This window comes from Paenibacillus sp. FSL H3-0333 (assembly GCF_038002805.1).
In the GTDB taxonomy this organism is placed as follows: Bacteria; Bacillota; Bacilli; order Paenibacillales; family Paenibacillaceae; genus Paenibacillus_AQ; species Paenibacillus_AQ silagei.
On sequence record NZ_JBBODG010000001.1, the window covers coordinates 4,428,684 to 4,486,354 of the forward strand.

General features: G+C 53.7%; 45 protein-coding genes (2 of these 45 cut by a window edge). 8 read left to right on the forward strand and 37 right to left on the reverse strand.

The genetic code is table 11. The features are described from left to right. From MHH78_RS19920 to MHH78_RS19995, 16 genes are all read right to left on the reverse strand, one after another. On the reverse strand, positions 1-804 hold the 5' portion of the coding sequence (locus tag MHH78_RS19920; protein WP_036727002.1) for a carbohydrate ABC transporter permease. It extends 78 nt beyond the left edge of the window; only the first 804 of its 882 coding nucleotides appear in the window; its start codon is at positions 802-804; its stop codon lies off the left edge, out of view. A gap of 85 nt (positions 805-889) precedes the next feature. Next, entirely contained in the window at positions 890-2,212 is a 1,323-nt protein-coding gene (locus MHH78_RS19925) for an ABC transporter substrate-binding protein (RefSeq protein ID WP_340992945.1), read from the reverse strand. A 241-nt stretch (positions 2,213-2,453) separates the two neighbouring features. Continuing rightward, positions 2,454-2,978, reverse strand: a complete 525-nt coding sequence (locus MHH78_RS19930; protein ID WP_341168548.1) for a TlpA family protein disulfide reductase — start codon at positions 2,976-2,978, stop codon at positions 2,454-2,456. Then, on the reverse strand, positions 2,975-3,694 hold the full coding sequence (locus tag MHH78_RS19935) for an ABC transporter ATP-binding protein (protein WP_341168549.1): 720 nt from the start codon (positions 3,692-3,694) through the stop codon (positions 2,975-2,977). The genes MHH78_RS19930 and MHH78_RS19935 overlap by 4 nt, the downstream gene beginning before the upstream one ends. After that, a complete protein-coding gene (locus MHH78_RS19940) occupies positions 3,687-4,508 on the reverse strand; it encodes an ABC transporter permease (protein ID WP_076075382.1) in 822 nt (273 codons plus the stop codon). The genes MHH78_RS19935 and MHH78_RS19940 overlap by 8 nt, the downstream gene beginning before the upstream one ends. 2 nt (positions 4,509-4,510) lie before the next feature. Continuing rightward, positions 4,511-5,059: a nitrous oxide reductase accessory protein NosL gene (locus MHH78_RS19945; RefSeq protein WP_341168550.1), complete on the reverse strand. Its 549-nt coding sequence runs from the start codon at positions 5,057-5,059 to the stop codon at positions 4,511-4,513. After that, positions 5,056-6,423, reverse strand: coding sequence for a right-handed parallel beta-helix repeat-containing protein (locus MHH78_RS19950; protein WP_341168551.1), 1,368 nt, complete (start codon positions 6,421-6,423; stop codon positions 5,056-5,058). The genes MHH78_RS19945 and MHH78_RS19950 overlap by 4 nt, the downstream gene beginning before the upstream one ends. A gap of 223 nt (positions 6,424-6,646) precedes the next feature. Next, positions 6,647-8,038: an erythromycin esterase family protein gene (locus MHH78_RS19955; protein WP_341168552.1), complete on the reverse strand. Its 1,392-nt coding sequence runs from the start codon at positions 8,036-8,038 to the stop codon at positions 6,647-6,649. Positions 8,039-8,225: 187 nt separating this feature from the next. Next, a complete protein-coding gene (locus MHH78_RS19960; RefSeq protein ID WP_209990660.1) occupies positions 8,226-9,056 on the reverse strand; it encodes a phosphoenolpyruvate hydrolase family protein in 831 nt (276 codons plus the stop codon). A gap of 25 nt (positions 9,057-9,081) precedes the next feature. Next, positions 9,082-10,299, reverse strand: coding sequence for a Tm-1-like ATP-binding domain-containing protein (locus MHH78_RS19965; RefSeq protein WP_341168553.1), 1,218 nt, complete (start codon positions 10,297-10,299; stop codon positions 9,082-9,084). 74 nt (positions 10,300-10,373) lie between these two features. Further along, on the reverse strand, positions 10,374-11,573 hold the full coding sequence (locus tag MHH78_RS19970) for a phosphoenolpyruvate hydrolase family protein (protein ID WP_341168554.1): 1,200 nt from the start codon (positions 11,571-11,573) through the stop codon (positions 10,374-10,376). An 11-nt stretch (positions 11,574-11,584) separates the two neighbouring features. Further along, complete coding sequence (locus tag MHH78_RS19975) at positions 11,585-12,337, reverse strand: energy-coupling factor transporter transmembrane component T family protein (RefSeq protein ID WP_341168555.1); 753 nt, start codon at positions 12,335-12,337, stop codon at positions 11,585-11,587. Between the two features lie 3 nt (positions 12,338-12,340). Then, positions 12,341-13,189, reverse strand: a complete 849-nt coding sequence (locus MHH78_RS19980; RefSeq protein ID WP_341168556.1) for an ATP-binding cassette domain-containing protein — start codon at positions 13,187-13,189, stop codon at positions 12,341-12,343. Next, positions 13,165-14,007 (reverse strand): energy-coupling factor transporter ATPase, encoded by an 843-nt coding sequence (locus MHH78_RS19985; RefSeq protein ID WP_341168557.1) that lies wholly within the window; start codon positions 14,005-14,007, stop codon positions 13,165-13,167. The genes MHH78_RS19980 and MHH78_RS19985 overlap by 25 nt, the downstream gene beginning before the upstream one ends. Further along, on the reverse strand, positions 14,004-15,494 hold the full coding sequence (locus tag MHH78_RS19990; RefSeq protein WP_341168558.1) for a class I adenylate-forming enzyme family protein: 1,491 nt from the start codon (positions 15,492-15,494) through the stop codon (positions 14,004-14,006). Before MHH78_RS19990 ends, MHH78_RS19985 begins: the two co-directional genes overlap by 4 nt. A 7-nt stretch (positions 15,495-15,501) precedes the next feature. Beyond that, on the reverse strand, positions 15,502-16,053 hold the full coding sequence (locus MHH78_RS19995) for a biotin transporter BioY (RefSeq protein ID WP_076075406.1): 552 nt from the start codon (positions 16,051-16,053) through the stop codon (positions 15,502-15,504). A gap of 226 nt (positions 16,054-16,279) precedes the next feature. Between MHH78_RS19995 and MHH78_RS20000 the strand changes: the two genes are divergently transcribed. The 3 genes from MHH78_RS20000 to MHH78_RS20010 all read left to right on the forward strand — a co-directional run bounded on the left by MHH78_RS20000 (position 16,280) and on the right by MHH78_RS20010 (position 19,218). Further along, positions 16,280-17,257, forward strand: a complete 978-nt coding sequence (locus tag MHH78_RS20000) for a biotin--[acetyl-CoA-carboxylase] ligase (protein WP_341168559.1) — start codon at positions 16,280-16,282, stop codon at positions 17,255-17,257. A 140-nt stretch (positions 17,258-17,397) separates the two neighbouring features. After that, positions 17,398-18,057, forward strand: coding sequence for a TetR/AcrR family transcriptional regulator (locus MHH78_RS20005; protein ID WP_341168560.1), 660 nt, complete (start codon positions 17,398-17,400; stop codon positions 18,055-18,057). A gap of 18 nt (positions 18,058-18,075) precedes the next feature. Continuing rightward, a complete protein-coding gene (locus MHH78_RS20010; RefSeq protein ID WP_341170351.1) occupies positions 18,076-19,218 on the forward strand; it encodes an alpha/beta hydrolase in 1,143 nt (380 codons plus the stop codon). Between the two features lie 92 nt (positions 19,219-19,310). Here MHH78_RS20010 and MHH78_RS20015 read toward each other — a convergent pair whose 3' ends face one another. The 14 genes from MHH78_RS20015 to MHH78_RS20080 all read right to left on the reverse strand — a co-directional run bounded on the left by MHH78_RS20015 (position 19,311) and on the right by MHH78_RS20080 (position 39,130). After that, positions 19,311-21,023, reverse strand: coding sequence for a hypothetical protein (locus MHH78_RS20015; protein ID WP_341168561.1), 1,713 nt, complete (start codon positions 21,021-21,023; stop codon positions 19,311-19,313). A 20-nt stretch (positions 21,024-21,043) separates the two neighbouring features. Continuing rightward, complete coding sequence (locus MHH78_RS20020; RefSeq protein ID WP_341168562.1) at positions 21,044-24,166, reverse strand: family 43 glycosylhydrolase; 3,123 nt, start codon at positions 24,164-24,166, stop codon at positions 21,044-21,046. Positions 24,167-24,600: 434 nt separating this feature from the next. Beyond that, positions 24,601-26,424 (reverse strand): sensor histidine kinase, encoded by a 1,824-nt coding sequence (locus MHH78_RS20025; protein WP_341168563.1) that lies wholly within the window; start codon positions 26,422-26,424, stop codon positions 24,601-24,603. Continuing rightward, positions 26,421-27,887, reverse strand: a complete 1,467-nt coding sequence (locus MHH78_RS20030; protein WP_341168564.1) for a response regulator — start codon at positions 27,885-27,887, stop codon at positions 26,421-26,423. Before MHH78_RS20030 ends, MHH78_RS20025 begins: the two co-directional genes overlap by 4 nt. A gap of 103 nt (positions 27,888-27,990) precedes the next feature. Further along, entirely contained in the window at positions 27,991-29,595 is a 1,605-nt protein-coding gene (locus MHH78_RS20035; RefSeq protein ID WP_143803561.1) for an extracellular solute-binding protein, read from the reverse strand. Between the two features lie 114 nt (positions 29,596-29,709). Then, the gene (locus MHH78_RS20040; protein ID WP_051478146.1) at positions 29,710-30,615 is read right to left on the reverse strand and encodes a carbohydrate ABC transporter permease; all 906 of its coding nucleotides are present in this window, start codon (positions 30,613-30,615) and stop codon (positions 29,710-29,712) included. After that, positions 30,609-31,559: an ABC transporter permease subunit gene (locus MHH78_RS20045; RefSeq protein WP_083684461.1), complete on the reverse strand. Its 951-nt coding sequence runs from the start codon at positions 31,557-31,559 to the stop codon at positions 30,609-30,611. Before MHH78_RS20045 ends, MHH78_RS20040 begins: the two co-directional genes overlap by 7 nt. A 137-nt stretch (positions 31,560-31,696) precedes the next feature. Next, positions 31,697-31,915 carry a hypothetical protein gene (locus MHH78_RS20050; RefSeq protein WP_036727038.1) on the reverse strand — a complete coding sequence of 73 codons (219 nt, stop codon included), beginning with the start codon at positions 31,913-31,915 and terminating at the stop codon, positions 31,697-31,699. Positions 31,916-31,962: 47 nt separating this feature from the next. Next, positions 31,963-33,141 carry a Ger(x)C family spore germination protein gene (locus MHH78_RS20055; RefSeq protein WP_341168565.1) on the reverse strand — a complete coding sequence of 393 codons (1,179 nt, stop codon included), beginning with the start codon at positions 33,139-33,141 and terminating at the stop codon, positions 31,963-31,965. Positions 33,142-33,159: 18 nt separating this feature from the next. After that, complete coding sequence (locus MHH78_RS20060) at positions 33,160-34,263, reverse strand: GerAB/ArcD/ProY family transporter (protein ID WP_341168566.1); 1,104 nt, start codon at positions 34,261-34,263, stop codon at positions 33,160-33,162. A gap of 34 nt (positions 34,264-34,297) precedes the next feature. Continuing rightward, complete coding sequence (locus MHH78_RS20065; protein ID WP_341168567.1) at positions 34,298-35,722, reverse strand: spore germination protein; 1,425 nt, start codon at positions 35,720-35,722, stop codon at positions 34,298-34,300. Positions 35,723-35,796: 74 nt separating this feature from the next. Further along, positions 35,797-36,759 (reverse strand): NAD(P)/FAD-dependent oxidoreductase, encoded by a 963-nt coding sequence (locus MHH78_RS20070; RefSeq protein ID WP_341168568.1) that lies wholly within the window; start codon positions 36,757-36,759, stop codon positions 35,797-35,799. Between the two features lie 734 nt (positions 36,760-37,493). Further along, the gene (locus MHH78_RS20075; protein ID WP_341168569.1) at positions 37,494-38,243 is read right to left on the reverse strand and encodes an AIR synthase related protein; all 750 of its coding nucleotides are present in this window, start codon (positions 38,241-38,243) and stop codon (positions 37,494-37,496) included. Further along, positions 38,240-39,130 carry an AraC family transcriptional regulator gene (locus tag MHH78_RS20080; protein WP_341168570.1) on the reverse strand — a complete coding sequence of 297 codons (891 nt, stop codon included), beginning with the start codon at positions 39,128-39,130 and terminating at the stop codon, positions 38,240-38,242. The genes MHH78_RS20075 and MHH78_RS20080 overlap by 4 nt, the downstream gene beginning before the upstream one ends. A gap of 180 nt (positions 39,131-39,310) precedes the next feature. On the opposite strand from MHH78_RS20080, the gene MHH78_RS20085 reads away from it, so the two are divergent. Further along, positions 39,311-40,609 (forward strand): alpha-glucosidase/alpha-galactosidase, encoded by a 1,299-nt coding sequence (locus MHH78_RS20085; protein WP_341168571.1) that lies wholly within the window; start codon positions 39,311-39,313, stop codon positions 40,607-40,609. A gap of 87 nt (positions 40,610-40,696) precedes the next feature. Here the strand turns inward: MHH78_RS20085 and MHH78_RS20090 are convergent, their stop codons facing one another. The 4 genes from MHH78_RS20090 to MHH78_RS20105 all read right to left on the reverse strand — a co-directional run bounded on the left by MHH78_RS20090 (position 40,697) and on the right by MHH78_RS20105 (position 51,426). Further along, on the reverse strand, positions 40,697-41,911 hold the full coding sequence (locus MHH78_RS20090; RefSeq protein WP_341168572.1) for a peptidase G2 autoproteolytic cleavage domain-containing protein: 1,215 nt from the start codon (positions 41,909-41,911) through the stop codon (positions 40,697-40,699). A 131-nt stretch (positions 41,912-42,042) separates the two neighbouring features. Continuing rightward, positions 42,043-42,816: an ABC transporter ATP-binding protein gene (locus tag MHH78_RS20095; RefSeq protein WP_341168573.1), complete on the reverse strand. Its 774-nt coding sequence runs from the start codon at positions 42,814-42,816 to the stop codon at positions 42,043-42,045. A 206-nt stretch (positions 42,817-43,022) separates the two neighbouring features. Next, complete coding sequence (locus MHH78_RS20100; RefSeq protein WP_341168574.1) at positions 43,023-44,294, reverse strand: BNR-4 repeat-containing protein; 1,272 nt, start codon at positions 44,292-44,294, stop codon at positions 43,023-43,025. Between the two features lie 736 nt (positions 44,295-45,030). Further along, a complete protein-coding gene (locus MHH78_RS20105) occupies positions 45,031-51,426 on the reverse strand; it encodes a rhamnogalacturonan lyase family protein (RefSeq protein ID WP_341168575.1) in 6,396 nt (2,131 codons plus the stop codon). A 259-nt stretch (positions 51,427-51,685) separates the two neighbouring features. On the opposite strand from MHH78_RS20105, the gene MHH78_RS20110 reads away from it, so the two are divergent. Then, on the forward strand, positions 51,686-52,585 hold the full coding sequence (locus MHH78_RS20110; RefSeq protein WP_341168576.1) for a DUF1835 domain-containing protein: 900 nt from the start codon (positions 51,686-51,688) through the stop codon (positions 52,583-52,585). Positions 52,586-52,872: 287 nt separating this feature from the next. On the opposite strand, the gene MHH78_RS20115 is transcribed toward MHH78_RS20110, so the two are convergent. Further along, the gene (locus tag MHH78_RS20115) at positions 52,873-53,496 is read right to left on the reverse strand and encodes a lysozyme inhibitor LprI family protein (protein ID WP_341168577.1); all 624 of its coding nucleotides are present in this window, start codon (positions 53,494-53,496) and stop codon (positions 52,873-52,875) included. Positions 53,497-53,730: 234 nt separating this feature from the next. On the opposite strand from MHH78_RS20115, the gene MHH78_RS20120 reads away from it, so the two are divergent. Then, a complete protein-coding gene (locus MHH78_RS20120; RefSeq protein ID WP_341168578.1) occupies positions 53,731-54,567 on the forward strand; it encodes a TrmB family transcriptional regulator in 837 nt (278 codons plus the stop codon). Then, the gene (locus MHH78_RS20125) at positions 54,564-55,805 is read left to right on the forward strand and encodes an MFS transporter (protein WP_341168579.1); all 1,242 of its coding nucleotides are present in this window, start codon (positions 54,564-54,566) and stop codon (positions 55,803-55,805) included. The genes MHH78_RS20120 and MHH78_RS20125 overlap by 4 nt, the downstream gene beginning before the upstream one ends. A gap of 116 nt (positions 55,806-55,921) precedes the next feature. Here the strand turns inward: MHH78_RS20125 and MHH78_RS20130 are convergent, their stop codons facing one another. Continuing rightward, entirely contained in the window at positions 55,922-56,386 is a 465-nt protein-coding gene (locus tag MHH78_RS20130; protein ID WP_076075466.1) for a phage tail protein, read from the reverse strand. 25 nt (positions 56,387-56,411) lie between these two features. Continuing rightward, positions 56,412-56,897 (reverse strand): GyrI-like domain-containing protein, encoded by a 486-nt coding sequence (locus MHH78_RS20135; RefSeq protein ID WP_076075468.1) that lies wholly within the window; start codon positions 56,895-56,897, stop codon positions 56,412-56,414. Between the two features lie 97 nt (positions 56,898-56,994). Here MHH78_RS20135 and MHH78_RS20140 point away from each other — a divergent pair, with 97 nt between their 5' ends. Beyond that, on the forward strand, positions 56,995-57,671 hold the 5' portion of the coding sequence (locus tag MHH78_RS20140) for a helix-turn-helix transcriptional regulator (RefSeq protein ID WP_076075471.1). The gene runs 286 nt beyond the window's last position; 677 of the gene's 963 nt are visible here — the first part of the coding sequence; it begins with the start codon at positions 56,995-56,997; its stop codon lies beyond the right edge, outside the window.

Below are 57,671 nucleotides of genomic sequence, written 5' to 3' on the forward strand. Positions count from 1 at the left end.
CAGCCCGAGCGCCGAGGCATAGCCGAAGTTGAACTGCTCCAGCCCTTTTTGAAAAATATAGACGCTTGAGGTCAGTGTGGACGTCCCCGGTCCGCCCTTGGTCAGAATGTAGACCTCATCGAACACCCGGATCGCGCCCATCACCGAGATCAGCGTGCAGAACAGAATATGCGGGCGCAGCAGCGGCAGCGTCACATGTACAATCAGCCGCAGCGGCCCTGCACCATCCACCCTTGCGGCCTCATACAGATCTGCAGGAATGCCTTGAAGCCCGGCCAGATAGAGCATCATGTAATAGCCGAGGCCCTTCCACATCGTAATGAACATTAGAACATACAGCGCCGTGCTGCTCGTCGATAGCCAGGAGACCTGTTCACTGATAATCCCTGCCTTCAGCAGCAGGTAATTGACAACTCCGTTATTGCCGAGCAGCCAGCTCCAGATCAGCGCCACCGCAACCATCGAAGTGACGACCGGTATATAGTAGGCGGCCCGGAACATTTTGACTCCAGGAATCCGGCTGTTGACCAGAATCGCCATTAAGATCGAAATGATCTGGATCACGGGCACAATCAGCACATATACCAGTGAATTCCACAGTGAAATCAGGAAATTATGATCCTGGAAGGCCCGGGTGAAGTTCTCCAGACCTACATAATTCGTCTCTGTAATGACAGAATAATCTGTCAACGAGAGCGGTATACCGTAAATAATCGGCCAAAAGGTAAACACCGCCAGAAACAGCAGGCCCGGCGCCATAAACGCCCATGCGGTAAAAGATTCAGACCGAAACCCCTTGTACACCCTCTACACCTCCCACTCCTTCAAATACCCTCAAAATATATCCATCGGGGGAGAAACTCCCCCTTATCGGCTATGCTTCAGCAGCTTAGGAACCCTGACTGATAATAGTATTGACTTCCTTCTCCACCTTGTTCAGCGTCTCCTTGATATCCGCGCCGTTCATCAGAATCTCCTGCAATCCCCGCGCCAGCGCAGAGTTGATATCTGCGGCGCTTGGAACGCCGACCATGTAATCGGTAGCCTTATCCAGACTCTGCGAGGAAGCCACCTTCGCTTCAGCTTCCAGAGAGCCGTCAGACTCGGTGAAGAACGGATCCTGAATGGACGCCTTGCTCGATGGCAGCGTGTTGGCGGCCTTGGAGAAGGCTGTCTGATTCTCGGCATTCGTAAGGAAGGCAGCGAATTCCACCGCCTGCTGCGGGTTCTTCGACTTCTGCGGCACGACCAGATTCATCGAATTGGAGAGACGCAGGTTCGCCTTGCCTGTCGGCAGCGGGACAGCAATGGTATTCTTGTAGACATCCGGCGCAGAGGTCTTGATGAAGTTGATGAACGTTGGACCGGACAATTGGAAGGCTACCTGCTCACCGGAGAAATACTGAATCTGCTTGCTGAAATCCGCGTCCTCCTTGAGCACTACCCCTTCCTTCATCAGGTCGCGCATCTGGGTAATCATCGCCTCTGCTTCCGGCGTATTGAAGGCGGCGGCTGTCTTGTCCTCATTCAGGATTGAGATGCCGTCGATGGGGAACAGCTTGGAGACCAGCTGCTGGGCATACCCGGCTGCTCCGGTCTTCTCATGAACCTGACGCGCCCACTCCACCAGCTCCTCGCGGGTCTGCGGCGGGTTCGCCGGGTCGAGGCCCGCCTTCTCCACCAGCTTCTTGTTCATGAACAGCACTTCTGTGCCAGTGTACCAGGGAAGTGCATAAGCCTTGCCATCGAATACAGTGGAATTATAAATTCCCTCGAAATAACTCTTCGCCTGCTCATCCGTCAGATACTCGCTCAGATTCAGCAGCGCTCCCTTGCTGCCTAGCTGGCTGGCGAACTCGGTGTTCAGATTCACGACATCCGGGCTCTTGCCGCTGGCCGTGCTGGTCAACAGCCGCTGCGAGATGGCATCATAGGGATAGTCCTTCCACTCCACCGTTACTCCGGGGTGGCTGTCCTCATACTGGGTGATCAGATTATTGAAGTAATCATTGAACGTTGGCTGAAGTGCAATCGTCCAGAATTCAAGCTTCACCGGCTCCGCCGCAGCCGTAGCTTCAGCGCCCGTGCCGGGTTCTCCGGTGCTTCCGGCATCCGGTGTCCCCTTCGTATTGCCATTTCCTCCGCAAGCCGCAAGCAGCATAGACATGGTCAGCAGCAGCGATACTGTGAAGCCCTTTCTGTTAGTTCCCACACCACATTCCCCCTCAGATTAAGTGTAAGGCGAGCGCCCTTCCCGCGTCAGGTTCCTGACTTATTGCTCCCTCTTTGCAATGAGTATATCAGAAATTTTAAATAAATGAAGTATTTTTCCTAAATTAAATTAAAAAAAGAAATAATTTTTCTTTTTATGCCCGCAAAACAGCCTCCGCCAACACCGGAAGCATCTTCCCGGCAAGCGGAGGCTGTGCATAAAATATAATAGAATATCCCCTTCATTCAGCTCCGGCCTCAGCCAGCCATTGCTTGAGCGTATCGAGATCCCCGATCTCTCCGACCACGATTTTGCTTATCTCGCCCGCCTTATTGATGATATAAGTTGACGGCAGTGCATTGACGCTATACGAGGCAGATATCCTTCCGGTAACATCGATAATGACGGGAAAAGAGAATTGTTGCTCCGCCATATACTCCAATACCGTCCCCCTGGATTCTCCTGCGTTCACGAACAAGGTCTCGACTGGAAGCTCAGCGGATTGGTTAAGTTCATTTAACAGCGGCATTTCCCGCATACAAGGCTTGCACCAGGTCGCCCAGAAGTTAAGCAGCACGACCCGGCCCTTATATTCGCTGAGGCGCACCTTCTCCCCCTGCAAGGTTACCGCTTCGAACGCAGGAGCCGAAGCACCTGCGGTCATTCTCCCGGCCGGAGGTTGGCTGGACTGCTGAAGATATACCCCGATTCCGGCAGCAAAGGCAGCGGCAATAATCAGCAGAGTAACGATCCGGCGCAGCTTCATCCCAGCCCCAGACTATGGTGAAAGGCGGCGTACAGTGAACCGAACTCTGTACGGATCTCTGCCGTAGTGCCTGACCCCACATGCTTGCCCTGATTCAAGAAGACAATCTGATCGGCTACCCGATCCGCAATCTCCAACTGGTGGGTGGAAAAGAGGACCGAATGCCCCTCTTCCCGGATGCCCTGCAGCAGCGTCACGAATTCGTTCATCCAGAACGGGTCCAGCCCGTTAGTCGGCTCATCCATAATCAGGAGCGGCGGCTTCGCCAGCAGCGCTTGCGCGAACAGCACACGCTGGCGCATCCCCTTGGAGAAGGTGGTCACAAGGCTGTTGCGCTTATCCGCAAGTCCGACTAGAGCCAGCACCTCCTCTACCCGCTGTTTGCGTCTGGGAATCCGGCGCAGCGCCGCCCAGAAATTCAGCAGCTCTTCCGCAGACAGCCCGTGGCTGAACTGATAATCATCCGGCATATAGCCGATCTGCATGGAAAAGCTCTTGCGGGATTGCTTCCACTTCAGCCCGTTTACCGTAATTTCGCCTGAAGTCGGCTGTAGAATGCCAGCTACCATCCGCAGCACCGTGCTTTTGCCGGCCCCATTCCCGCCGCACAGGGCAAGTATGCTGCCGCCTGGAACCTGGAAGCTGATCTCTTCGACCAGTGTTTGCCGCCCGATGACCTTGGTAATCTCTTTCACCTGAATTAGCGGATTATCCACGGGAACGCCCCCTCTCCCAGATCCAATATACCGCTAAGATGGACAGCAGCACCCAGGCAGCGCAGACCCCGAGGAACAACAGGCTGCCGCCCGGGCGGCTAATCCATTCCACCCACTGATAATATTCCGGCCCCAGAACCGACCCTCCGCCCAGCTTCACCACCACGAACAGGCGCACCAGCTCAGCCGGATTAAGCATCGTCAGCACAATCAGCGCTGGCTTGATCCAGAGATACGGGAGCAGGCCGAGGCCTGCGATCAGGAATGTCGGCCAGCCGATCACCGCGAAGAACCAGAACGCTACAGAGATTGTCAAGGCCTGCCAGCGGTTGCGGGATAACGAGCCGATGATGAGGGCAAGGGTCAGGAACAGCAAGACCAGACCTGCCGAGAAGGCCAGGAACAGGAAGTAAGTGTCCGCCGCAAAAGCCATCCCGAGCAGACCGCTGAGCAGCCCCATCAGCCCGTAACCAAACGCTACAATCGTCAGCAGGACAGCGGCTAGCCCGGTGTATTTTCCCAGAACGAAGGATAAGGTTCCAATGGGATAGGTGGATAAGAGCTGCCAGCTTCCGTCTTCCCGTTCCGAGGTCAGTGAGAAGGAGCCCAGAAATAACGTCATCAGCGGCAACAGATACAGAATCAGGCTCAGCATGGAGCCCGTAACAGCCGTATAGCCTTCCACCGCGTTATTCGCATGGATCAGCAGCAGCCCGAGACTGAAGGTACAGAACAAGGCCAGGAAGGAATAGGCCCACGGATTGCGGAAGCCCATCTTAAGCTCTCTGCGGGCAATATGCAGGATGTCAGCCATACTCACATATCCGTCTCTTCGGAATGCGTGCCTTCCTCTGAGCTATGCTCCTCCATATGACCTTCCCCGCTCTGCATGTCCATGTTCATCATATCCTTGTTCTGCTTCCATTCATGGGAGTCCAGCTCTCCGGCGGTCAGCACAGCGCCTACCCCCTGCTCCTTCACGAATGCTTCTGCTGCCGCCTTGTCCTTGAAGCTGATCACTCCATAAGCCATCGGCGTACGCAGAGAAGCGTCATAGACATAGCTCGCCTTGCTGAATTCAACCCAGCTCTTGTCGTTATAGTCGCGGACATAATCCATGCCGATCTGCTCCGTGCCGTTGCTTTTCTTCCACTCATTCATACAGCCGATATCATCGAACTTGTAATTCTTGCCGTCCTTGGTCGTTAGCTGAGTGGCGTAAGCATCATCCTTGACCTGCATATTGCAGACCACACAGATATCGACGTCTTCATTAATCGCTACCGGCTCGTATTTCTTCTGTCCGCAGGCCGCGAGGATCACCAGACTCATTGCTACCATCAAGACCAGACTCCATCGTTTCATAATCGCAGTACCCCCAAGTATATGATTGTAATTACAGATAGGAACAGCAGCAGCCAGCCCGCTACCATGACCGTGCCTTGTCCGCCTGCCGCCTGATCCGGGCTAACTGTACCTGCCTCAAGCTGCATGAGCGGCGCTGAATCGGTGGACCACCCTGCCGAACCGCCGGTGTACATATCGCTCAGGAACGTCATCCCCGGTGACTGGAAAAACAGCTGATACGCTGCATTCCCCGCAACCAATTGCTGATAGAAGGGGTTGATCGCATATTTTAGGTCGCTGACCCCATCCCCCGTGAGATCCAGTCCGCCAAAGGCATCCCAGTAATTCCCGTTCATCTCATTGTCCCTGCTGCCTGTGGCCTGGGCCTCAATGACGTTTGCCACAAACCCGTTACGCTCAAAGCGGTTGCCCTCTGCATTCTCGAACTGCACACCGATATAGTTGCGGAGCACCAGATTCTGCTGCAGCTTGTTATCCGAGGACTGCTGCATGTAAATCCCCACCCGGTTGCCTTCCACCCGGTTGTTCATAATCGCGGAATTTCGTACATCGTAGAGCAGAATCCCCTGTGAATGCACATTCCGGCTCTGCTTGCGGAAGGAGTTCCCCGACACCACCACACCCGTAACACCCATCACCATCGCGCCGGTAATGTTGTATTCACCGGTGTTGTTAGTGACCTTCGAGCCATTGATATACATGCAGTGGACCCCGTACCGCAGATAAGCAAGCTTGTTCTGGTCCACCACCGTATTGCGGCTGTTCTCCAGATAGATGCCATCCCGCAGATAAGCGATGTCGTTGCCCCGGATCACAGCGCCGTGAGAGTTATAGAGATCGATCCCGTTGCCTCTCGTTCCCGGTGCTTCTCCCTTGGGAATGAACCAGCTTATTGTATTATCCGAGATCACCCCGCCATCGGCTTCACGCAGGAGTATTCCGTACCCTGCCGAATGAATGACCAGCCCCTTCAGGGTGACCCTGTCCGCTTCAACGCGTACAGCCGCCGCTTCCCCGTCGTTATTCTGCTGAATCTTCAGATTCTCAAGCCTTACACCGTCTGCCGTGATCAGCACCACCGCCTGCTCGTCCTTTGTCGTATGCAGCAGAAACGCCTCGCCGTTACCGTTAATCGTCACTCGCCTATCCAGCCGGACCGGACCCGAATAGGCTCCCGGAGCCAGGGTGATAAGATCTCCCTCACGGGCTGAGTCGATGATGGGCTGGAGCGGAAGGACTCCGGTGTTCGTGTCTGCGCTTACAACGCGGCCATGATTGAAGGAGAAGAAGAACAGGCCTGCAATCATGAAGACGAGAACCCTGATGCTGATGGAGCATTCATACCTTTTCACTACAAGCATTGTTCACCCCCACTGTAGGATGGTTTCTTGTGCAAACCCGAATTAAGTGTAAATAAAAGGAATTGAAGTGCCTATAGCCCAAACTGGCTATACCAGCTAGAGTCTGTGACCATTCTGTGATTTATATCATATCCTCTCTCTTCTGTGAACATTAAAAAAGACACTCTTTAATTAAAGAGTGCCCATTTCCCGCTAATATAGAAGCCGTTACCTGCTGTGAGAACTAATCTTTTACCGGGGTGGAAGGGTGAAGCTGCTGGATGAGTAATACTCCGTCATATTGTTCGCGCGGGATCATTGTCTCATCGAGGACTCCCCATGCCTTGGCGGTACGCGGGGTGTAAATCCATTCCGTGGACGCGCTTAACATGGTGTCTCTTAAGTTGATAAACTGCGCAGCGCCCATGCCTGCACCTATAATCTCTTCAAGACTTCCCTTGTCATGCGGCATAATCTGCTCCACCTTACCGTTGTTCTTGTGCGCACTTCCTTCATAAGCATATAATCCGATCACATAGTTATCTTGCTTCAGGGACCAAGGCAGCAGCTCCCCCATCGTAGGATAGGGTGTCTGATCATAACCGAAGCCATTATGCTCGGTAATCATCGTAGAATTGTGTTTGCGGATATGGTAGTTGTGTCCCCACAGAATAATCTTTTCCCCCGGATAGGTTGTGTTTGCGAGCCAAGCCACATTCCCTGCCATCACGCGATCTCTCTCATAGCTCCCCTGCTTAACGTGCTTCTCCGGGTCTACCCCGGCCAGTAGCTCTACAATATGAGGATGGTAATAATCCAGCATATCGATCCTGTTCTGGAGCACACGCTCAAGAGTTGGCACCAGCTTGGGCTGTTTGGGATAGACTTTGCTCAATGAAGCTTTATGATCTTTCACGAATGCCTGGAAAATCATATATTTGCTCTTGATTGCATCCTTCTGGGCTGTAAACTCTCCGATATCATCAATCATATTAAGCTTCAAATACCATTCTTCCGTTCGGGTAAACGCTTTGGCTTTAGAAGAGTCCACCCCGGCAAACCATTGTTCAACAAATGTAATAAAAGAGTCTGTGGCGGCCTGGGAGTCAAACCCGGTCAGCATCAGCGGATGGTCTGTACGGCTCTGCTCCGCTATGTACTCGAACAGCGGCAGATTCTCTTCCACCTGCCATACGCCGTAGATGGAGTTCTCCATCAGCTGTTGCGGCTTCAGCTCCTGAACCTGTGTATACGCTGCGGCAGCATCCGCCAGGTTGGACTCGAAGGCGATGACGTTATAGCCCAGCTTTTCATGCAGATACTTAATTAGCCTTACCTTCACCGAATTATATTCGGCCGCCCCATGCGAGGCCTCGCCCAAGCTCACAATCCGTTTATCCGCCAGAATCGGCTGAAGAAACGCCAGATCGGAATAAGTGTCGCCCTTCTCAGCCTTAACAGTTGTGATGATGTTCGCAGTAGCCCGGACGTTCTCCTTCCAGCCGGCCTCTGCGGACATCGTACTCGCAGCGTCAGCTGCAGGCGCCCCTTCCGCATGTACAGCTCCCCTAACGGTAATTAGAGTGAAACTGCACAAGACTGCTGACAATACTGCTTTGCGAAGCAATGGATTCATGATGTTAACCCTCCCTTTGTAGATGTACATCAGCTTATCAGGTGAAGGTTAAATCGAGCGTACTGCCCTGTTTAAAATTAGTTTAAGTTCGGACAGCTGTGGCATAATGCATTCGGTTTTTTGCACACGGTTGAACCTCAAAAAAGCCCTTGAAAGTATCAAGGGCTGTAATGCCGTACGCCTGCGCTTATTGCTGAATTGCTTTGAACGACTCGGTCTGGCGGGTAATTCCCTGCTCCGCCGCGAAGCGCTCGATGCTGGAAGCGCCGAAGAATCCATGGATGCCCTTCGTCCGCTGAATGACATAAGCCGCATCCTCCGGCTCGGCAATCGGGCCCCCGTGGCAGATAATCATAATCTCCGGGTTGACCGCCCGTCCGGCTTCGATAATCGCCTCGATACGCTCTACACAATCGTCCAGGGTCAACGCGGTTACTGCGCCGATGGTGCCCTTGGTGGTGAGGCCCATGTGGGCGACCAGAATATCGGCGCCCGCCTCTGCCATGGCCCGTGCCTGTTCAGGGTCGAACACATACGGGGTGGTCAGCATATCCAGCTCATGGGCGATACGGATCATTTCGACCTCCAGGCCGTAGCCCATCCCGGTCTCCTCCAGATTCTGGCGGAAGACGCCATCGATCAGACCCACAGTAGGGAAATTCTGCACACCGCTGAAGCCCTGCTCCTTCAACTGCTTCAGGAATACCTCCATCACCCGGAACGGGTCGGTGCCGCATACCCCTGCCAGAACGGGCGTATCCTTGACGACAGGCAGCACCTCCGAGCCCATCTCCACCACAATCTGATTCGCGTCGCCATACGACAGCAAGCCTGCCAGTGAACCGCGTCCTGCCATTCTGTAACGGCCGGAATTGTACACAATCAGCATATCCGCTCCGCCTGCCTCACTGCTCTTGGCGGTAATCCCCGTGCCTGCCCCGACACCGAGGAGAATCTTGCCCGCCTTCACCTCTTGTTTGAATCTATCCATAATCTCAGCTCTAGTCTGCTTATTCATTAGTAGCTCCTCCTTATTGTGGGGTTCAGGCCTTCGCGGCCTGCATGAGATCAATCAGCTTCCGGGCTGCCGCCTCGGCAAAGGCCGGATCATTAATCGCCAGGTCCACTTCGATCAGTTCAACTCTTGAGCGGTCCACCTGCTGGCGCAGGGTATCGAACAGCATCCGGTCCTCTTCAGGGCCGTAGAAGGGCTGACCCTCCACATCAATCGCCGAAATACCGCCAAGCGGCAGCATAAGCACCGTACTCTCCGTTGCCATATTGAGCTTCTCGGCCAGCTTCCTGCCGAGCTGTTCATTCTCCTCCACGGTCGTCCGCATCAGGGTGACTGTAGGATTATGATGATAGAATTTGCGATCCTTGAACTTCTCCGGTACGGTATCCGCCGGTCCGAAGTTGCACATATCCAGGGCGCCCACCGAGACGACCTGCGGAATACGGTTGCGGCCTGCGGCCTCCAGGCGGTGCGGTCCTGCGTTCAAGACGCCGCCGATCAGTTCATCTGCCCATTCGGTGGTGGTTAAGTCCAGCACCCCTTCAATGAAGCCCGCTTCGATCAGCGCCTCCATCGATTGTCCGCCGATTCCGGTAGCATGGAATACCAGCACCTCGTAGCCGCGCTCCTCCAGATATTTGCGCGCTTCAGTCACACAAGGTGTGGTCACTCCGAACATGGTGGCTGCGACCAGCGGCTTTTTCTCCGGTTCATAGTCTGCTTCGAACATGAGCATGCCCGCGATGGCAAACATCGCATTGCTGAATATTCTCGTCGAGATCGAATTGAGGCCTGAGACATCCACGACCGACGGAATCATCATAATATCGCTGGTCCCGACATAGGGAGCCGTATTTCCTGATGCAACCGTGGATACCAGAACCTTCGGTACGCCAATTGGCAAGGCTCTCATCGCAGGGGCAACCAGTGAAGTTCCGCCGGTACCCCCGAAGGAAATGATGCCGTCAAATTTCCCCTCCTGGTATAACCGGGGAACAAGCTGCTCCAGTCCTTTGGACAACACTTCTGTAGCTAACGCCCGGTCTTTCTTCGCGGCAAGCTCGTCCAGCTCCATCCCTGCGGCGGATGCGACCTCCCGGTTAGACACATCGGGTTGAAAGGCTGGCTCGAATACACCGGTATGGATCATCAGGGCTCTGAGACCCAGCTCCTCTGCAAGCTTCTTGATGTACAGGTACTCCTCACCCTTCGTATCAAACGTTCCAGCTATGGCGATCGTCTTCATTCTGTGGCCTCCTCGTATACGAATCATAGATTCATCATACCGGGCAATTTTATGGATGAAAACGCTTTTATGTTCTATGTTTTTGTGTTTAGGTTAGATTTGTACTGCTTGGGCGAGCAGCCCATGAGCTTTTTGAACATTCTGCTGAACTGGGCATAGTCGGGATAGCCGACCATTGCGGACACCTCGGATAATTGCAGGTGCGGAGCCTGGAGTAGTATGGCAGCCTTTTGCATACGGTAGCCGACCAGATAGTTCTGGAAGCTGCACCCTACCTCCTTTTTAAACAAGCTGCTCAGATAACTGCGCGACACATGCGCCACCTTGGCCAGATCCGCGAACACTACTTCCTCGCTGTAGTTCTGGGCGACATATTCTTTGACGAATTCTACGTAATCGTAATGCCGGGTGATGCCGCTGAGCATCTTGACCATGAGATCATCCTCATCCAGCTTGCCCAGGCGCTTGAAATCGCGGGTTATGGCTGTAATCGACTGCTCGGAGGGAATCCGTTCAAAGGCAGAGCCGCCAATGTAGCCCATAATTTGCGTGTTGCTGCTGTACATATACTGGACATCAACCGGAGTCTTGACCGGGCCGCCGTAGATCATCTTAATGACTTCAGGCTTAACCTCTCCGCAGGCAGTGAGAATACGCAGCGCCTTCGCCTTGGCAGCTTCCAGAGAGACCACCTTCCGCGCCCCCAGCAATCCGCCTACAGTCAGGCCGAGATGCACACAGATCACATCCGCTCCCGCCTCTGCCATCTGGACCGCCTGGGCTTCGTCGAAGACGAAGGCCACTGTGAACAGCTCCTGCTGATGAGCCAGACGTATAGCCTCCACCTCCCTGTCATAGCTGATGCCGTCTTCCTCCAATGCCTCTCTGAATACCCCGTCAATCAGGCCGATCGTCGGATAATTATTCACTCCCGCGAAGCCTCTGGCCTTAATCTCTTCTATATACAGGGACATTTCTCTCGTTGGATCATTCGCATTCAGCCCGAACAGCACCGGAGTGTCTCTTACCAGCGGCACAATCTCCTTCGAGGCAAAATCCATCACCATCTCATTGCTGTTGCAGAAGGGCAGGAACCCCGCCAGCGAGCTTCTCCCCATCTGCCGGAACTTGCCGGAGTTCAGCATTAGAATGAAGTCAGCTCCGCTGTCAGCGGCAACCTTGGCTGTAATTCCCGTGCCTGTCGAGACACCGATAATGTGGTTGCCTTCGCGCAGCTCTGACTGAAGCCGCTCCAGTATGGCTGTTCTGTTCAAGCTCTATCCCCTCATCTCTCCAGCAGAATTCCCAGCAGAACATACGCAAGCATGATCCCGCCGGCTGCATAATCCATCAGTGCATATTTTAGCAACCTATAGGAAGTCCGTCCCTTCCCGTTCCCGTAAGCCCTTGCCTCAATCGTCATCGCCAGCTGCTCCGCCCGCGCAAGGGTGGTGACGAGCAGCGGAATCACTAATTGGATGTAAGCCTGTACCCGGTTAAGGCCTTTGGTATCCTTGATATCATACCCTCTGGCCTGTTGCGCCACAAGAATGCGGTCCAGCTCCTGGGTAATAGTGGGGATAAAACGAATAGCCAGCATAACCGTCAAGGCCAGCGCTTCCACCGGAACGCCCAGACGGGTTAACGGCTTGCAGAGCTGTTCCAGACCCTTGGCCAGATCGAGCGGTTTCGTCGATAATGTCAGGATGAGGGCAAGCGAGACCAGGAGCAGAATCCGCCAGAGTGCGAAGAGCTCATTCCTTAGTCCTTCCTGGTTGAACAGGAGATGATAGAGCATTGGCAGCAGCAGGATGAACAGAATCGGCCGCAATGCCCGTAAGAGCATACGAAGAGGGATTCTTGATAATAGGACCTGCCCCCCGGTGAGGACTGTCGCTGCAATATATCCGGAGGGCGCCTGGAGGTGCATACTGCCCATTGTGAAGGCAACAAGGAGGAGCAGCTTCGTTCGCGGATCAAGCCGGTGGATGATAGAGTCTGAGGGGACATACTGCCCGAGTATAATTTTATCCGTCATTGCTTAGAGAACTTGATCCTGCCAGATAGCACTCACCGTTCGAAAAATCTCTGCTTCCCTGCAGCTTGCAGGCCGGGGCTTCTCTCCAGAACATTCCCCGATGATTCTCAAAAGCTGAATCGGCTCCGGTGCAGGCAGACCTGCTTGCTCCATGCAATCTGCCTGCTTCAGGAACAGTTCGTTGACCTCCCAATGTCCTAACAGGCGGCCCTGCCCCATAATCATCACCTCATCCGAGTATTCGGCAACATCCTCCAGCTGATGCGACAGGAACAGCACGGTCCGCTTGTGCTCTTCCTGCCACTTTTTTAGCCTCCTGAGCAAGTCGTTCTTGTTCCCGGGATCAAGCCCAGCGGTAGGTTCATCCAGAATAAGCATCGCCGGCCCGGCGATCAGCACAGAAGCGATAGCCACAAGCCGCTTAATTCCCCCGCTGAGCTGCAAGGGATGCTGCTGAAGCAGGGCTGCGGGTAGGCCCATCTGTTCCATAACCTGCTTGATCGCTTGCTCCACATTCGCCCGGGATTCCCCCCTCATACTAAGCGCAAAAGCCAGCTCCTGATTCACCGTTGCCGCAAACAGCTGCTGCTCCGGATACTGAAAGACATAACCGATGTGCGGCACAGCCTTCAGCCTACCCTGCTGATCCTTTGGCAATGGCTGCCCACGGTAGCTATATTCGCCTTTGCTGATCGGTAGCAGACCCTTGAATACTTTGGCGAGGGTGGATTTGCCGGCCCCGGACTGACCGATAACCGAAATCCACTTTCCCTCCTGTAACGTGCAGCTTACGGATTCAAGAATGTCCCGCCCGTTCATCTTCACACTTACCTCCTGCAATGCGTAGACCATAAGGTTCTGATCGTCTCCTTCCATTCTGCATGCAGCGGAGCGTCCAGCCCGAGTGCCTGAAATAATCTTACGGCAAAAGGAGGCGCAAGCTGATGCTCCGTCATGCTTACACTGCTGAACAAGCCGGAGGGCGTCCCGTCAAAAGCCAGCTCTCCCCGGCTAAGCAGCAGCACACGGTCAGAAGGCAGTATCTCATCCATATGATGGGTAATGTGGATGATCGTCAACCCTTGCCGGTGAAGCGTGTGCATCACCTGAAGAAGGTCCTGCCTGCCCTGCGGATCAAGCATGGAGGTGGCTTCATCCAGGATGAGGATGGAGGGCTCCATTGCCAGAACAGCTGCAACGGCAACCCGCTGCTTCTGCCCGCCCGACAGCTGATGCGGAGCGGCGTCCATATAGTCTTCCATATGAACGGCTTGCAGTGCACGGGTTGCCCGGCTGAGCATTGCAGCTCTCGGGACCCGCAGATTCTCCAGCCCGAAGACCACCTCATCCAGCACGGAAGCCGTAATGAACTGATCGTCAGGATTCTGGAAGACCAGTCCAGCCCGCTCACGGATGCTTACGAGATTCTGGCGGTTCGAGGTAATCAGCCCTCCCAGCCTCACCTCTCCGGCTCTTGGCAGCAGCAATCCGTTCATTAGCTTGGCGATGGTGGATTTACCGCTGCCATTCGCGCCGATGATGGCAACGAATTCGCCTTGGCGAATGTCAAAGCTGAGCTGACGGAGCACCGGTTGCCCTCTCCGGTAAGCAAAGTCTACCTGGTCAAAAACGAGCATGGGGGATACTGCCTCCTGCACGGCCTCTTTCATGTCATCCCCTCTAGTGCGCGGCTCTTCATGAGCAGGCGGGCGATTTTGCCGGAACCAGTGTAGCTGAATCCCTCTACGTTAAACAACTTCTTAGGCAGCTTGTAGCTGGCCAGATAGGGGCGGCAATACTTCCTGATCTCATCGAGCGTAAGCCGTTCCTGACCCTGCCACTGTATCAGTAACGTTACCTGCTCCCCCCAGCGTTCATCCGGTATGCTGAACACCATCGCCTCCCGGATATTCGGATGGCGAAGCAGTACTGCTTCCACTTCTTCCGGGAACACCTTGAGCCCCCCGCTCTTGATCATACTGCCCGCGCGTCCGGCCAGGCGCAGATGCATCTGCCGGTCCTGATATACGTAATCCCCTGTGCGCAGCCAGCCGTCCCGGAATACCCGCGCCGTCTCTTCCGGCAGGAGATGATACCCGGAGAAGATCATATCGCTGCGGATGTATAGCTCCCCCACGGTGCCTTGAGGAACCTCGCGGAACTGTTCATCGCAGATCAATAGCTCTACACCGCTGAACGGCTGGCCCAGGGAGTCCTGCGGCTCCGCTCCGGTAAGCTCCAGATAGCTGATGTAGCTGGCTTCAGATGAGCCGTAATACTCATAGAGCCTAACCCCGTTGAACCTCTCGCGGCACTTAGGTATAGAAGACACAGGCCATTTGCCGCCGGAGCTAATCAAGGCCTGGATGGACACCCCGGCGTTGCTTGACTCCGCTTGGCGCAATAACGCCTCGGTCATAGCGGGAACAACGAACAGAATCATATCCGGTACACGGCAGCACAGGGTGAGCACACGCTCTGCATCGAATTCCGGAAGGAGATGGAACGTGGCTCTGCTGTACAGGGATTGCAGCAGCGCGAACAGCGACAGCGAATGCACGAACGGCCCGGGCGCAAGCACATGCTGCATCCGGTTCAGGCAGAACGCCTTCTCTGTAGCCTCCAAGCTGCTGAACCACGACTGATGGGTCCGCATATACCCCTTCGGGATACCTGTGGTGCCAGAGGTATATCCGATGAACAACAGTTCAGGGCTATCTGCGGCTTCAGCCTCCGGCCCGAAGCCTGCTACCCAATCCTCATAGCTGCCGGAGACCTGTTCCCTGCCGAAATATAGCTGGGGAATTCCGCTGTAACGACCAGTCAGATCAGCTGCGAAGCATGCTTCACTGACAATCAGCCCGGGAGCGCATTGCCGGATGACCTGCTCCAGCGCTGCTGGAGACCATTTCGGGTCCAGCAGTACGGGAGTGCAGCCTGCATAGATAGCACCCAGGACAAATTCGGCGAATTCCATGCGGTTACCGGATAGAAGCGCAACGGTCTGATTCGTGTGTCCGCCCTGCCGCAGACCGCTGGCAACCTGTTGAACCCGCTCCGTGAGCTGCTCATAGGTACAGTCTTCGTGTCCATCTGAAATTGCAATACGGTGAGGGACGAGTGCGGCACGTTCCAGAATGTGTTCTGCCAGATTCACCGGAATCTCACGCCCCCCTCTTCTCCTCAACCGGACTGAACGCCCGGAGCTGCATGGTGATGACAGCGGCCAGCAGAGCTTTGATCAGATCTCCAGGCAGAAAAGCCGCAGACCCGGCAAGTCCGGTCCAGAGCGGAGTATTCGTAATCCAGGCCATGGTCGAAGCGCCGATTAGATTAACGAGCAGAACGCCAAAGATCAGATTAACGGCGAACAGCTTCCAGGCCCGGAGCTTCGGCCAGACCGCTTCAGCGAACCAGCCGATCAGCCCGGCGGCCAGCGGCCAGCTGAACAGATAGCCTGCTGTCGGTCCAACGAGTATGGCCAGCCCGCCACGTCCGCCTGGTAATACCGGCAAGCCTAAAGCGATAAGGATAAGGAAAATGACCAGGCTGAGTGCGCCTGTCCGCCAGCCCAGAAAACAGCCGGCCAGCATGACGCCAAGCGTCTGGGCAGTGACAGGTACAGGAATAATGCCTAGCGATACGGGCGGAACCAAGCCCAGCACCGCGATAAGCGCGGCGAATAAGGCCGCATAGACCAACTCTTTGATTCTCAATTCAATAACCTCCACAAGATAAGATACAGGAATTGGGCGGCCTTCCGGTTAGGGAGCCCAGCCAACAAGCTGAATTATAGTGGAGGACGCCTTCATTGTAAACCATAAATTATAAATAGGTTCACAATTAGGATGTGAGTATACCTGATTTTTCTAATGATCCTAAGCATGTTAATATATTTAAAGAGATGAGATCGGAACGTTAGACTTGTGGAGGGTTATAGGCATGACAGCTAAAGAACATATCCTGGCTTTACTGGACAGCAATAAGGGTGAATACTTCTCCGGCGAGGACATCGCCGGGCGGTTATCCGTGACGCGCAGCGCAGTGTGGAAGGCCATCAAAGCGCTGCAGAGTGACGGCTATTCCATTCAGGCCGTCACCAATAAGGGATACTCCCTGTCCCCCCAGACGGACATTCTGTCCGCCGCAGCAGTCGCCAAATACCTGAATGCCAGGGGGCAAACGCTGCGGCTTGAAGTTTTCAAGAGCGTGGCTTCCACGAACGAGCTGGTGAAGGCGCTGGCTTCCGGCGGTGAAGCGGAAGGCAAAGTCATCCTCTCGGAGGAGCAGACCGCCGGGCGGGGCCGGAAAGGCCGGCCTTTCTTTTCCCCTGCGGGGACGGGCATCTATATGAGCATTCTGCTGCGACCCCGGCTGTCGGCGGCAGATGCTACGCTTCTGACTACCTCTGCTGCCGTTGCGGTGGCTCTGGCGATCGAGAGTGTGTCCGGCCTCAGCACGCAGATCAAATGGGTGAATGACGTATTCATGAACGGTAAAAAGGTGTGCGGAATCCTCACCGAGGCTTCCCTGTCCCTGGAGAATGAGTGGCTGGATTATGCCGTACTCGGGATCGGGATCAATGTGGCGCTGCCCGCAGCGGGCTTCCCCGCCGGACTGTCTGAGATTGCAACCTCTGTATACAAGGAGGACAAGCCTCCAGGCGATCTGCGCAACCGGCTTGCCGCTGAAGTGCTGAACCGTTTCTTAGGCTATTATGATCAGCTCAAGGACCGGCTGTTCCTGCCGGACTACCGGCAGCGCATGATGTCCCTGGGCAAGACGGTCATGGTCATTAAGGAGAATCAGCAGCAGCAGGCCACCGCTGTCGATATCGACAATGACTGCCGCTTGAAGGTCCGGTATCCGAATGGTGATGAGGAATATCTGTCCAGCGGCGAAGTCCGCATTCTGCTCTAACGCTTAGAAACCACAATTCGCAAGAGTTACATGCGGGTTGTGGTTTTTTTGTACCGTTGTTCCAGCCCTGATATTTGACATGTGAATCAATTATCGATATAGTGTGAATCAGTTCACACCACGTATTAAAGGAGGAAACGATGCCGAAAAATACGTTCTTTCGATTGGATGAAGCAAGGCGCGAGGAAATATCGAACAAGGCTATGCAGCTTTTTGTGGATCATCTTTACGAGGATATATCGATGAAGATGGTTCTGGATAGCTTGTCCATGCACCCCGGAACCTTCTACCGTTATTTTGAAGACAAAGATGACCTGTATTGTCACTTAATCCGTAATGTGACCCGGAAAAGAGCTGCGTATTTTAATAACAGTACTGAGGATTCCCTTTTCCGCTCTTTCCTTACCGGCTTATTTGGTAACGTGAATGGCACTGCGGCCGAGCCGCTGAATGAGCTGGAGATCAAGCTTACTGAGACTTTTTTACACATTCCCGAGGACATCCTGCTGAAAGTATATCTGAACGTGCTAAAGGGCGAGTCCTTCCCCTTGATCAAGGACATTATACGGCGGCTGAGGGTTGACGGATATCTCCGGCCTGATATTGACGACGACCTGATTTCATTTATGTTCGAATCTATGCAGTTTAATTTAGTCATGTTTTATAGGGAATTCGGTATTAAGGATTCTCAGATGCAGCATAAACTTAGCAAATACTTTGCTGACTTTATGGGTCATGGTCTGCTTGAAGATCATAAATATTCCGAGCTGGTTAGCGATATTAAAAAAGCAAAGGAGTAGAAGTGTATGAACAAGCATATGAGAACTTACGAGGTTTTTCCAGCACCTGTTGGCAGCTATACGGTTGGCCGGACTCAGATGGATCTGGAGTACATGGCTTCGGACCATTCCACAAGAGAATTGACGGTGTTCGTGTACTATCCGTCCGACAGCAGCGAAGATAAAGCTACATCAGCATACATGTTTCCTGAAGTCTACGAGATGTTAAAGGATCAGCCAATGGTTACCGGGTATCTTTCAGGGGGTTATTTCTCTATAGAGTTCAAGACCCGGTGTTACGACGATCTTGCTCTCTCCGCAAAGGACAAGCGCTATCCGGTGTTATTCTATGTTTGCGGCGGGGGCGGTTCTCCGGAATGGGGCACAGTGCTCTGTACGGACTTGGCCAGTATGGGATACGTTGTGGTTAGCATCGGCCATCCAAATAGTACAATGTATAAGCGTAAAGACGGACGTCTGTATAATGTATCCAAGGGTTTTTCGGAGGCTATCATAACGTTGTCTGAAGATCCGGAGATGCAGGCGCTGGCTGGTAAAATGGAAATGCGGCCTGACGATGATACAGCCGTTCAGATGTGCCGTAACGTGCTTGCACTCCCGGTAATTGCCAAGGTAACAGAGTATAGTGAATTACAGGCGGAAGATATACGGTTTGTAGCCGATCATCTGTATAAACTGGACGCTGGAGAGCTGGATTCTATCTTTAATGGCAGACTGCTCTTTGACACCGGCATGGGTATCGTCGGGCATTCTTATGGAGGGCTTACGACGGCGATGGTCTGCCGGGATGACGACCGGTTCACCTGCGGAATTGGCTTGGATAGCGGTGCGTTCGGTCTTCTGGATAGCGACCTTAAGAAGCCCTTCCTCCTGCTGTATCGTGAACCCAACTACAACATGAATGCGGTCATTGGTGCTAACAATAGCAGGGAAACCTATTATTACTCTGTTGACCGGGTTGCGCATTTAGATTACTGCGACATTGTTTTTACCAGTGCTAATGAAGTACTCAGAGGCGAACGGGATGCGATGGAGATGCGAAATGTGGTTACAGACTATACGAAGACCTTTTTGGATCATTACCTCCGGCAGAAGGCGGCAAGTGTGGACAGCCTGGCATATGATGGCGTGGACTTGGTCAAGAAGACCAGGAACAAATGAGCCCTGCAAATACGCGCCAATAGACCGCACCCCGCAAGCAACGCCTGCGGGGTGCGGTTTTTCAATTGCGGCTTAATGCTCCAGTGCTAAAATCACTTGCTCCCCTGCGCCTGCTGGGTAGGCCCGTAATTCGCCGCTCCGGTGAAGTGAACATCTTCCGGCGTGGGATACACTTTCGGGATGCGCAGATCCCGCTGATATAGTCTCAAATGCTCTCCCCGGGGAGAGATATCCACGACATCACAGCCTCTCCAGTATACCTTGTATTCCTCACCGCGCACCGTCTCCTTCACAGTAAGCGTTTCCAGCTGATGCTCCAGCTCTACAGTATCCCCTGCTCCTATACTACGGATAACAAGCAGATTCCCTTCCCTCTCGGGTGTGCAGAAGGCTCCGTTAATCTTCATGCTGAGGTTCTGACCCATCCAGTCATAGACCCGTACTGCAACATCGCATGGCTGCTTGGCTGTGATGGACATATAGCCCCGGTCGGGATAGCTCATGGTGACGGTCGCCTCCTCCGTCTCCTTATCCACCGGCATATTGACGATTACCATTCCGTCATGGAATTCCACCACCCGGTTCCATACGATCTCAAGGGCCACCGGAGCCATGCCGACGCAGCAGCCCGCAATGGAACGGAACTTGGATAGCGACATGGAATTCACGAGCGAGCCACCGGTGAAGCCCCCGATCATTCTTGTATCAATCTCCCTGTAGGTTAAGCCTGCTTCGTCAGGCCGGGTGTTGTCTGTGACCACGTAGGAAGATACCTTAAGCTGATTCTCCACCAGCTGGTTCCGCGCAAACAAGGTCATATCCTCCCAATATTCCTCATACCCGGCCAGAATCAGCTCATTCGCGCATTCGATCATATCCTTAATACAGCAGGTCTCGCAATGCTCCTCATGCGGCGGATGCCACTGGGCATATTCCGGCACCCAGCCGAAGGAGGAGGACAGGCTGCGGATATAATCATAGATTCCTTTACCTGCGGTAATATACCGCTCCTTGCCTGTTACCCGGCCCAGACGTACCAGCCCGGAAGCTACCCAGCCTGCGGAATGGACATGTCCGAAGAATTCCATCCTGTAATTGAAATAGCGCGAAGGTCCGAGCAGATGGTTGGCAATGCCCGTTGCCAGATCAAGCGCGGCCTCATCTCCGGCAATTTCATATCTGCGCACCAGAGAATGTAGGACAATGGCATTGCGGATCGCCTGCTCCCCCCGCCCGGTATGCCTGGACAGCTCGAAGCCGCCGTCCTTCAGGTACACATCATTGGGGAATTCGTACAGCGGCTCCTGCTCCTCATAGTCCCCCGACCAGAACGTTCGGACCTTCCGCTCAATCACCAGGGAGCGCATTCCCCTGACCAGCCCAGCTGCTCTCCTCTCCGCCTCCTCATCCCCGGGATCATTCTCCAGCATCCGGTTCAGCGCGGGAAGAATATAGCCCATTTCGTGAAAAGAGCTATGATTCGTATGCGTCCACGGATAAGGCTCATGAAAGCGCAGGCCGTGCTCCCCCCAGGACTTCATCAGATGACGGTAAAAGGATTGCTGCACCGCAGCGCCTTCCTCCGTCTTCAGCATTTTGCGCACCGCATCGATGGCCTCATACCAAGAGCCGACCAGCTCCGCATCGTCCACCCGGCAATGGGCAGCCTCGGCAGGCTTCTTATGCGGCAGTATAAGCCAGTAGGGAAGATTGTCTTCCTGCTCATCCACCATAGAGGTCAGATACCCCAGAACGAGCTTGGCATTGTGTAACGGCGTGAACTTTTCGTAGACCTGACTTGACATGTTGTCTATCCCTCCGCTGGTTAATCTCCGGTAACCCTAACCTTGAAATCGTCGAAGTCGATGGACGCATTCGCATAACCGTCGACGCCGAACAGCTGTCCTGTCAGTGAGCTGCCGCCGGTATGGCGGAAGGCGAAATCTGTAGCGGCCGGAACAGATTCATTGTTAATATAGACGCTGTACGTCTTGGCATCCCAGTTCGCGACCATTTTGATGGCGTACCATGTGCCCAGCGAGAAGTCTCTCACCTTGACCTTGTTGGAACCGCCATTTTGCACAAGGATTTTACCGGAATCGAACGCTGTAACCATCGAATAGTTGCTTGTACCGCTATCATTTCTTACCATGGCGCCGTTGGCATACTGGAAGTTGCTGTTTAACCGGACGCGGTACTCTATGACAATGCGCTGATTCCCCGCAGCACTAACCTCCCCAAGATAAGGCAGGAACAGGTTGGCTTTGCCTGATATCGCGGTCGTGGTCAGCCGCAGAAATTTGTTGCCGGCTTCTTCCTGGACTACAGCCGTAGCGCCATTCGTCAAATCCTGCGTAGTAATGCCGTAAGGATATTTGCCTGCTGTATCGCCGGAGAAATCCCGGTACGCCTTATAAGTTATGCCGTTCTGCGTGGTATTCAGCGAATTCAGCAGGGCAGCTTCCGCTTCAGCCAGTGCGTTCAGTTCTGCATTGAACTGTGCCTGGGTCAGCTCTGCATTACCGGCCAGCCCCTCCGCATGATCCACGGCGGCCACGAAGTCAGCATACTTGGCTGCGCTATAATTGCCTGCCCCGCTTCCAAGCGGATAGGATTTATTAGCCAGCTTGCTGCGAAGCTGATTCACGATCTCATCCAGACCATAACCAGGTACAACCTCTACAGAGATAGTGGAGGAGAACTCCTGGCCGCTGATCTTGAGCGTCACAGGAATCTGAACCGTGCCAATGGTGCTGAAGTCCAGTCCTGCCGTCTCGCTGCCGGTCACCTGGGCCTGAACCGTCTGGTTGTGGTAGACGGCATTTACAACGCCCGGAAGCACGGGAACCACGCCTGAAGGTATCTTCACTGTTGAAGTGACCTGAACGGCATCGGAAGCGGCAATGACTGTTATGTGGAAGGTAGCTTGCTTGCCGCCGGATACGGCTGTAATTTGCGCTATGCCCGGTTGAACGGCATTTACCGTATGGGTAGCCGGGTCAACTCCCGCCACGCCTGGATTGCTGCTGGTGTACTGCGCACTTCCTGTTACATCCTGAACTTCATAATTGTTGTAATATGCTGTTGCCCGCAACGGTGAGCTGGTCTGGCCGCTGATCAGCACAGGCTCCGGTCCGGTGAGTGCCAAGGACTGTACCGTTCTGGGATCTGCCTTGACGTTAACTGCCACGGTAGCAGTCCGGCCGTTGTAGGCGGCAGTAATTGTTGCACTTCCTGCCCCGGCGGCCTTCACCTGATTCCCTGCTTGAATCACGGCTACGTTCGTATCGGACGAGGTCAGGATCACGCCTGCCGTGACAGCAGCATAGGTAGTTCCTGTTACTGTATAAAGGGGCAGACTGCGGGTCTCGTTAAGACCAAGCGTATATCCGGGAGTCCCGAACAGCAGCTCCGTTGTATTCAGCCGGGATAGATCCAGGCTGTCGATGTCGGCCAGATTATTCCCCTTGGTGAAGCGGAGAACGTTGTCTCCCTGCTGAAGATAGATTTTCGCCGTGGAGGCTCCCCAGCGGTTCGCGCCGGAATAGACAATATTCATCGACGCTCCGGGCCCGCCGTTGACCGACAGGATATGGGAGGCATCCCCCGCATTCGCAGAGCCGTTGCTGTTGCGCACGGACATCACATAGAAGCCCGCTTCCGGCACGTTGACGTTGAACTGGGCGTAGTCGTAAGCGTTAGCCAGATTGGTGATCTTCATCCCGCCGGAGGCGGAGCTTTCGCGCCGGACTGCCGGGGATGAAGTGCCAGCGGGATCTTTTACAAGCAGAGCTTCTTCAGCTTGATAACGAATCCGGGCCGGCTCGCCTGATGGGATTGCTATCGGACTGTTCGGATTAACGGGCTCTCCCAGGTTCGGCGTGTTGTCTGCGTTCCAGGAGAACTTCTGCGCGCGGACATTGCGGGTCCAGCCTGAGCCCGGCCAGCGGGCGGAATGGTAGATGATCCAGTCCTCGGTCCCGTCCGGTGAGGTCACGATGCTGTGATGGCCCGGGCCATAGACACCGTTCGCGCTGGAGAAGATCGGCTGATTACGCTTGGTCCAGGAAGCGGGATTCATCAGATCAGCGCTGGTGCTGGCGGTGATCAAGCCGAGACTATAGCTGTCTGTCCAGCTTCCGTTGGCGGAATAGACCAGATTGATCTTGTTCCCCTTGATCGTAATCTGCGGGCCTTCATTGATCCGGCCGGGTGAGGTCTCCCAGTCATACTCCGGTGTGGACAGGAGCACGCGCTGCGAGCTGATCGTCCATGGATTGCTCATTCTGGCGATATACAGATTCTGAAAGCTGCCATCGGTGTCCTCCCAGCCGGACCAGATGAAGTAGTGCTGGTCACCGATCGTCAGCACAGTGCCGTCAATCGCCCATCGGTCCGTGGCATCGGTAATCTTGCCTTTGAAGGTCCAGCTTCCGGTCATCGGATCGGCACTGGCATTCTCCATCACATACATACGGTGGTTAGCGTTGGTTCCGTTATCGGCTGCAACGTAGATATACCATTTGTACTGGCCGTCCGTATCTTTGAGATAATGCATCTCCGGCGCCCACACGTTGGAGCTGTACATGGTTCCCTTAACTGGCGACCAAGCCAGACTCCGCTCGCCTGCCTCAATACCGGTAATCGTCTTCGACCTGCGGACCATCACTCCACTGGCATTAACAAAGGTGTTGTAATAATAGCCGTCCGTGTGCTTGTATACCCAGGGATCGGCCCCGGTCTGCATGATGACATTGTAGAAATCCGTCACATTCGTTCCTCCTTGTACAGCCACTACCGGCTCTGGTAGTGACGTCCCCGACTCTTCCGCCGCAGCTCTCCCTCCCCACTGAGGCAGCATGAGCAGGACCGCTAGGCTGAGCAGCAGAGCTTTGACGCTTGTTCTGGACCACTTCTGTTCTTTCCGGGCTGAATTAACCGCTTTCATTTTTTCATCTCCTTCTCGTTCGAATGATGACTCCGGCTAGCGTACTCATAATACCCTCCAGGACCGCTTAAAAAAATGGACTATCTTAAATTGTTTTTGTAACCGTTTTAGTAGAAAATAATTACAGTGCGGCGACGAGCCAGGTTAGTAACCAAACAATTGGATAAACGCAGCTTAATTTCTCGACATCTGGCGATTGCAGGGGAACAAGTGGAAAAAGAGCAACTGCTGCTCACGGATTCAGGCACTTTAAGTAAATAGCGCTTGAGTAAGTGTTGTTTATCCACCTGCTGCGCCAGGCAAGGCTGTATCTCCATCAGCAGGTGGACTAAATCCAACTGTTCCCCCTTCCCGCCTGAATCATCCTGAAGCCTGCCCTCCCCCATGCAGCCAAACAGGGCACCTCCCGATAAACGGAGGTACCCTGTCCAAACTCATATACTATTAACTCCTCCCGGCAGCTTCGGAATTTTCACGTTCACGGTTGTCCCATAGCCCAGCCGACTGTCAACGGTAAGTCCGTAGCCTTCTCCGAACAGATGGCGGAGCCGGTTATGAATATTCAGCAGCCCGATGCCCTGTGCCGATTGCCCGGTCAGAGCCAGCTCCTTATGCTCCAGGCCAAGCTTGGCCTGAAGGGCGGCCAGTTCCTCCGGCTCCATTCCCCTTCCGGTATCCGTAATACAGAAGCACACATCTCCGCGCGCATCCAGGCTCCCGGTAATCTGAAGGCTTCCACCCTGATCCATCCGTTCCAGCCCATGATAGACCGAATTCTCCACGATGGGCTGGAGGATCATCTTAGGGGTTGACAGCTCCAGCAAGCTCTCCTCCACATCGAGCGACAAGGAGAATTTATTCTCGTAGCGGATCAGGATGATCTTCATGTAAGCTTGTATGCAGTCTACCTCTTCACGGATCTGCACAAGATCATCCTTCTTGATGCTATAGCGGAAGATCTTGGACATGCAGTACGTAATTTGCGCAATCTCTCGGCTTCCGTACTCCAGTCCGATGCTGCTGATACAATTCAGCGTATTATACAGGAAGTGGGGATTAATCTGGCTCTGCAGGGCAGAGAACTCCGCCTGCTTCTGGCTCAGCTCGGATTCATATAGTCTGGCCTGGGTATTGAACATCTCCCGCGTCATTTCGTCCATCTCGTCCATCATCCGGTTAATATCCTGGGCCAGCAGGCCCACCTCGTTGGTGAACCGGACTTTGATCCGGAAGCCTCTGTCCCGCCCTGCCACCTTCTTCATATCCATGACCAGTCCCATCAGGGGACGCATCAGATTGTGCAAGAAGAAGCTGCCTGTAATAATCATACTCACAATAATACCAAGGCCCACCATAATGCTGACCTTCCGCATGGGAATCATGTCAGCCGTCAGTTCCTGCACCGGGATCATACTGACCACACGCCACCCGTCAGCCTGCTCCAGCCCCTTAACCTGAACGAGAACCTCCTTGCCGCCGATCGTTGCTTTTACCCCGTTAAGCAATTGGTTCTTGTCCATAGACAGCACATCTTTGATCACATTGCCCCGCGCATAGGAATTGGTGGAGGCAACCACCTCGTCCCGGTTATTCAGAATATACAAGGTGGAGTTCTGCGTTAATTCCGTATTCGCGACCAGTCCCTGCATTTTGTCCATATTGACCATCACCATGCAGTAACCCGTAATCTGTGAGAAATGGACGCCCCCGATGGACTCCACAATGGGAGCAATATAGAAGAACTGTTCCGTCCCTGTCCGGTCATCCTTTAGAATGGCGGTGAACTTCCCCTTCTGCCGAAGCGCAGGATCGTTCTTGTACGGTCGGATAAAGGTCTCATACAGATTAATATAAAAAATATCGCCGCTTGCAGAATCCTCACTGGAGAGGCGTCTTCCCTGGAGGTCATTGATCATGATGCCCTTCACATAGGAATTGAAGGACCGCATATATTCCATCAGATCCAGTGCATAGGGAGCGCTGTCGAACGCCCTTTTGTAATCATCATCGGCTATGGTGAATTCCTGAATCAGCTTGCTGTTGACCGCAAAGCCGGTGCTGATCCGGATATCATTGAACACCGAATCAATCTTGCGGCGGGTCTGCTCAATCATCTTGTTGCTGTAGGTGACCGCCCGCTTCTGTGTCAGATTCGAGAAGCTGTAGAAGAAGTAGAACTCCATGACCATGAAGATCAGGATGGAGCACACGATGAACAGCCATAGCTGATGCTTCAATTTCACCTTGCCGGTCTTCATGGCCTGTTGCTCCGTTCACTTTCCCTTTTTCTGAATTTGGCGGGCGTCATCCCGCAGTGCTTCTTGAACACCTTATTGAAATAATAGTAATCTACATACCCGGACTGGATGGCAATGCTCTCAATGGACAGGTCTGTCTGCTGCAAAAGCCCGCGGGCTTTCCTGATCCTCAGCTCAGCCACGTATTCAGAGAAGGTTTTGCCCAGATTCTTCTTGAACAATTGACAGCAATACACCTGATTGATGAAAAATTGGACCGACAGCTCCTTCAGATACAGCTTCTGCTCATAATTCCGGTCGATATAGGCGACCATCCGGTTGAAGCAGGAGAGAATATCCCCTTCCTGCAAAGCACGGCTATTCCCTTGCCGGAGCACGGTAAGAACGTCATACAGGAAGCTGCACAGCGACTCCAGATCCTCGAACCGCTCCTTCAGCTCGGCATAATTCAGGAACTCCAGCTCCATGTCTCTGAGTTCTTCCGAATAGGCGCTCGTCAGAAGTCCGACGGCCTGATTCCATAAGTAGACCACCTCAATCATTCCCAGCTCATGAAGTCTGAAGTATTCCTGCAAGCCCAAGATGAATGTCTCGATGCTGTCATATTGATTACCATGAACTATAGAGTGCAGCTCATCTATACAGGGCTTCACCTGAGGCAGCTTGGGATTATAGTGAACCGCGCCGGAAGCTTCATCCACGAATACCCGGGAGGCCGCCAGCTCGGCTTCCTTGATCAGCTTGCTGATCTGCTTAAGCCCGCTGCCGATACTGCTGATCCCCACCACAGGAAGCCCTGGACTGCCTGCGGCCGCAGGCCAATCATCCGTGATTCCTTCCAGCTCACTCTCCTGCTCTGTGATCAGAACCGCCAGCAGGGTGCTTGCTCCGTTCTCTACCTCCAGCACATGAACCGGCTGCCCGTCCAGCTTCAGCAATTCGCCGAGCTTCGGCCGGTCTGCCTCATAATGGACAGCAAGCACCCGGCAGCAGCCTGCACTCATGCCGGCAGGAAGGCAGCGCCTGATCTCATCTTCATCTGCTGAGGTAAGTGCATCCAATAGAAGATGATTGCGCGCCTCACTTCGCCGGGAGAAGTGCAGGGCGAGCTTCGCCAGGAACGTATCGGTCATATCCACATCCAGCGGCTTCAGGAAGTAATCCAAGGCCCCGTAGCGCAGCGCTTCCTGGGCGTATTCAAATTCCGCATACCCGCTTATAATGACGAATTCCGAGTCTATGCCCTGCGCTTTGGCCCGCTTCATCAGATCGAGCCCGGAAATCTCCGGCATCCGGATATCTGTGACCACCAGATCCGGCTCCTGCAAGGCGATGGCTTCCCACGCCTGATATGCACTTGTGAACTGTCCCGAGATTTCAAAGCCATACTGCTCCCAGTCAAAGGCATTGCTGATCCCTCTAATCGCCCACGACTCATCATCTACAATAATGACCTTGTACATGGATATCCTCCTGAGACTGTGGATTCTTCTGATGTGGTTACATAAAGGAAATGCGGATAAACCAGGCCAATGAACAGCCAGTGGTTTATCCGTATTTCAGGTGTTACTTCTTATTCGCCGTGACTTCCCTGTAGTTCTTCACATTCTCTTCCTGAACCGCTTTACCGCCGGCATCCATGTATTCTTTGACCAGCTTATCGTACAAGGCGTCGAATTCGGACTCCTTGGCCACGATCAACCGGTCAATCATCTGCTTGTTCATATCGCCCAGCGTCTTGCCGTATTTGATGTTGGATTCGTTCGGCACCCCGTAATAGAAGGATGAATAGCCGTCTGTTGTGTTAATTTTGTACGATTCCATAGCGAGCTCCTCATACTGCTTATCCCCGGAGGCCAGGGCTGCGGCATAGGTTTTGACGTTCTTTTCGGTGTCGCCCAGCTCAGCGCCGTTAACAATCATCGTATAATCCATGTTCAGATTACTCATTTGCATTTTCTCGCCGGTCTGTGCAATCCCTTGCGGGATGCCGTCTTTCAGAGTATGGTGAACGCCTTCTTCACCAAACTGCAGGAAGAACATCACCTCCGGGTCCGCCATCCAGTTCAGATATTTGACTGCCAGCTCCGCGTTTTTGCTGCTTTTGGGAATGAAGGAGAAGATTCCGTTCTCATTATATACCTCTTTGAGGTATTTGCCTTCGGCATTTTTGAAGGTATCCACCGGAACATAGTGGGCATCCGGCGAGTTTTGCTTCAGCGGAACACGGATTTTCTGGGTCATCGGATAATCCCAGTTGGCGGCATAGAAGCCGACCTTGCCGTTGGTGACATCGGCATCCGCCTGCTTGGTGGTTTTGTCCAGGGCAAAATCGGGGCTGATCAGCTTCTCATTATACAGCTTATTCAGCCATTTATACGCATCCTTGTTGCCCGGCTTCAGCCAGTTCGGCGTGGTGACGAATTCCTCCTCTGACATCTGGCCCCAGAAGGATTGAACGAGGTTGCCGAAGGTGTAGTTCATGCCGGCTGCCGCCGTTGCCCAGGGAATGACACCGTTCACATTGCCCGGGTTCTTGTCGCGGAAGGCCACCAGCGTATTGTATAACTCATCTCTATTGGTCGGAAGCGGCATCCCGAGCTTGTCGAGCCAATCCTTACGGATGAACATCCCGTTCCAGGCCAGCAGGGTGCGCTTGCCCGGGATGGATACCTGCTTGTCGTTATATTTGCCGTAAGCGAGAACGTTCTCCCCGAGATAAGCCTTTAATTGCTGGCCGTGGCTCTCCAGCAGCTCATCGAGCGTGTAGAGGCCGTCGCTTTTGGCAAAGCGGGTCACCAGTGTCCCGTCATAGGTGAACGAGATGTCCGGAGCCTGGCCCGCAGCCATTAATACGTTCAGCTTATCAACCTCCTGGGACCGGGGAACCGGTACATATTCAACAATGGCGTTATTCGGCTTGCCGAAATGCTCATTCACATATTTCGTCCAGAAATTATTATTCAGATCCGGCTGGCCCTGAACCCCTCTGTCGAACACCTCCACCGTCAGCTTTGCAGGAGGATCAGAAGGGGACTTTGCTGCATTAGACGACTCCGGCGCGGCTGTCTCTTTGCTCTCTTTATCATTGCCGCCGCAGCCTGCTGCAACGCCGGCCAGCAGCACGGTGCTGCACAGAACGGCCGATATTTTCTTGATTCCTGTCTTCACGGTATACCACCCTTTCATCTCTTATCATGATAGTAATCCAGATTATAGCTTCCTTGCCCAGGCAGCTTCAACTTCCGCCAGCCAAGCATCCCCCCTTCCCTGGAGTGTACCGCTTCAGCCCTTGATCGCGCCCGTCATTACACCGTCGACGAAATACTTCTGCAGCTTGGGGTAGATCAGCAGAATCGGAATGGTGGTGAACATGACGCTTGCGGCTTTCAGCGACTCTGGCACGATGAACGAGCCGACACTGCCCTCGCCGCCCTGCTGGCTGTCCAGCTGCTGGTTGGCTGAGATGATCTGGTACAGCTTGAGCTGCATGGGATAGAGCTCTTTTTTGGTAATATAAAATAACGCATCCTGGAATCCGTTCCACCGGTCTACGGCATAGAAGAGACTTAAGGTGGCAATCGAAGGCAGCGAGAGGGGCAGGACAATCCGGAGAAGAATTCCCAGATCCGAGCACCCGTCGATGGACGCCGATTCCTCCAGACTCTCCGGAAGGGAGCTGAAGAAGGTTTTCAGGATAATCAGATTAAATACACTCATCGCGCCCGGCAGCACCAGACTCCATATCGTATCCATCATCCCCAGGTTCTTGATCAGGATATAGGAAGGAATCAGACCGCCGCTGAAATACATCGTGAAGACCAGAGCGGACAACAGGAAGTTTCTCCCCCACAGCCGCTTTTTCGTTAACGGGTACGCCGCACAGATCGTCAGGAACATACACACCACCGTGTAAAAAATCGTCAGGACAATGCTATAGCCCAGCGTATACAGCATATCGGCATCGCTCAGAATCGTCTTATACGTCTCTACAGTGAAGTCTACCGGCCATAAGCTAACCTTTTGCGAGATAATCGCTTCGTTAGAGCTGAATGATAGCGCTATCATATATAAAAACGGGACAATGCAGGTGAACGACAAAGCCACTATAAAGACTATAATCGCAATATCTGCCACACTTGTTTTCCGGCCAATCCGCCCTGTTCGTATCGTACTTGCCGCTCTCACCATATCCCATCCTCACCCAATTTCTTCGCAATATAGTTGGCACCGATCAGCAGAGTCAGACCTACCACAGACTGGAATAGCCCGACGGCCGTTGCCTGGGAGAAGTCTCCCGAGCTGATGCCCACTCTGTACACGAAGGTGCTGATGACATCGGAGTATTCGCTGACCAGTGAATTACCCATTACAAACGGGCGGTCGAACCCGATCGATACCATTCGGCCAATCTGAAGAATCAGCAGAATGTTAATCGTAGATTTAATGCCCGGCAGTGTAATATGCCACATTTTGCGGAGTCTGCTGCAGCCGTCCATATCGGACGCTTCATACAGCTCCTTGTTGATGCCGGTAATCGCCGCGAGATAAATAATCGTACCCCACCCGATGTTCTGCCATACCCCCACAGTAATATAGGTGACCAGCCAAGGGGTCTTCTGTGACAAGAATTCAATTTTCGACAGGCCCAGGCTATCCAGGAAAAGATTAACCATCCCGCTGTTGGAGAACATCAGATAGACAATCCCGCCGATAATTACCCAGGACATGAAGTGAGGCAGATAGAGAATCGTCTGCGTTAATTTCTTAAATCGGGCCATGCGGACCTCGTTAAGCAGAATCGCCAGGATAATCGGGGCCGGGAAGCCCGCCACCAGATCCAGCACATTCAGGACCAGCGTATTTTTGAGGGCACGGTAGAAGCTGTCCTGCTGAAAAATAAACCGGAACACATCAAGTCCGACCCATTCGCTTCCACTCGTCCCCTGAAAAATATTGTAATCCTGAAAGGCCATAATCAAGCCGTAAATCGGTGCATATTTAAAAATGGCAATGTACAGGAGTGGCAGCAGCAAAAGGATGTAGAGTAGGCCATCTCTCCTGATCCTGAGCCAAAAGGTGTGTCTTCGCGTGAGTCCGATTTGATCTTGCTGATTGTTTAAAACCGCTTTCATTTCTCCCATCCCTCCGGCTGTATTAAGGAGCTCTCTTGTTCTTCATTATAGCTACCCCGGGAGATAAGAAAATGTAATCGCTTAAATGAATTTGGTAATAACTTAAAAGACAGCCCCCGGAGGGACTGCCTTAAGCTTCATTTCATAATCAGATCGATTCTGCCGAACAACAGCTTCACCAGCTCGGTGGGACCCGGCAAGCCTGGTTGAAATAACAGAAGAATGGTAAGTCCCGCCGCAGCAAACGTAATGCCTGCAATCACCTTTCTGGCTTTCTTGTCCTTACTGCCCCGGAATTCAAAAATAATGATCCCGCAGGACAGCAGCAGAATACTTAGGATCATTGCCATTTTCATGCTTCCCACATCCTTGTATGGTTGCTGGAATTCAGGCGTACCCTCTGTCAGTTGGCCGATTGCTCCGGTATGCCTTGGGGTCCGGTTGATCTTCCGTTACCAGTAATACTCGTCTTGACGGAGACCTCCACCTGCAGCTCGGGGTACATAGTCTCCCACTGTTCCTTCTTTGCCTTCCACTCTTGCGGGTAATGTTTGCGGAAGGAATCGGCGAATCTGTAAAAGTCGGTCTGCTGCTCCTTTTGGGACATATGGAGTGCCTGATCGGCAGCTTCCTTAAGCCGTTTCTCCCATGCCTTCTTCAGTGCCATCACCTTCGACGGATCAGTCAGATTGGCATCGGTTGTATTCAGAACGACCTCCCCACTCGCCACAATCCGGACCTTCATCATCCATTCCCGGTTGACGATGCTTGGCTTCAGCATGGTGGTGATTTGTTTAGACAGGATCGAGAAGGCCCCCTTCTCCCCTTCCAGAGTAACCGGCATGATAATATTATTAAGCTCATTAATCATGAGCAGTACTCCGAGGCTTACCGGTTCTTTTACAGTGAGGGAATAACGGCCGTGCTTATACAGGCTTAACCCCTTGAGTGAGGGGGTTGTCGCATTCGGTCCATCGTTCGGTTCCGGGGGAGCAATCAGGATACGGGTTAGGATGGCCGAACCGCTGGCTCCCTGAATGGATTGGGATAATTCCAGCAGAGTCACACGCGTGCCCAGGTTCATATTCGCCATTTCCCGGAGAGATTCGGAGGAGCTGCGCTCCAGCGGGTCCAGCAGGGCAAGAATATCCTTGGCGGAATCCTTGCTGGAGAAGATATATGCATGTTCGCGGAACTGAGGATAACGGAGGAAGAAATCGACGAATTCACGCAGCCCCTGCTTCCCCGCCTCTTCACTGATCACAATCACCTCACATTGGCCCCAGAACATATGGCGGGCGACCTTCCGCTGCAGCCGGTTCAAGGCTTCCGCAATGTTCACTCCTTCAGCAGTGCGGGTCATGGTGACTCCGCTTGCGCTTTCGCCTGCCCCGCCGCTCTCCGAGCCGCCGCTTCCTTTACGCGGAATGAAGATCTGGGCCGTCAATTGTGCCTGGCCGTCTTTATAATCCACGCCGGTGGCGAGCACGATGGCCAGGTCATTGATCTCCGTCCGGTCCCAGCATCCGCTCAGCAGTATACTGCTCAGCAGCAGCATAATCATGACTCTGCAGCCCCGCATTGCCCTCCCTCCTTATCATCATCCCTTGCTCAGAAGCTTCAGCCCCTTCTTCAGCAGAGCCAGTCCATAGATTGCGGCGGGAAGCCCCACCAGGAACATCATTGTATATATGTTAGCCGAAGCGCTAATAAGCGCAGCCGCACCCGCAGCGCCAGTCACTACCCAGTAAGAGAACACCATGCTTACGAAGGCGAGCGGTATCACCAACGGTCTATAATCGTCCAGCCCGAACCATTCAGCGGCTGAGGTGGCGAAGATGTAGAGAAAGACAGAGATTTTGACAAAGATCCCGAAGATCCAGATCGCAATAATGAGCGCCTCAATATGCTGCAAGAAATCGGCAATCGTAATGTAACGTGCAGCAATCATCACCGGAAAAGCAAAGCTGTCCGTCAAATCGCCCATCAGCAGCAGGCAGAACAGATTGGTCACCGTCATCGCCAGTGTCGTTACGACAAGCGAAACGAGCATCGTCCGGCCCAGATGTTTCTTGCTGTTGATGTAGGGCAGCAGAAAGGCCAGCACAGTATATTCACTGAACCATGCCGCCGGAGCCACCGCGCCTTTGACGATAGGAACGAATCCGTTCTCCATGAACGGAAGCAGCTCGGCAGGCCGGAGTTCTCCGGTCAGGAGCACAAAGATCAGGCAGAGCATCACCACCAGGAGCGTAACGAACACCTGGGCGGTCCGGCTGACTACCTCTATGCCCTGCCTTACATTAATCGCGCAGACCGCAACCATCGTCCCCATAATGACAAGCAGCGGCGTCTTGGGAAGTGCATTATTCACAATGAACTCGCCGTATTCCAGAATAATCAGGCCGTTCAAATGGGGCAGAAAGAGCAGAAAACCCAGCCCGATCACTTTGCCCGGCAGCCACCCGGCGATTAGCAGACTGGACTGCATAATGGTCTTGCCGGGATAAAGCCGGTTCAGTCCAAGCGAGATCCCTATAACCGTTACTCCAATCAGCGAGCCCAGGATGGGCGATAACCACATATCATGTCCTGCATAATGCATGGTGATCCCGGGGACAGACAGGATAGCGGTGGCAAGAATCGAGGGGAAAACAAGGAAGGCCAGCTGGGTAACAGATATTTTCCCTTTGTCAGTCAACATAAGAATCCCTTTCTCTGGTGAAGTCCGGCTGCCATCATTTGCTCCGCGGCTGCGAGATCCACAATACATCCTTCAAGCCCTTGCTGAATGTCGGAGCTGCCGGTGACAGATAGGGCCTGCCGAACGAACGCAGACTGCTAAGATGAATGACCACCAGGATGATGCCGAGCATGACGCCGATCAGCCCCATCGTGCCTGCCAGAATCATCATGGGGAACCGCAGCAGACGGGTTGCGATACTGGCGGAATAACGCGGAACCATGAAGGAAGCAATGCCCGTGATAGCCACGATAATGATCATCGGTGCAGAGACAATTCCCGCAGTGGTGGCAGCCTGGCCTATGATTAGTGCGCCCACGATACTGACAGCGGAACCTATCTGCTTCGGCAGCCGGACGCCAGCCTCCCGCAGCGCCTCGAAGGCTATCTCCATAATGAGCGCTTCCACCAGGGCCGGAAAAGGGATCTCCTCTCTCGCCCGCGCGATACTCAGCAGCAGTACGGTAGGTATCATCTCCTGATGGAAGGTGGTGATGGCGACGTAAGCCGAGGGGAGCAGGAGCGACAGAGCATAGAAGATGTATCTGAGCCAGCGGACAAAAATACTCATGTAAATGTTCTCGTAGTAATCCTCCGGGGATTGCAGCATGGAGAACATATTGACCGGGGCAATCAGACTGAAGGGAGTCCCGTCAATCAAGAGCGCAAACCGGCCCTCCAGCAGATTGGAGACCACCACATCCGGGCGCTCCGTGGCAATCATCTGCGGAAACGGTGAAAAGGGCTGGTCAATGATGCCCTGCTCAATATACTGGCTCTCCAGCACATCCTTGATATTCAGGCGGCTTAGCCGTTTATTGACTTCAGTGACCAGTCCCGGCTGAATGATTCCTTCCACATAAGCGAGGGTGACCTTCGTATGGCTGTACTCTCCAATAGTGTTAGAGTGCAGCTTCAATGCTGGCGTTTTAAGCCGCATACGCAATAGAGACTGATTCGTAGCCAGAGCTTCCGTGAAGCCGTCACGGGCACCGCGCACAGTGGATTCAGCCGCCGGTTCTTCGGGAGTCCGGGTGGGCACCTTGTATAGAGGATAGCCCTTACCCGAAGCCTGGCCGTCCAGCAAAAGCACAGCTTCACCGTCCAGGATCGCTGTTACGGCTTGTTCTACGGTCCCAATTCGGTGAATCGAGGCGAGCGGAACCTCAGCAGACCCTTGCACAGCCGTTTCAACTGCAAGACCAGTCTGCTCCAGCGGGGCCAGCAATTGCTGCTCCAGCCGCTCCGTATCACATAATCCTGTACAGTACACACAGAGCGCGGAAGTACGATGAATCGTCTGGAACGAATGGAACACCACATCCTCACAGCCCTCAAACACTCCGCGCAGCACCTGTTCATTCTCTGCCAGCTGCGGGGTCAGCTGAGTCTGCGGTTCTGCTTCCGATGTAGTATTCATCCGTACTCCCTCCCTGCGCTATCCTTTGAATTTCATATTCATAGTCATGTTATTCTGTGCTATTGAGGGAAAAATTATGCAAGCCCGGCCTTCCAGGCTTCCCGGTTCAATTCACCATTCACCGCAGCAGCAGCCAGCGCGCCCGATGCGGCCGCAGCGATGGATTGATGCATCATGGAGGCGGCATCCCCGGCTGCGTAGATCCCGGGCACGCTGGTCTGGCCGGACTCGCCAACTTCAAGGATACCCTGCTCAGATATCCGGCAGCCCAGGGAATGCGGCAGATCCGTTCCCGGAGCCAGCTCGGGCCGGAAGAATATTCCGGTACACGGAATTTCTGTTCCATCCATAAGCTTCACATGGTTAACCATGCCTTCATCTGATGCAATCTCGCGAATAGGAGTATCGAATAACAGAATAGCGTGGGCACGCAATTCTTCGCGTTCTGCTTCTGTCAGCTCATCGGGTCCATTCGTGCAGACCGCAAATTGCTTAGTCCACCCATATAACAACGGAGCCAGATGCATGAGTGCTGCTCCTCTGCTGATGATTACCAGCGGCTGATCTCTTAATTCCCAGCCATCGCAGTACGGACAGACAAAGGCGCTCTTCCCGTAGACCTTGGCCAGCCCCGGAATGTCCAGCCTGCGGTCCTTCATGCCTGCGGCGAACAGCAGCTTCTTGCTGGTCAGCTTAAGCCCTAAAGCCGTCTCCAGCAGGAAGGCCCCATTCTCCCCGGTAATGGACACTACTGTATCTTCAATGTGTGAAACGGATGGATAAGCGCCTAGCTGTTCTATGGCAATCCGCCGGAGTTCGAACGGAGCGATCCCGTCCCGGGTCAGAAAGCCGTGCGCTTCCCGGGTGACCGCATTACGCGGCTGCCCCGCATCAATCACAATCGTCCGTTTGCGTGCACGGCCCAGCATCAGCGCGGCATTAAGGCCGGCTGGGCCACCGCCGATAATTACTGCGTCTGCATTTGCTGCATCTGTATTAACTACATTTGCTGCATCATTATTTTTCAGATTCGTCATTTGTAATTCCTCCCTGTGGGTGGTTTGAGTGGTTGGTGTCTGGTGTGGCGGTGACGGCAGGTCGATTCGCGGATATTAGAGACTTCTGTAGTCCGTGAATATTACAAAAAAATAGACACCGCATCTCCATCGCTCACCTGCGTCGCCAATCTGTATTGCCAATCTGCAATGAACATCTGCGTCGACCAACCTGCATCGTCCAATCTACATCAACAATCTGTAATACACATCTGCATCGCCCTTATTAAGGACTATGTGTGTCTATAATAACTTTGAATTTGAATGATGTCAATTGTGGCGCTTCCTGGCGCTTATTAAGCCTTATTCAAACAGATGCTTATGCTGATTGAAAAATTGATAGAAAGATTGTACATTTTTCAGCTCATACCATTCCGCCGTCTGCAAGGGGCTGGCAGCGCCCATTGCGCTTGGATAGCGGATGAGACTGGGATGTGTATGTTTGCGGGAGCGCATTTAGTTGGATTTTCTCCACTTCCTGAGGAACGTATGGGCCATGCTGAGGAAACAATTGGAAAAATGGCACTTAAATAATCACTCGTTACCTCAAACAGCCCAATCCGTAAGCAGCAGTTGCTATTTTTCCACTTGTTTCAGGGCATTTCGCAGAAAGAGGGAAAATTAAGATACGTTTATCCATTTGTTTGCTGGCAAGGCAGATTTGCCTTAATCAAAGCCGCCTTGATTCGCACTTGTATGGATCTTACGCAAGCCGTTCAAGGCTGCAAGTAACCGATAATCTCCATCTTGCCGCCTATTCTGAACTGAAGCTCTCTAATCCTACGTTCCTCTGTCGCAAAAATCACCGCTGTCGCCGGCCCCCCGGATGCCTGTAGCTTATCCTCTATTCCAGGCACTGGCTGGAAGCTGCAGCCGCTTAGCTCCGCCAGCAGTCCTGCTTCATACCCGGCTCCCTTCGAGCCGACCGGGTGAATGTCATGGACCTCCGGCGTGGCTGCCAGAAGCTGAAGCTGCCGGAGGGTACACTGGCTTGCTTCCTGCTCCAGAACAGCGCTGCCGACCAGCGGTTCGCCCAGCATCACGATACAGTCGCCGGCTTGTGAACATCCCAGCTTCAGCTGCGTCTCATCCGCCTCCCCTATCACGGTAATACCGATACCGGTCTGGCAGGTCACGAAATTATCCTCGGTGCTGCCGTTCACATGGGCGGCAGTCAGTCCGGCTTCCTGAAGCAACCTGTGGATGCCCCGGATAATTTCATTCCCTGTAGGCTCCTTCTCTACCGCCAGGGTGTCGATGACTGTTAAGATCTCCGCCCCCACAGACAGCACCTCCATTACTGCAACTCTGGCAGCATAATAGCCTGCGACAGCCGGGGGTGTCTGCACCGCATCCATCGGCTTATTCCCGATGCTGGCGCTGGAATCGCAGCCGATGACCAGCACCCGGCCCCCCCCTCTCCGTACTATGGTCAGATCACGGATTCGCTGAACTTGCAGTTTCATATGCTTGATCCTCCTGTATCTTTTTCGTTCCCGTTCCTAAGTGCGGCCCGGTATTCACTCGGCGGCATGCCCGTAGCTTTGCGGAATTGCTTAGAGAAATACAGGGCGTCATTGAAGCCGACCGATGAGGCTACCTGTTCGATGGTCAGCGGGCTTGCGAGCAGCTCTTTGGCCTTGTCCATCCTCACTTTGAGCAAATACTGCTTAGGTGACATTCCGGTCCGCTGCTTGAAGGCCTTGGATAGATGGACACGGTGATAGCCGAGCGAAGACGCGATGTGATCAATGCTGAGCTGCTGGTGGAACTGCAGCGTAATCCAGCGGATCGCCTGGTCGATCTGCCGGTCGATCGTCTCCGGCATTTCAGACGGATGCGGCGGCAATTGATCCAGATTGTCCCGCCCGAAGCGGTGAAGCAGCAGCCGCACCCAGCCCGAAGCCTCCAGGCTCTCCAGCCGTGGATATGCGGATTGCTTGAAGGATTTCCGGATGCCCTTATACAGGTTATGCAGCTCCGGGACCGATTCCGAATGGGCGAAGGGCCGCTCCCTGGTGATCCCGACCGTCCGAAGCTGATCCAGCACGCCAATGCCCTGCAAGGCGACCCACGCATAATGCCACGGGTGGCCCTCGTCCGCCTTATAACTGAATAACATCCCCGGGATAATCACAAAGGTATCTCCTGCCTTGCACTCCGCCGAGAATGTATCGCTCTGGAACCGGCCTATACCCTCCAGAACGGTATGGATCAGGTAGAAATCATGTACGGACGGCCCGACAGTGTGGCCGGGATGCGGCCTCCCTTCCCCGCTGAACAGCACGGACAGCTCCTGCTCCTCCGGCGTCAGGTTGATGCCCAGGGTGAATTCATAATGCTCCGGGTCCATGCAACATTCCTCCATATGTATCTTGTCTTTCTCCATAGCCTGCGCAGCGGTTCTATTCTATAGTGATTATAGTAGAAATCAGCGCAAAAAGCTTCTGTTCCAGCACATTTCTGTCAGTTTCATCCGCAAGCGGCTGTATGACAGAAGGCTTTTCACGCATCTTATAGGAGGCTTATCACTATGTCTAAAGTTACATTTATCGGTGCCGGAAGTACCGTCTTCGCGAAGAATGTCCTCGGCGATATCATGGCTACACCTGCCCTTCAGGGCTTCGAGCTTGCATTATTCGATATCGATCTTCAGCGCTTGAATGACTCAGCGAGTATGCTCCAGAATCTGAAGAAAAGCAGCGGCAGCACTTGTACCGTCAATATGTATACTGACCGCAAGGAAGCGCTGCGCGGTGCTAAATATGTGGTGAACGCCATTCAGGTCGGCGGGTATGACCCTTGTACGATTACGGATTTTGAGATTCCCAAGAAATACGGCCTGCGCCAGACCATTGCGGACACGGTAGGGATCGGCGGCATCTTCCGCAATCTGCGGACCATTCCGGTTATGCTGGATTTTGCAGCGGATATCCGTGAGGTCTGCCCGGATGCGCTGTTCCTGAACTATACGAACCCAATGGCTGTTCTGACGAATGTCATGAACACTTACGGCGGTGTGAATACTATTGGACTCTGCCACAGCGTGCAGCAGTGTATTCCCGGATTATTCGACCACCTCGGCATTGACAAGACAGGGGTACAAGCCAAAATCGCCGGCATCAACCACATGGCCTGGCTGCTTGAAGTCACGAGAGACGGCGAGGATCTGTACCCGGAGATCAAACGACGTGCGGCCGAAAAGCAGCTTGAGTCTCACTACGATATGGTCCGCTACGAGATGATGCTTAAATTCGGCTACTATATTACGGAATCCTCTGAACATAACGCCGAGTATCATCCGTACTTCATCAAGCGGAACTACCCGGAGCTGATCGAACGCTTCCAGATTCCGCTGGACGAATATCCGCGCCGCTGCGTGGAACAGATTAAGCAGTGGGAGCAGATGCGCGGGGAGCTGGTGAACAATCAGGATCTGACGCATGAGCGTTCCCATGAATATGCCTCTTACATCCTGGAAGCCATGGAGACGGATGTACCGTTCAAGATCGGCGGCAATGTGATGAACACGGGCCTGATCACCAATCTGCCGCGTGAAGCCTGTGTCGAGGTGCCTTGTCTGGTGGACAGAAGCGGCGTAACGCCAACCTTTGTAGGCGATCTGCCGCCGCAGTGCGCAGCGCTGAACCGGACCAACATTAACACCCAGCTCCTGACCATAGAAGCCGCTATGACTCGCAAAAAGGATCATATCTACCACGCCGCCATGCTGGACCCGCATACCGCTGCCGAGTTGTCGATGGACGACATTGTCAGCATGTGCGACGATCTGATCGCGGCTCATGGTGACTGGTTGCCGAAGTATCAATAAATTCTTTACAACAAAAGCAGCGATCCTCCGTTAACAGGAGAATCGCTGCTTTATATTTTTGAGCCGCGCCCGCTTGCTGAATCGTCTCTATTTCACATAAATTCGGATTTGATCCGGTGCTGTTCTGGCAAGAACGCGGTACCCTTCGACAGAAGCAGTCGCCACTCCGTTCTCACCAGGCATACAATATCCATTCACCTCACAGGTTCCATCATCCCGCACCAGGAGCTTGCCCATTGTTCCCACAGCCACCCACTCCGGACGATCAACCCGTGGCACATAGGCTTGAGACGGCTTATATTGAGGATTGAGAACGGCCGCGCTCACAGAATGTGCAGGAGTTAGAACATTGCCCTTCATGTCTGTAACAGCCTCCACTTCCCGATCTGCATAGATGATCCGGCCCCATTCATCAACTTCGTATTTGCCTTTCCAGTGTAAATGACTTGCATCTCCCAGGATAGAAGGTCTTGCACTGATAACGCCCAAGATATATTTATCTGCTGGCGTAGCCTTTCTGACCCGTTCACCCTCTGTGGTCACGAAATAACCCGGTTCTATCGGCAATCCATCCACCGTCTCAAACATTTCGGCATAGTCTGCCCCAGGAGAGATTACAGTACCTTGAAGGTATAAATTTCCGGTAGACCCTTGAAGAATAGCGGCCAAGCCGGGGGTGGAAGCATCCCCATTGGCTAAATGCCAAGAACCGGGATAAAGCGTCTGACCATTCGAACCCATGATGTGAGAACTAGTGTGTTCTGGAAGAACGACCGTAGTATCACCTTCAGCATGAGAGGATAACGCATTAGCAATGGTGGATAAACCTTCAGCATGTGAGAAGAGTCCATTTGCCTGAGTGAGGAAACCTTCTGCATGAGCAGCAGATGCAGTAGCTAAGGTCCCGCCGCCCTCTGCATGGGAAAAATCACCACTCGCGGCGCTATATTGCCCTTCCGCGTGTGAAGCTACACCCGAAGCAGTCGTTTGAGCACCCTCAGCGTGTGATTGCGTTCCGGAAGCAGTAGTTAAACCTCCCTCAGCGTGGGCAGCATCATTGACTGCAAAGGTCCTGTAGCCTTCCGCATGTGCGGCCGGTCCTGATGCAAGCGTCCCACTCCCTTCGGCATGGGACGTATCCAATACTGCAAGCGTCTGGTACCCTTCAGCATGAGCCGCAGAAGCGCTGGCTGTGGTCTCATACCCCTCAGCATGGGAAGCAAACCCGCTTGCGGTAGTAGAGTTCCCCTCTGCATGTGAGCAAGATCCGGAAGCGGTCTGATTGCATCCTTCATCTGCCATAAGCCATTCCTCCTAATATTGTGGTTTTTATGGTCCTACCCTACACAATATTGCGGACTTGATGGAATGGACACGGCATGTCTCCCGGGTACAAAACACTATTTGTCATGGATGCCTGCAACGCCTCTTATTCAACCCAACGTAAGCCATCTCCGGTTATGATGCTCCTGCACCTCAACCGGGGTATCGAAGAAATCGCTGAGCACCTCTGACTTCAGGCACTCCGCCGTCTCGTCAGCTTTATAGATTTCCCCCTTCTTAACCAGCAGGGTATGGGTGAAGCATGGTGTAATTTCCTCGATATGATGGGTCACATAGAGCAAGGTGGGGCCGCCTTCCTGCTTCGTGATCTTCTCGATCATCTGCAGCAGCTGCTCCCGCGCAAAAATATCAAGTCCAGTACAAGGCTCGTCCAAGATGAGCAGATCAGGGTTTGCAATGAGAGCCCGAGCGATAAGAATCTTCTGGCGTTGTCCCTGTGACAAGGTATCATAAGTTCGCGATGCCAGGGCCGAGCAATCCAGGAATTCCAGCAGCTCCTCTGCCTGCTTCAGATCCTCTTCCTCCGTCTTGTCATATAGCCCGATCGTGGCGAATTTGCCGCTCAGAATGATATTCAACGCCGTCTGATGGCCATACAGCTTCTGCTGTAAAGAGGTGCTGACCCAGCCGATCCGCTTGCGCAGCTCCCGCAGGTCCACATCGCCGAAGCGGTGGCCCAGCACTTCCACCTGGCCTTGCGTCGGCCAGATATAGCCGTTTACAACGTTCAGCATCGTCGTCTTGCCTGATCCGTTCAGACCGACTATGCACCAGTGCTGCCCCTTCTCCACCTGCCAATTCATCTCATGCAGAATCATCGTCTGCTCACGCCGCCATGACACCTGTTCAAGCGATATAATCATGTTCCGGTGCTCTCCCTTGCTTCGTAATAATCTTCTAATGAAACATTATAGCAGCTCAATGTATTCTGCGCTTGTTAGACCTGCCCGGACTTACATCCTGGAAATGATGCCCATTCCGTGCAAACTGCAAATGAAAGAACCCGGGCGAATGTCCGGGCCTTTCATTAAGTGGATAGTATAGTTGTGCGGTGATCAATTTGGCCAGCCTAGTTATTTCGCCCATAGTAAAGCTTCAGGTTCGTTACATCTACCAAGTACAAGATGTCAATGCCCTTCGGGCTGCGGTCTACCGCCAGCCGTTCAACCGGGATACCCGGTGCAAGCGAGGTCTCGGTCCAGCCTCCGCCGCTGTTCACTGCCATGAACGCACGGCCCTCTCCGCTGCTTCGGACATAATAGATTCTGGCTGCTGTAACGTTCCAGGTTACATCGATCGACGCATTGGTGGGAGTAGCGTTGTAGACGGTCTCCAAGTACCAGCCGCCTGCACCGTATGTGGCCTGCTTCACAGCAAAGCTAGTGCTGCCCTCCTCACGGTAGCGGTAAGCAATCACCGGCTGGCCTGCAGAGTCAAGCGTCATCTTGGCACTCTGCACGCCCGGGCCGCCGGGGTCACTGCCGCTCTGCACATAGGCTTCGCTTGGAGCCATTGGCTGCACGATGTCCGCAGTAGTCAGGGAGACCGGTGCTGTGACCGGAGTTCCGTCGGCTTTGCTGAATACCCCCGTGGACGGGCTGTACTTCAGATAGGACAACTGATGCCGCAGCGGGCTGGCGGCGAAATACGCCCACTCGAATAAGATATGCAAGTCGCCGTTTGCATCAAAAACCAGGTCATCCGGATAGACAGACCGGTTCAAATGTGCCGCAATGGTCTTGACCTGAGTCCATACGGAATCGGCATTGTTCCAGCGGAACAGAACAGCCTCTCTTTTGCCGGCCGGGTCTTTGTCAACGCGCACCAGCAAATAGAGGTCTCCATTCGGAGCGGTCGTCACTACCGGATAGGTTACCGTCATGCCTGCGGGCAGCTCGTCCGAGTGGTTCTGCGGAATCCCGCCCACGGTATCTGAACGGTAATAGCGCCAGGCATTGCTGTGCATGGAAGCAAAAACGTGGAACCGCCCGCTCCCGTCTCTCGCCATAGAAGGCTGGTTGTGCCCGAGATCGTCCAGATATTCCGCAGGGGTTGCCCCATCCATGAGCGGAAGCTTGCTCCATATTCCGTCGTTGTCCCTTCTTGCAATAGCTACTGTATGCTTGCCGGGGATAGACCCCGGAGCATTATAAGCCATATAGGCATACTCATAGCCAAGCCCATAGGTGGCAAGAGGAGACCACCATCCCGCCTGATTGCTGGAATCCATCGGAAAAGGCACCTCCTCCAGCACAGCCGCCGCGCTCCCCGTCCCCGCTGGCACTACAGTCAGCAGCAACGTCATCACAAGAGTAAGCATCCATTGTTTGATCCGCTTCAACGATTACGCCTCCCTTAATTCTTGGTCTTACTTACATAAATAGATACCGGGTAGCAATGTGAACGCATTACCTGCCTACTGAATGGAATGTTATTGAAGAGAAACGAACACAAAAGAAAAAGACGAATACAAAATTACCGACAAACACAAAACCAACTAAGTGTAAACGCATACATATTTCTCCGGTCCCGCCTCCCCGTCCCAGCAACTATCCTGGTGTTCGTATGCCTGGTCCTAGTGTGACATGTGCTAGATGCTAGTGTTACTGTTACTATTGCTGGCCCAAGAATAGCATGCTGCTTAAAGGATTGTTACTGTACTATTGCAAGATTGCTGTAACTGGCGGCTTTTATTGTAATAGCTCCACCAAATTGCATGAATGCCCACTCTCTTTTACTCTTCGCCTACTTTTAGCGGCATCCTTCGTAGGGAGGTGCACTAGTGCTCCTTATTTGCTCGTTTTGCTCGTATCCGGTACATTCGGGGGCACTAGTGCACTATATTTGCCCCGTCCGGCCCGCATTCGCTGGATTCAGGTGCACTTTTGCTCTTCATTTACGATTGCCGCCTACTTTCGCTTAATTCAGGGGCACTAATGCTCCTCCCGCCTCTCCTCCATCCCCATTCAGACCAAGCCTTGAGATGTATCTCTCGAAGCACAAAAAAGCCCGGTTCCCCGGGCTTTTCCACTAAATTTCACACGATCAAGCGTATCATCCGGTCTTCAAGCAGCCGCTCACTTTCCTACAGTCACTGTCATCTTCGCAGATCTGGTCTCGCCTGCTGCGTTGCGCAAGACAGCTTCGTATTCATAGGTTCCGGGGGTTTTGCCGGAGATTGCAGTGACTGCGGATTGGGCATCCGGGGTATGCGCCTGTAGAGTCTGTGTATCAACCAATACTCCATTCTCGTACAGCCGGTATTCCGTTGCATTCGTCCCCCACCACAGATTCATCATCACCGCATAGCTGTCGTCCCCGTCCCAGTTATCACCCGATAATACTGCTTGCCCTGGGGAGGCATCGGTGACCGTCACCGTCAAGGGTGCGCTCGTCACCGATCCATGCAGATTGCTGAGCTCCAGCGTATAGACGTAAGTCCCGTTCGGTCTTCCGGCAATTTCGATCTGCACGGACTGGGCGGACGGTGACTGGTCTGTCAGAGCGCCTTCTTCAATCTTTTCGCCATTCTCATAGAGCTTGAAGCGGGAGCCATTATTGCCCCACCAGAGATTCATCGTAATCGCATAATCGCCGTCCCGCAGCCCCGTATCATGCCCGTTATTATCTGACAGCACCGGCATACCTGGAGCGCTGTCCGCGAGCGGTATTCCCTGACTGATCCAGGCAGCCCATCTCGTTAGCTCATTCCCTTGTTCCATCGTAAAAGCCGCAGCGGCCCCAGAGCTGACCTCCTGGCTGTATGCTGCAAGCAGCGAGCGGGCCTTCGCCCCTTCACGCGCTCCCGCCGCTTGCTCCGCCTGCATTAGCTTACCGACCAGTTGCTCTGCAAGCGCCGCTGCACCGGGGTCGGCCGATTCAGCCGCGAAAGCACGGGTCAATTCAGCCAGACTCGCAAACGTAGCGTAAATACTGTAGCTGAAGTCTACACTAGTCTCACGGCCAGCAAGGTCGCTGACGGTGGCCGTTATTTTATGCAGACCAGGTTCAAGTGTATACGCAGGTGCATTCAGCAACTCACCGCTTAGATCTGCTACACCTGACACCGCATCGGAAGCCGTGTAACTAATCTCCACCTGCTGATCAATCGTATACTGTGCCTCTCCCAGAATGATGACCGCCGGAGGCGAGAGGTCAACCGCCACATCCAGCGTCTGCTCAGCCTCTTTGTTGCCAGCTTTATCCACACTCCAATAGGTCAGGGTGTGCTTGCCCTCCTCACTTATCGTCAGCTTGCTGCCGGCCTGAAGCTCCCCGCCGTTCACCTTGAAATACGTCTGGTCAACCCCGGACTGCTCATCGCTCGCGGTGAACGTCACTTCTGCCGCCGATGTGTACCAGCCGCTCTGCTCTGCTCCCTTCACTGCCGCAGACGTATGCGGCGGGGTCTGATCCCCTTGCTCTCCTTCCAGAGTAACTAAGGCGGACAACGGAATATTCAGCTCCTTCACCAGCCCCGCAACCAGCTCCGAGACCTTAATCGCACCGTTCATCTGCAGATGGGTGTTGTCCTCCGTGGTTCCCGTCCACATAAAGATGGACTTGGTGCCCTCTGTGCCCAGCTCCTGAAAATACTCCCAGCTTGCCTGATTCAGATCAACCAGCAGCGTCCCCGTCTCCTGAGCCGTTTCCTTCATCGCCTGCACGTAAGCCGGGAAGCTCTTGTTCAGCACCTCACCGCTGAAATCCCGCCGGTTCACAGGTGTAACCAGTACTGGAATCGCACCTCTCTGCACAGCACCGTTAATGTAATCCTTCAAGTACACCTTGAACTGCTCCGGGGTAAGATAACGTTCCGGCCGGGACGGCGTGGAATCATTATGCGACCACTGCATGAACAGATAATCCCCTTCATGAATACCGAGCAGAATATCATTGAGATATCCGCTGTTCAGAAAGGTTTTGCTGCTTAGGCCGCCGACTGCCCTGTTATCAATACCGATCTTCTCTGTGTCAAAATAACGGCCCAGCGTCTCGCCCCATCCGGCCTGCGGACGGTAGCTCTCCGCATAATTGGCCACGGTGGAATCGCTCGCCAAATATAGAGTTGGCTTATCGGCCGCTCCCTGCTCCGGGAGGCGCTCAATCTTCAGCGCATTGATCTTCGGTGTACTGCCGGAGAAGCTGAAGTTAAATACACCATTGATCAGGGCGATATCATACGTCACTTCCTTGAATTGGCCTGAGGGGATGGTAGTGACCGGCAGCTTGTTCATTTGCTCCACCGTAACACCCGTCTGGGTCACTTCTTTCGTATCCCCGATGGTCATCGTTACACGGTAATTCGCCGGCTTCATCTCCACTACGAAAGAGGTCCCGTTTACACGGGTGAAGTCCTCTGTCAGCGGGTTGCCGGTTCCCCGGTTCTCGTCTTGGACCAGCGCGGTGTCGGCGAACCCGTATGCGTTCCCTTCCACGTAGGCCCGTTTGGCATCCACCTTCGTATAGCCGTCTGCTGCGCTGCCAGAGCCAAAATCAAAGGAATACGCATTAATATCCCCAGCAGGCTCACGGGTCAGTGAATCGCGTGCAACCTTAAGCATATTCACAGCATGATCGATTTGCGCCTGCGAGGCTGTTGTCCCGATCAGCGCCTCGGCAGCGTTCAAGGCTCTATGCACCACAGCTACAGAAGCTTCCGTGTAGGATGTGAGATCGATAGCCTTCACTTCCTGATGCAGCGCAATCAACGCCGCCATATCGCCTGCTGCCACCGGCAGCTTGGTGCCTTCCATTTTCACGTTGTCGATCTGGGTAGTCCAGTTCAGCGTGCCTCCTCCTCCTTTTCGCGTACCCAGGAACCGCAAGCCCCTGACGTTATTCGCATAGACGCCAGGACTCAGCGGAATATCACGGATTGTCTGGGTGACACTTGGGTTAGCGAGACTGGTCAAGGTGAGATCAAGGGTTTTTCCGGCAAAATCAATCTTCAGCTTGACATTCAACCACTGATTCTTGGGAATAGTCGTAGCGGTTCCGCCCCCTGGAATGGCAGTGGTGCCAGTACCATAGTCAGGTGTATACGGACCGGTGAAATAATGAATGTTCGTATTCGGACTTGCCGCTCCAGTCTTGGTGAACAGAGTGAAAATAATATTCTCACTGGCATCCTGCAGACTTAAATGCCCCTCCGATGGGACAGCGCTGACGTTGCCGGAATGCCAGTTGAAATCGACATTCACAATGTCGCCGTTCACCGCATCGAACAGGCGGAATACCTTGGCGCGGTTGCCGGAGCCGGAACCCGTCACAGACAATACCTTATTTCCGTTCTCTTCTGTAACCGTCCCCGCCATAGTTCCGGCAATGCCAGTAGCATTCACCATCGAATATTGTGCAGCGGCCGGATCGCCCTCGAAATTCTCCGCATATTGCTGTATCTCCGGCTCTGGCTCCGGCTCGGTAATACCGGGATCAATCACGAACGGGGATATGCTGAGGTTCATCTCCTTCACTGCGCCCGCCACCAGACCGGCAATGACCTGTGCGCCATACGTGCTGAAATGGGTATTATCGCTGACCCCGTTCGGGTATTTCGGGTATTCGCTAGGATTGGCATACAGGAAAAGCTTCTCCGTAGCGGCCAGGCCGACACGGTTATACTCCGCAATGCTGAGCTGGCTCAGATCAATCAGCGTCACGTTCAGCGCGGACGCCGTTTCCTTCGCCGCCTTCACATATTCAGGGAAGCTTACGTTGAATTCTTGAGTGATCGTATTGAAGTCCCTGCGTCCTACCGGCGTTAACAGAACCGGAGTGGCCCCGCGCTGCTTCGCTCCGTTCACATAGCGGGTCAAGTACGCTGCATAATCTGCCGGAGAGGCATAACGGTCAGGAATACCCGCGCTGGCATCGTTGTGGCCGAAGGAGATGAAGAAATAATCGCCCGGTCTGATCCGCTGCAGGATACTATCCAGACGGCCGTCCACCATAAACGACTTGCTGCTTCTGCCGCCGATGGCATCATTCTGGACCGTTACTCCGCTGCTGAAGTATTTACTGAATTGCTGGCCCCATCCTTCCTGCGGAGCCTGCATTCCGCTGTAGGACTGCATCGTCGAGTCACCAGCCATATAGATGGTTGTTCCGCTTCCCGGGACCTTCTGCGGGTACTTCTCAATCTTGATCTCCTGCACATCGGCAGCCGTGCCGGAGAAAATAAACTCTAACTGGCCGTCCACCACTGCAATGTCATAGGAGTAGAGCAGTGGTGTGCCGGCACGGATTTGAGTGAGCGCCAGCTTTTGCACAAATTCAGATTTGACCCCTACACTTGAGTCTCTGTCTCCGCTGCCCAGCTTGAGCGTCACCTTGTAATTGGCATCCGGCAGGTCCACCGCAAACTTGGTGTTCTCCGGCAGAGAAGCGTGGCCCGCACCCAAGGTGATTCCGCTGATGCTCTCGAATCCATATCCTGTGCCCGCAGTGTACGGCGTAGCCTGTACAGAGGTTGTTCCAGCTGGCGGCTGCGTACCGAACCCGAAGTGGTATAGCTGCTCCAACGGTTGCGGCGCACCGGTCAGTGTCAGATTGGCTTTGGGGAAAGCGGTGGCCTCCGTCCCCAGATAGAAGCCTGTGTGCGGCGGCTGGTTGTACGCCACGTTCTGCCAGGCAATCCCCAGCCGGTACACCGGATCTTGCATAAGCGTCGGAATTCTGTAGATTGTAGGAATCGTAGTGGTATAGAGTCTATACTCCGTGCTGTCTTCGCTGCGCAGCAGCAGCTCTTCACGCCAATCGCCCAGGAGGTCTGCCTGAAGGGCCGGGTTACCTTTGGTATGATTATTGGTTAGCGCACCCGCCGCCCGAAAAATCTCCTGCAGCTGCTTATTCCGGTAATCCCACTTGTAAATGAGCGGAATGCCTTGCGCGGTAGTGTTGTTCCAGTCGTGATCGAACAGCTCCCGCTGAAGATCCCCGTCCCACCAGATCGCAAAATCCGCACTTCGCGGCACTTCATTCTGTTCATAAATCACCTCACCGTCAGCCGCATAGCCGCGGGATAACGGGTCCATCTGACCATTCACAATCGTGGATGCCCAAGACTCATAACCGGGATGCTCCGGATCGATATCTGCTGACATTCCCCGCCCGGTGTCTTTGCCGGTGAATTGTCCCCAGAGGATCTCTCCTGTAGCGGCATCGCGCATCTCCAGCCCGTAAGCAGCATCCTTATGCTCATGCACACTGACAACCTGATACCCTTCCCGGTTCGGATCGAGCTTCCCGGCATGCATCGCATCTCCATGACCAAGCCCGGTGCTGTAGAGCAGTGTGCCGTCATCGTCAATCGCCAGCGCACCGTACATGATCTCATCCCGGCCGTCACCGTCTGCATCCAGCACACTGAGGTTGTGATTACCCTGTGCTTCATATTGTGCGCCAGCTTCGTTCGTGTCGAAGTTCCAGCGCTTCACCAATGCGCCATTCGTGTAGTCGTAGGCGGTAAGCGTTGTTCTTGTATAATAGCCACGGGCCATCACAACGCTCGGCTTCACGCCGTCCAGATATGCAATCCCGGCCAGGAAACGGTCGACGCGGTTGCCGTATCCGTCTCCCCAAGAGCTGACATTGTCCCTTGGCGGGTCATAGTCAACGGTGGACACCGCAGCGCCGGTCTGGCCGTCGAACAGCGTCAGATATTCCGGCCCGTCCAGGATATATCCGCCGTCATTGCGGTAATCCTTGGTGCCGTCACCGATGACTGTACCCTGACCGTCTTTGGTGCCGTCTGCCGTTTTGACCACCACCTCGGCTTTGCCGTTGCCGTCCAGGTCATACACCATCAGCTGCGAATAGTGCGCCCCGGCCCGGATGTTCACGCCAAGATCAATGCGCCAGAGCTTGGTGCCGTCCATTTTGACCGCATCGATGTAGACGTTCCCGGTATAGCCGGCTTGTGAATTATCCTTAGAATTGCTGGGACTCCACAAGAAAACGATCTCATATTCCCCGTCCCCGTCCAGATCCCCAACAGAGGCATCTCCGGCATAATAGGAATACGTCCCCCCGTCTTTGGTCCGGCCATCAGCAGGCTTATCCAGCGGAATCGGCAGATAAGAGTTATGCCACACTGCCGCCCGCTCCGGCTGCATTTCCTCCTTCCCGGCAACAATCGTAGAAATCTGATATTGCGAGCTGTCGGCCCCCGTCGCATCCACATAGTTGGTAGAGTCTACGATCGGAGCCGGATTCACCCTCATACCGTTTTTATAGACATTGTAAGCGATTTCATCTGAATCCGTATTCAAGTACCTCCAGCTCACAAACACGCCGCCATCCGTCAGAACCGCCACCAACCCACGGTCCAGATATTCTGCCTGACGGGCGGGAATATTTCCGGTAGAAGCTGCATGTGCCGGTGCGGGCGGGAGAGCAAGCGGTAAAACCAGCAGACAGGATAATAAGAATGTGAGCAATGATTTCTGAACAGACCTCTTTTTTCTACCCATGGGCTTAACTCCTCCTAGTATTCTAAAATCAATTTAGAAATCAGGGGAAACTTGTGCAGATGCTCTCCTAGTTGTCTTCCAGCTTGAGCTTGAGCGCCCCCGCCTCCTTTCCTGGTAACATTCATATGGAGCGTAACAAATAATAGGGATCCGTTCTGCTCAAAAAAAAGCACTTTCAGCCTAGAATCGACTTTTATGAGGGCAAGCAAGATTCCAATATGTGGTATCATGGTGAATATGTTTGGTTAGGAGGGTGTTTATGGCAAAGGCACATGGAGTTTCAAATGAACGAATGGAACAAGAATATGTACATATTATTTCTGGCATGTCAGATGCAGGTTCCCTAAAAGTGGCGTTCAGTGCCCTCGGTAAACGTGAGACAAGCCAAGTGCTTGCTTTTAATGAATTGTTCTCAATTGGGCCCTTATCAGGCTTGGACACATTAACGGGAATGCAGAACAGGCATCAATGGGTGGCGGAACGTGATGAGAATTACAGCATCAGCCAGCATTGCCACCAAGAGAACCAGCTTGTCCGCATGTCACAGACAGTGAAAAGCATCCCGCCCCATAAGATCATCGTCATTTGGGTGGCGGATAATGCGCATGACCAGACTGGTCTGCGTTTCGTATTACATCTGTTGCGGGATCGCATACAGCCGGTGCATATGGTTGATGTGACTGAGCTTTATCATTCAGCAGGGATTCATTGCAAAGAAGGGGTCACACCCCATTTTATAGGCGGAACCGATCGTGAGGATTACTTATATATCGTAAAAAGCCATGGTCAAGGCCTCCCTCTTCAATCTGATCAGAGAAGGAGATATGAATTGGATTGGCTCAGGCTGGCGGAGGAAAATCAAATGCTGCGTCTATGGAAAGATGCCGCCATTATTAGCTGTGATGAAAGCGCTATGGATGAGGTGATTCTCAGGTCCGTTATTGAACTGGAACAGGAGCAAGAACGGAATCAGGCCAGGAAGGGATACGTCAGCGCAGGGAGTGTCTTCATCCGGGTGTTAGAAGTCTCACGGCAGCTAGTGGACACTTCATTTATAGTAAATAGAATGCGGGAGATGATTAACCGGGGAGTCTTGTTGTCCCACGGAGATTCAGAAGATTTGAATCAATTCTCGCTTAGGCGGGCATCTGCAGATTAAGTGAATAGATTTAAATTAGTGGGCTTAGATGTATTATGTACAGCTAAACCGTCTAATTTACCGCATATTATCCGCTTAACTGCATTCCGTACAATTAAACTTTTTTCTACAACTGATTCTAGGCCATTCGGGCAGATTTAGTTGTACAGACTACAGTTAGAAGACGAAATCCCTCCTTTTTGCGGTTTTTAATTGTACAGAATACACTTATCAATTCTTCAGTCATACAAATGGTCAAAAAAACAGCGCAGCGCCCCTCCTTACGAGAGGGTCACTGCGCTCTTTGATTACTTCATATACAACTCAACCAGCTTATAACAACGTTCCTTCGTCACTGAGGCCAAGGTAGCCGCGTATTCCAGCCCCTCCATCGTTCCGCCTTTATACTTGGCAGCAGCTTCCTCTGCTGCTTTATCGCGTTCCTTAATCCAGCTTAGCTGCTCCTCTTTCAGTTTTGCCTTATCAGCCTCGGGAAGCTGCTGCTTGAGCGCCTGGTAGATTTCATTCAGCGCCTTGTCCCAGCGCTCATGCTCCTTGGAGGCGGCCTCCTTCATATCAGTCATGACGCCGCTGTCCGACAGAGCCTTCAGATCGCTAAGTCCTTCTTCAATCTTATCCAGCTTGTCAAAATACGTCTGCCGCTGCGATTCCCCCGCCGTCGCACTGGCTTTCGGCGCGGCTTCCGGTGCCGCCGTCTGCGCTGGTGCCTGTGCCGTAGCTTCCGGTGCGGGCTCTGCGGTAGCCTCAGCTGCCGGTTCCGGCGTGACCTCGGGTGTAACCTCCGGGCTTGCCGTCGCTGCCTGTCCTGTCTCTGGAGTAGCCGCTGTACCGCCATTTGCCGCCTCGTTATTGCCGCAGCCAGCCATTAGCAGACTGGAGATGAGCATGGTAGTCAGAATTGCTTTTCGCATAAGTCCTCATCCTGTCATTGGTTTATAGTCGAGACTATCTTGCATATCGGCTTTTAAAGCCGTCTTGAGAGTTATTACCTGATTTCACCCGACTGTAATCATTTTTATGAGACGCTCGGTGCTGCGGACGGCCGGATATTGCTGCTTGACAGTACTTTAGGATCGGAGTAGTATTTTGAAATACTTCTACATACAACGAAGCATTACTTACTCTCACAGAAAGGCGGTTCACCCATGATTGAAGCATTACGCAAGCTCGGCTTATCCGATCTGGAAGCCCGCTGCTACCTGGCGCTGCACGGCCAGCCGCCCTCCTCGGGCTATGAGGTCGCCAAGCAGGTGTCCGTGTCCCGGTCCAATGTATACGCCGCGCTGCGCAGTCTGGTCGATAAAGGAGTCTGCCGGACAGTCGAAGGCGAGCCGGTGACCTTCGCTGCAATTCCGGTCCGGCAGGTCGTTAAGCTGCTTCAGGCAGAATTTGAGCGCACCGCCCACCTACTGGAGAACGAGCTGACCCACCTGCCTGCCGCACCGCCCTTCTTCAGCAACTGGAAGGGAGACGCGCAGGTGGATCTGGCGGTCAAGCGGCTTGCTGCCAATGCCAGCACGGAGATTCTGGTAGATATTTGGGCTGAGGATTTGCACCAGATAGAAGACACACTGCTTGCCGCCGAAGAACGGGGCATTGCCGTCCACCTGATGGTGATAGGTGACATACCTACAGCGCTGTCGCGTGTCATTGTGCATAGCGTACCGGCAGGCGGGCCGAAGACTGCCCGGAACTTCTCGCTCCTGCTGGATAAGGAGACCTCGCTTCTGGGCAGCTTCACCCGCCATTCGCAGGCTTCGGCGCTGGAGAGCAACCATCCGGCTGTGTTGGATGTGCTTCAGACGTCTTATTATCACGATGTCGTGATGATGCGCATAGAGCAGGATTTCGCCGCGGAGCTGGAGGCGCGTTACGGCAAGAATTACGCCTTAATATTCCAGGATCACCCTGAGATGCGCGGGCGAAAGCCGGAGCCCGCATCTGAACCCGATCCTGATCGCTTGGAGGATGACACCCATTGAATACACCGGATAGGAATACTCCAAGCTCATCTGTACTGCATAACCGCTCGTTCCTGCGCCTATGGATCGCGCGGATCTTCTCCACCAGCGCCTTCCAGATGCTGTCGGTGGCGATTGGCTGGCAGATGTATGCGCTGACCGGCAGCGCCTATCAGCTTGGACTGGTCGGGCTGGCCCAATTCCTGCCCATGCTGCTGCTAACATTGCCTGCCGGACAGACGGCAGACCGCTATGACCGCCGAACCATTGTGTTCCTGTGCCAGCTTACAGAGTGCCTCATCGTGCTGCTGCTTGTCCTCGGCAGCATCGAAGGCTGGCTCAGCGCAGTCCACCTGCTGGCAGCCGCAGCAGTCCTTGGCGCGTGCCGTACCTTCGAGAGTCCGGCCTCGGCGGCGCTGGTCCCCGATATCGTGGACCGCGAGCAGTTGCCGAAGGCAGCGGCCTGGTCCGCGTCTGCGATGCAGACGGCGATGATCGTCGGCCCGTCCCTCGGGGGTGTTCTCGTGGTCTGGGGTACGGCTGCTGCTTATATCGCCTCGCTTGCCGCGCTGCTGGTATCGACAGTGCTGATTTTCTTCGTCAAGACTGTTCATTTCGTCAAAAAGCTGGACGCAGTCAGCATGGACACCTTCCTCAGCGGCCTGCAGTTTGTCTTCGCCCGCAAGATTATCCTGGGTACAATCTCGCTGGACCTGTTCGCTGTCTTGCTTGGCGGGGCCACGGCACTCCTGCCGATCTTCGCCGAGGATATTCTGAAGACCGACTCGCTCGGTCTTGGCTTGCTGCGCTCTGCCCCGGCGGTAGGCGCGATCATCGTCTCGCTCATCCTGACCCGCTATTCGGTCGAGCGGGCCATCGGCCGGATGCTGTTCGCCTCGCTGGTCGTCTTCGCCCTGGCCACGATGCTGTTCGGCATCTCCCGCAGCTTCTGGCTGTCCCTGTTCGCGCTCGTTCTGATCGGCGGCTCGGATGTCGTGAGTGTCGTTATCCGCTCGACACTGGTGCAGGTCAACACGCCGCAGGAGATGCAGGGCCGGGTGAACGCAGTGAATTCGTTATTCATCGGCACCTCGAACCAGCTTGGAGAATTCGAGTCCGGCACCATGGCCGGGCTGGTCGGGGCCGTACCCGCAACCGTGATCGGCGGAGTGGGCACCCTGATAATTACCGTGCTCTGGATGTATCGGTTCTTCCCGGTCCTCCGCACCCAGAAAACGTATACTGCGGAGGAGATTTGAACGATACAAGGGGCTGCCAACCGGCAGCCCCTCTTTAAGAACCTATATGGTTTTGGGGCCCCCGCAAAGGTTCTGAATAGACTCCGAAGCTTAACTTCCCTTTGTGGGGATTTTTATTAGTACTCTCCCTTAATCACAAAAAACGAACCCCGAATCGTACCGGCCAGCTTCGATTTCTGCCGCGCGAACTTGAACTTGTCGGCCAGCTCCTTCGGAATCTCCATCCCCTCTGAGAGCTTGAAGCCGACCGCCCGCTTCTTGGGATCATCCACCGTGTACATTACGTTAAGCGCAAGACCATCCTCATAGAAAACGTAGGCGAACCGGATATTCTCCACCTGGAACTGCGACGTTTGGAGTGGCTTAGCAGCAAACTCAAGACCCCGCTCCTTACTCAGAATCCCGTTCACGTAATTCAGCGTCTCCTGGCTTTCACTGGCCGGAACGACTGTGAATTCATGCTTATACTTGTTCATGAAATAACGCGCCTCATTCGCACGTAATCCCGCCAGCGCCTCAGCAACCGGAGACGACTCCAGGCCTTGCAAAGACACCTCTTTGAAATCAACTGTGTATGCCATCGTTAGTTATCCTCCATTACGTTACTTAATTTCTTATGACAGGAATCCACATTTCGCCATACAGCGAGCCGTCCCGGCTGCCCATCTCCACAGCGGTATTCGGCCCGCCCACGTAGGCGTATCCTTCTGCTTGCGGCAAAGCTTGTCCGAAGGCCAAGCCCGTCAAAGTATTGCTTAATTCCTCCGTTGTCGCTCCTTCGCCTGCCACTACGAGGTATTCCCCCTTCGGGAATTGAATCACCCGGGCTTCCTGCGGAATCTTTGCGGCTGCACCTGCCATTACCCCGGCATAATGCATCATCTTGCCGTTCACCGCTTCGTTCACCACAAACACATAGTCATTCTCCGCAATCCCTTTTAACAAGTCGAGCCTGCCATCTTCACTGACCGCCTGCCAAAAATCCATCTTCTCCTTATAAATCCCGGCATAGTCCGTGTAATCACTCTTAAGATCAACGCCCAGACCAATCACCGTAAAGCTGTCTTTCTCTGCAATAGTATACCCTGCCATTGTTATATCCCGCCTTTATTCATATTTGTGTTCCTCACCTGCTATGTATATGATAACCTTGAACCATGTCAAAAAATGAACCTGTTTAGGAGCCGCGATGAAAAAAGTAGAACGGATCAACATCATCATGCGGTACATTAACAATCGTGCCCATTTTACGCTGACGGAAATCATGCGGGAATTCAATATTTCGCGTTCGACCGCCCAGCGGGATATCCGGGAGATCGAGGCGCTCGGGATGCCGCTGGTTGCAGAGGTGGGCCGGGATGGCGGGTATTCCGTTATGCGCAACTCTATCCTTCCGGTGGTCCGGTTCACGGATAACGAGGTCAAAGCGCTGTTCATTGCCTTCATGGCGACAAGAAACGGCCAGCTTCCTTATCTCAGGAGCCGCCAGTCGCTGACGGAGAAATTACTGGGGCTCATCTCGGAGAATCAGCAGGAGGAGCTTGTTCTTCTCAATCAGATCCTGCTGTTCGAGGGCACCCACCCGGGCAATCCTGATCTGCTGGATCTGTCCGATCTCCCCCACCCTATGCTGGACAAGCTGATCCGGCTCCTGCTGGCGGACCGTTATCTGCTAATTACCTGCCGGGAAGACCAGAAGGATATCTCTTATGCTGTGTATCTTTTACGTCTCTACCAGGAGAAAAGCCTGTGGCTCATCGAGTGCTTCGACCTGGACGCCTCCAGGAAACGGATCATCCCGGTTGATCAGCTAACTGATATCATCCCCTACCCGGGCTCCAACAGGCCAAGCGCGAAAAAAATTCA

What these genes read in the sequence shown, in the direction of transcription:
- MHH78_RS19930 (WP_341168548.1), bottom strand. Translation starts at nt 2,978, where the DNA reads ATGAAGCTGCGCCGGATCGTTACTCTGCTGATTATTGCCGCTGCCTTT.
- MHH78_RS19940 (WP_076075382.1), bottom strand. Translation starts at nt 4,508, where the DNA reads ATGGCTGACATCCTGCATATTGCCCGCAGAGAGCTTAAGATGGGCTTC.
- MHH78_RS19945 (WP_341168550.1), bottom strand. Translation starts at nt 5,059, where the DNA reads ATGAAACGATGGAGTCTGGTCTTGATGGTAGCAATGAGTCTGGTGATC.
- MHH78_RS19950 (WP_341168551.1), bottom strand. Translation starts at nt 6,423, where the DNA reads ATGCTTGTAGTGAAAAGGTATGAATGCTCCATCAGCATCAGGGTTCTC.
- MHH78_RS19955 (WP_341168552.1), bottom strand. Translation starts at nt 8,038, where the DNA reads ATGAATCCATTGCTTCGCAAAGCAGTATTGTCAGCAGTCTTGTGCAGT.
- MHH78_RS19960 (WP_209990660.1), bottom strand. Translation starts at nt 9,056, where the DNA reads ATGAATAAGCAGACTAGAGCTGAGATTATGGATAGATTCAAACAAGAG.
- MHH78_RS19965 (WP_341168553.1), bottom strand. Translation starts at nt 10,299, where the DNA reads ATGAAGACGATCGCCATAGCTGGAACGTTTGATACGAAGGGTGAGGAG.
- MHH78_RS19975 (WP_341168555.1), bottom strand. Translation starts at nt 12,337, where the DNA reads ATGACGGATAAAATTATACTCGGGCAGTATGTCCCCTCAGACTCTATC.
- MHH78_RS19980 (WP_341168556.1), bottom strand. Translation starts at nt 13,189, where the DNA reads ATGGTCTACGCATTGCAGGAGGTAAGTGTGAAGATGAACGGGCGGGAC.
- MHH78_RS19985 (WP_341168557.1), bottom strand. Translation starts at nt 14,007, where the DNA reads ATGAAAGAGGCCGTGCAGGAGGCAGTATCCCCCATGCTCGTTTTTGAC.
- MHH78_RS20000 (WP_341168559.1), top strand. Translation starts at nt 16,280, where the DNA reads ATGACAGCTAAAGAACATATCCTGGCTTTACTGGACAGCAATAAGGGT.
- MHH78_RS20005 (WP_341168560.1), top strand. Translation starts at nt 17,398, where the DNA reads ATGCCGAAAAATACGTTCTTTCGATTGGATGAAGCAAGGCGCGAGGAA.
- MHH78_RS20010 (WP_341170351.1), top strand. Translation starts at nt 18,076, where the DNA reads ATGAGAACTTACGAGGTTTTTCCAGCACCTGTTGGCAGCTATACGGTT.
- MHH78_RS20015 (WP_341168561.1), bottom strand. Translation starts at nt 21,023, where the DNA reads ATGTCAAGTCAGGTCTACGAAAAGTTCACGCCGTTACACAATGCCAAG.
- MHH78_RS20020 (WP_341168562.1), bottom strand. Translation starts at nt 24,166, where the DNA reads ATGAAAGCGGTTAATTCAGCCCGGAAAGAACAGAAGTGGTCCAGAACA.
- MHH78_RS20025 (WP_341168563.1), bottom strand. Translation starts at nt 26,424, where the DNA reads ATGAAGACCGGCAAGGTGAAATTGAAGCATCAGCTATGGCTGTTCATC.
- MHH78_RS20030 (WP_341168564.1), bottom strand. Translation starts at nt 27,887, where the DNA reads ATGTACAAGGTCATTATTGTAGATGATGAGTCGTGGGCGATTAGAGGG.
- MHH78_RS20040 (WP_051478146.1), bottom strand. Translation starts at nt 30,615, where the DNA reads ATGGTGAGAGCGGCAAGTACGATACGAACAGGGCGGATTGGCCGGAAA.
- MHH78_RS20045 (WP_083684461.1), bottom strand. Translation starts at nt 31,559, where the DNA reads ATGAAAGCGGTTTTAAACAATCAGCAAGATCAAATCGGACTCACGCGA.
- MHH78_RS20050 (WP_036727038.1), bottom strand. Translation starts at nt 31,915, where the DNA reads ATGAAAATGGCAATGATCCTAAGTATTCTGCTGCTGTCCTGCGGGATC.
- MHH78_RS20055 (WP_341168565.1), bottom strand. Translation starts at nt 33,141, where the DNA reads ATGCGGGGCTGCAGAGTCATGATTATGCTGCTGCTGAGCAGTATACTG.
- MHH78_RS20060 (WP_341168566.1), bottom strand. Translation starts at nt 34,263, where the DNA reads ATGTTGACTGACAAAGGGAAAATATCTGTTACCCAGCTGGCCTTCCTT.
- MHH78_RS20065 (WP_341168567.1), bottom strand. Translation starts at nt 35,722, where the DNA reads ATGAATACTACATCGGAAGCAGAACCGCAGACTCAGCTGACCCCGCAG.
- MHH78_RS20070 (WP_341168568.1), bottom strand. Translation starts at nt 36,759, where the DNA reads ATGACGAATCTGAAAAATAATGATGCAGCAAATGTAGTTAATACAGAT.
- MHH78_RS20075 (WP_341168569.1), bottom strand. Translation starts at nt 38,243, where the DNA reads ATGAAACTGCAAGTTCAGCGAATCCGTGATCTGACCATAGTACGGAGA.
- MHH78_RS20080 (WP_341168570.1), bottom strand. Translation starts at nt 39,130, where the DNA reads ATGGACCCGGAGCATTATGAATTCACCCTGGGCATCAACCTGACGCCG.
- MHH78_RS20085 (WP_341168571.1), top strand. Translation starts at nt 39,311, where the DNA reads ATGTCTAAAGTTACATTTATCGGTGCCGGAAGTACCGTCTTCGCGAAG.
- MHH78_RS20090 (WP_341168572.1), bottom strand. Translation starts at nt 41,911, where the DNA reads ATGGCAGATGAAGGATGCAATCAGACCGCTTCCGGATCTTGCTCACAT.
- MHH78_RS20095 (WP_341168573.1), bottom strand. Translation starts at nt 42,816, where the DNA reads ATGATTATATCGCTTGAACAGGTGTCATGGCGGCGTGAGCAGACGATG.
- MHH78_RS20105 (WP_341168575.1), bottom strand. Translation starts at nt 51,426, where the DNA reads ATGGGTAGAAAAAAGAGGTCTGTTCAGAAATCATTGCTCACATTCTTA.
- MHH78_RS20110 (WP_341168576.1), top strand. Translation starts at nt 51,686, where the DNA reads ATGGCAAAGGCACATGGAGTTTCAAATGAACGAATGGAACAAGAATAT.
- MHH78_RS20115 (WP_341168577.1), bottom strand. Translation starts at nt 53,496, where the DNA reads ATGCGAAAAGCAATTCTGACTACCATGCTCATCTCCAGTCTGCTAATG.
- MHH78_RS20120 (WP_341168578.1), top strand. Translation starts at nt 53,731, where the DNA reads ATGATTGAAGCATTACGCAAGCTCGGCTTATCCGATCTGGAAGCCCGC.
- MHH78_RS20130 (WP_076075466.1), bottom strand. Translation starts at nt 56,386, where the DNA reads ATGGCATACACAGTTGATTTCAAAGAGGTGTCTTTGCAAGGCCTGGAG.
- MHH78_RS20135 (WP_076075468.1), bottom strand. Translation starts at nt 56,897, where the DNA reads ATGGCAGGGTATACTATTGCAGAGAAAGACAGCTTTACGGTGATTGGT.